This window comes from Massilia pinisoli (genome assembly GCF_024753285.1).
Classification (GTDB): Bacteria; Pseudomonadota; Gammaproteobacteria; order Burkholderiales; family Burkholderiaceae_D; genus Telluria; species Telluria pinisoli.
The window spans coordinates 1-57,671 of record NZ_JANUGW010000014.1; the positions used below are offsets into that span (position 1 = coordinate 1).

A 57,671-nucleotide genomic window follows, 5' to 3' on the forward strand; every position below is an offset into this window, starting at 1 on the left:
GATCAATAACGTGTGCTTGACGCCTTGGAGACCTGCTGGGCTGGGCACGGTGCTCGCCGGGGAGGTACCCGAGGTCGATCCGCTGCCTCCGCAGGCGGCCAGCCCAAGGCCGATGATCACGGCGGCTCCGGCGACAACGAAGGACGGGTTATTCGTTCCGATCATACGCACTCTACAGTGGTTAAGATCGGCAAAGGTTATTCAAGAATTATGTCCGGAATATGGCAGCCGATGGTATATGGACGGACCGTAATGATGGCGAACCGGCGCTGTATCTCAATCCTGGAATGTTGTCTAAGAGGAGGCCTTTGTTGCGCGAGTGACCTGCCGCCAGTTTGCCCCGAGCCCGGCTTGGATGCTGTGGGAACGGATTGATGCAGCGAAGCCCACCGCAAGATCCATTTGATAACGGTACTTTTCCGGACACGGGATTTCCCCCCAATTGAACCAACTCCCGTGGCCAAGGTATTTACCGCCAATGCTTGCGCGCGCCGGCCGATTGCCGGCTGACAGGTCGATTGGCCCGGGAATCGGCAAAGTTGATGCGAGTGTGCCCGGGATCTGTCTACTTGTCTGATGGGGACGAAAATGAACTCGCGTTTTGGAATGCCGCGTCGCAGAAGTTTGCACGGATATGTCTCAAGCGTAGTTACAGTAACTTGTATCGGCACCTTCGCTGCAGGTCAGGCGCACGCGGAGCAGCCACCACCACCGTGCCATCCGAACCCGAACGCAACCGCCGACGCCGCCAGTGTGCGTCATCGAGGCGATGTCAAGTCCTTGCCCGATCAACTGCAAGACCGGCTCGAGCGTATGGCGAGCCGGCCGCACACGTATTTGCCGCTGCAGGTTTTTGCCGAGGCCGACAAGCCGAGCCAACTGTTTCAATATTACCTGCTGGATACCTCCGGCTTCGAGCCCAATCCTTTCACCGCGCGCTTGCGAGGCATTAATGATAAGGCCCAGCTCACGGCGACCGGTGGCGACTGCGGATTGCCCACCATCGGTTCGGTTCGGCTTGCGCTCGAGCCCAAACCCGGCCTACCCACGGATCCAAACGATATCCGGGCCTTCATCGACGTATTCTCGGATCTGTCGAATCTCTTTGTCATCAACAACGAAAGCGGATGGTACGAAGGATGGATGATCCATGACGTCCGCGTGCCGCAGGTGGCTGCACCCAAGAGCGACGGACACCCGCAATTCGGCACAATCACCGCGGCCGACGCAAGGGTGTTGTATGCAATGGGAGCACATAATAATGTGCCGGGAAACATCTTTACGTTGGACGGTGATGCTCCCCATCTCCCCAGTCCGAGCGATCGTTGGCCGCTCAGGCAGACCAATGTCTTGCCGATCCAGCTTTCGATGGGCGCGATGAACTGCCTGCAGCAAGCGGACTGCCACGGCTATTGGGAGTTCAACTACCAGACCAACTGGATCCATCCTCTGTACGAGTTACCGTTCACGGGCGGTATTCCGGGCACGTTAGAAGCCGGGAAGATTGGTGAGTTGTCTTCGCTGATTCCGGGCTCCGGACCTGCCGGCATCAACAACTCACCGATCAATTACGGGGACGATCCGAACAATGCGGCGCCTCTCGGCGGAGCCGGTCCGCGCGATCCGGACCGCTTCGATGCCGATGTCGACAACCAGCGGGAGTACCGCGATCGCTTTATCCCGAGCGGCCTCGCGCACGAGATTTATATCGACACCTGGCTGCGCCTTGCCTCCTTCGAGCCCGGCGTACCTTTCCCGAGGCGCCTGTTCGACGCCTATGCCGCTGAAGTCAAACGCGTAGACAAGAATGGTGATGGCGTGATCTCGGCCGCCGAGGGCGACCCGGACGCCTCCAGCGACGGTTTTCAGGACAACAGCAGGCTGTTCTTGCCGGCGACCTCGTTCCGCCGTTTTGCCGTGACGCGCGAAATCAACGACGGCTACCTGGCTCCACGCTTCGCGCCCAGCCAACGTGCCTGGGTCCTCTCGGGGCATGCCGTCACCGTCAGCCCGGCCGTTCCGGCATCACAGGGCCGTGACGGCGATGATCGCTGATACCGCCACGGTCGAGACACGACCAGCGTAGGTTTGGCGACGTCCTAGCAGAGCCTGTGTCGGGTTCTCGGCGCAGTTTGATGGAATGGGCGGCCGTCTGCTGCCAGTCGAGCTCACGGCTGGCGGCAAAAGAGTGCGCAATATGGTTCGTTATTTTCCATGCTTTCGGCAATCGAACGGATAGACCAGGCGCACGACAAGGCGGCGCTGGCCGACGAGCGCGCCAAAAGCAGTGTCGAGGTCGTGAAGCGCGATCGCGACGCCGCGCACATCCATTGATGGCGCGGCGGAGCCTTCTCAATAGGTGTAAGCGATAGCGGCTGTCGCACTTGCCGATGTGCGCTGGCCCACGACGGGGCTGTCGCTCACCTTGCCGGTATAGCGCGTGCCGGTCAGTTGAAGTGTGCTCGACCAGTGGTGGTCGAGGTGATGCTCCCAGCTGACTGCCGGCACCTGCTGATACACACCCGCGCCGGGACCAAAGACGGCGAAGCCTGCCCGCGCCGCCTGCCGCGGCGTCACGCCGAACCAGGCCTGATTATAGCGGCCGTCGCCCCACCAGCCATCCAGGTCGATGGTGACGGTGTCAACGGCATTCTTGAGCGGTGTGAATTCGACGCCAACGCGGTAGCGGTTGCGGCGCGCCGTGTCGCGCAGGGCCATTTCGGTTTCGGCGCTGACCAGGAACCATGCCGTGAACGTTTGCGCGATCAGGGTGCGGGCAGTCGCGGACCCGGACACATCACCCATGCCGGCAAGCCGGTTGGAACCGGGGCGCCAGCTGTTGTTCCTGTCGAGACGGCCAAGGTCGTAGAAAAACGACTGCGCGACGTAGAATTCCGACGCCGATTGGTATTGCACGCCGATACCGCGCAGGGTGTCGGCGAACAGGATGCCGCGCTGCATGGACAGCACTGGATTTGGAACGAGCTGTCGGCTGGCCGCGCCGGGATAGCGCGCCGCGTACGTTGCACCGGCGCCGATCGTCACCTCGGTCTTTTCCCCGAACATGTTTTGCTCCGCCGGCTGGGCCGCCGCGGGCTGCTCAGCCGGCGCGGGCATGTCTGCGCGTCCAACGTTCGGCAGGACGGCGAGCGTTACCGCGAGCAGCGTGATGGGCCGTGCGACTTTTTTCATTTCAACTCCTTACGTCAATCGGGCGAGAGTAGCACGCGAGCGGGTTTGCCGAACATTGGGCAGAAGAGGGGATATCCGCCGAGGAATTGGCCGTCATGCGGCGCCATATCGCGACCATGATGGCCAGGTCGGATGAACGTTTGTTTCGGCCGATATTGCGGGAGTATCCGGAACCCGAGCCGCACTGGAAAACGCTGGCATGCCGGCGGATGCGTCGTCATTTTCGAGATGTGGCTGCTAGCTGCCAAGGCGCATCCACATGTAAAAGCCGACGGAACAACGGTAGTCTTTGCACGGAGACCGACAAACTGCCGGACTTCTGTCGTTTCGGGACGAACGCATTAAATAATATAAATCGTTTACTTTATTGGTGCGTCCATGAAGGAAGGAGAGCGCCGAGGAGCGTGATGGCAGCGCTGACCGTTGTCGCAACCAGCGAACTGGCGCGCTTCGCTGGCGTAGCATCTGGCGTAGGCTTCTCTATTTATGCTGGTTTCTCATTCGAGAACACACCCATGCATCATTGGAGTGACGGCGCTTTTCCCAGGCTTCACACCGTGCGAATCGATGGACGTGTGTTTTTCGGCGGGCAGTTGTGCAGCCAAGACTTTCGCCGCGGCGGAGTCAATTTCGTGTGGGACGGTCATAGTTCAGTGTAGTATCGGCCGGGCAAGGCTCGGACCAAAGCAAGACCGTCATTTTACCGCTAGGACTACCGGAGGGAATGGCAGGGTGAATTGTCTGACAACACGTCGGCGGGACGCTCCGGGGCGGTATAGGCGCCGGGGCTGCCAGCACGCCTGCGTGGGCTGCCGGAACAAAGCAGGCTCGCTTGCCGCTGGCAGGGCCCGCGGGCCCGCCTGAACGTGTTTCCATTGAGCTCACGGCGCCACCGCTAACTCGTCTTGTCGGCTTCGATGACGGGTTCGACGATCGTCAAGAGGATGAGCAGGCATGCCAGCGCGCTGCAACCCATGTAGACGAATACGCTGTTCCAGCTATACGCATCGAGCAGCATGCCCGCGGCCAGGGGAGCGCACGCGCCACCGATCTGTCCGACGGAATTGATGATGCCGAAAGAGACGGGGTATACGTTTTTGTTGGCCAGCCCCATCGGATAAACGGTATAGCCGCCAAACCCCATGCTTACCGTAAGGCCGGCCATAAATAATGTGAATCCGAGGTAGGCGGCGTTGTCGGGGGCATTGATCAGGGCAAGCATTGTGAAGATGGATCCGAAGGCACTGAGCATCATCAATGGCTTACGTCGCTTTCCCAGCACGCGGTCGGAGATAAGGCCTCCCAGCACATTTCCCATCACCGCGCCGAAAAAGGGAGCGGAAGCCAGAAACCCCATCTTGATCGATGTGAAGCCTTTAACGGTGACGAGATAGGTCGGTATCCATGACATGAAGATATTCGTGATGCCGATCATGCAGCCATAGCCGATCGCCGCGCCGACGACATTCCAGGATGAGAAAACCTGGCGAACGGTGCCCAGTTGCGCGACTTTCCTCGTGCGGATCAGCTTGTCGAGCCAGGCCAGTTTGTACTTCTTGTGCACGGTCGCCGATTTTTGTTCTCCGATGACGAGTCCCGCTTCCCTGCGGATGTAGTCGCATTCGGCTTTGGAGCAGAATCTGTTTTCTTCCGGCGTGTTGGTCACGGCGAACATCCAGATGACAGACAGAAGAATCCCGGGAATCGCGAACACATAAAATATCTCGCGCCAGCCCCATACTTCCATCACGACGACGCATAGCGGCGGCACGACCAAAGGACCGAGCTTCGACGCCGTCAGCCACAGGCCCGTGGCCGTCCCCTTTTCCCTGGCAGGGAACCAGCGGTTGATGATATTGGTACAACCGATGCCCAGCGGTCCCTCGGAGACGCCGAGGCCTACCCGGAAAAACTTCAACAGAAACACTGATGACGTCGTGCCCATGAGTCCGGTGAAGATGGACGTCAGGATCATAAAGAGCGGAAATACTGCCCCGGACACTTTGTTGCTCAAGCGCTTGTAAATCAGGCCGGCCGGAATCTGGACCACGCCGTAGGCAAACGAAAACAGACTGATGATCATGCCTGCTTCGGTATTGCTGATGCCATACTCTTTTTTCATGAATGGCAAGGCAATGCCGAGATTGGCGCGGTCGGCGCAGGCAATGGCCCAAATGACGAATATCAGACCCAACACCACCCACCGGTAATTCCCGACTTTCGTTTCTGCGACCGCAGTTTCGGTCCGGTCACGAACCTCTTTAACCTGATCCATTGTTATTTTCCTTGTTATGGTTGACGCTGCGGCTTGTCTCCTGCCGCGCCTTGAGTTGTGCTTCCGATTGGCCGCGCCGGGGCGGCCCATGCTCAGTCAGAAGGGCGGTGTTGCACTTGGCCCGTGGCAACCGGCCGGATCGCCGCCGGCGCGCCCTGGAACTCCAGCGTCTGGCCGGTATCCTGGAGTCGATCGCCGGCGATCCTCAGCACCTGAATCTGTCGCTCGGCTGCGTTCTGAACCAGCACCGAGCGACCGTCGCCCGAAAATGCCATGCCTTGCGACCAGGTGCCGATCGGCAGCGATGCGACGGGAACAAGCGTCTTGCCCTCGACGCGCAGCAATACGAAGCTGCCGTGCGCATTGTGGAAAGGCGAGCTTGCCGGTTTATTGCTCCCCCCGATCACGACCACGCCCACGTGACGTCCGTCGGGGGAGAAGAACGCGCTTTCCGGCGTCTGCCCAACGCTGACAGTGTGCACCACGCGGGGCGGCTCCGCCGACAGGTCGATCAGGCTGACGGTGTCGGCGTCGCCCTGGCCCTTGCCGACGTTCGCGACCAGCGCCAGGTCGCCCTGGGCCCTGATATCGATGCAATCGGGCCGCTGTCCGGGATACATGTCGCGCTTTGTCACGGCGACCGCTGACCCGTCGATCGCCAGGACCGTGACACGATGATCTCCATCGCGACTGACCAGCGCCCGCTTGCCGTCGGGCGTGAACGCTACGTGCATCGGGCCGGACGCGCTGTCGCCGATGCGAATCTGCTCGATGACCGTGACCTTGCGACCGGCAATCGAGAGAACGGACACGGTACCGTCGTCATGGTTGGCAACCAGCGCGAGGGTGCCTGCCCGGTTGATCGAGACCCCCGCAGGCGCCTTCCCGACCACGACCGTATCGAGAATGCGGGGCGGCGTGGATTTCAGGTCGACTACCGATACCTGATCGTTCTGCAGCGTCCTGGCCGCATCGGACGGATCGCGCCTGAAGCCTGCTGTCACTAGGGCGATCGCGCCGTCCGGCGTGACGGCGACGGATGTCGGCGGGCCGATCACGGAGGTCGGCACCGGGATCTCGGCATAGAGGCTTGCCTTCCCCTGGTCGAATTCGATCAGCGCCAGCGTATCCTCGCCGGCCAGCGTCTTGATCGACCCGTCGACAAGCATCTGTTTTCCGTCTTGTACCGAAACGAATAATTCCGCATGCGCGTTCGCGCCGACGATCCCGCAGGCAAGTCCAAGTGCCCAGGCGAGCAAATCTCTGCACTGGCGAATCACATCTTTAGAATTGGGCATTCCATTTTCCTTTGCTGGGCTTGTCCGATAAACCGTGCCGCGGGCCAGGGTTCAGGTGGTCAGGCTGTGTTCGGGACGCTGTCCAGACAGGGCTTGAGCGAGACTTGCCAAGACCATTTTGCCCATGGCGGTACGGGTTTCGATCGTCGCGCTGGCGCGGTGCGCCTGTAAAACGACCTGGTCCATTGCAAGCAGTTGCGCCGGGACATTAGGTTCGTCGACGAAGACGTCGAGTCCGGCCCCTGCGATGCGCCCCGCTTCGAGGGCGGCAATCAGGTCGGCTTCATTGACCAGCTTGCCGCGAGCAATATTGACCAGGTAGCCATGCCTGCCGAGCGCATCGAGGACGGCGGCGTCGACGATGCCTTCGGCCTTGTCCGCCGAGGCCGCGAGCACCAGTGCGTCGCTGTCGCGGGCGAGCTGCCGCAGATCCGGGACGAAGCCGTACGGCAGATCTTCCATCGCGTGCAGGTCGGTATAGCTGATCGGACAACCGAAAGCGGCGGCGCGCGTAGCGATCGCACGGCCGACGCGGCCCATGCCCACGATGCCGATACGCATACCGCTGAAACGGCGCGAAAGCGGAATGGCCCCGGGGTGCGGGTGGGTCGGCCACAATCCTGCCCGAACGATGCGGTCGCCGGAAGCGACACCGCGACAAGTCGCGATCAGCAAGCCGATGGCTAGGTCGGCGACGTCTTCGGTCAGTGCGCCGAAGGTGGCGGTGACTGCGATGCCGCGTCGACGCGAGTACCGCAGATCGACGGCATCGGTACCGACGCCATTGATCGCCACGACTTCCAGATTCGGCAGTTGATCCATCAACGCGTTGGTGATGCCCGTATGACCGCCGGAAATAACCCCACGGATGCTGCCGCCGATCTCGCGGATGAAGGCGTCCTTGTCGGCCTGCTCGAAGAGGCGATGCACGTTGTACAGCACTTCCAATCGTTCATTGATGGCCGGAATCAAGATTGGGCTCAACTGCAAAATACCTGGTTTCATGAGGTCGTCCTTTTACTGCTGGTCAGTGGAATTTGATAAACATCGACTCATGCCTCGGTGCATGCCACGTAGTGTCGGGACAAGGGCGGGTTGAATCGTTCAGGTATCTTAGGAGTTGCGGTGATGCTGGTCCAATGCGTAATGCCGATTACGTGATACCTTAATTGGATTAACGTAGGCGAAGCTGCAGGTGTCGCCCGTGGCTCGTATCACGCGGATCGCTATGGACTGTTGCTGTAGCATCTGCCGGTCAAGTTAGGGATGAAAAGTGTTTGACTTAAAGCAATTGCGTTGTTTCGTGGCGGTCGCCACCGAGCTGAATTTTCGGCGGGCGGCCATCCGCCTCAACATGACCCAACCGCCGCTGACGCGGCAAATCCAGTTGCTGGAGCACGAACTCGGGGTACAACTTCTCGAACGTACCAAACACTCGGTCGGGCTGACCACGGCCGGACAAGTCTTCCTCGTCGATGCGACCCGGCTGTTGAACTTGGCAGATCAGGCTGCCAATACCGTGCGGCGTGCGAGCAAAGGGGAAACAGGGAGGGTGCGGGTCGGATTTACGGGCGCGGCCGGTCATGAAATCATGCCCAAACTGCTGGCGGCCGCAAAACGTGCGTTGCCCGACATCGACGTTGTCGTGCACGAACTGATTTCAGCGGCCCAGCTGGAAGCATTCGCGGCCAGTTCGATCGACCTCGGCATCATGCGCCCACTCGGCGCGCGGCAGAAACTCGAGTCTTTCCTGATCGAACTCGAACCGTTGATCGTGGTATTACCGGCGAACCATGCGCTCGCCGGCTGCGATACCATTCCTCTGCCGAGTCTCAACGGCCAGCCATTCATCATGCACTCGCCCGATGATGGAAAATATTTTCACGATCGGATCATGGCCTTGTTCTGGTCATCGAAGGTGATGCCGGACTTCGTCCAATACATCGACCAGACGCATACCATCATCTCGATGGTCCGAGCGGGACTCGGCATGGCGATCGTCCCCGCGTCGGCCCAGCGTTTTCATTTCGACAATGTCGTATTCCGGCCAATTCGCGATGATACGGTAATGGTGGAAATGATCATGGCATGGCGACCGGATCAGCGTATCCCGGCAGTGACAGCCGTAAGGCTGATGGCCGAAGCGTTTTTTTCCGCTTCGCGAGGGTAGGCGCACCTGTCGAACTGGATCGGCACAGCTGTTCCGGACGCCGGCTCGTTCGGGCCGGTGGCGAACAAGGGCTCATGAAGCTGAAATCTGCTTGTTCCGCGCGCTCGGCAGCCAGTAACCGGTACTGGATGAGGCCTGGAAAATGTTGCGAGGGCTGGTCAATGCAGACGAGCTGCCTAATCCCCCAGTGCCGAGCGCGCCGGCGCGCCGGTCAATCATTGAACGCGGGCTGAGCAGCAAGCCGGATTTCACTCGATTGATCGGCGCGCCGAGCCGTACGGCATGTCTCGCGAACCGTTCTCAGAATGCCATCCGCACGCCGACATTGAACCTGCGGCCGACGTTTTCCAGGGTCATGAACTCGCTCAGATTATCGGCATAGACATGGCGCTTGGCGTTGTTCAGGTTGATCACGTCGGCATACAGCGACAGCGCCTGGGTAACGTTGTAGCGCAGGCTGGCATCGGTTTGCCCATACGCCGCGACGCGCGTCGGCAGCTGCGCGCCGCCGTTGCAGCTGGCCGCGAAATGGCTGCGCCAGTTATAGCTGGCCCGGACCTGGAACTTGCTGTTCTCGAAGAACGCGGACGCGTTGTACGACTGGCGCGACAGGCCCGGATAACCGCAGTTATACGGATCGGAACCGTCGTTGCGGCTGGCCGTCGCATCGACATACGTGTAGTTGGCGGCGACGCCGAAGCCGCGCAGCAGAGGGTGCAGGTCGTCGAACGCGTACTGGCCGGCCAGTTCCGCGCCCTTGATCGTGCCTTTCTGGCCGTTGCGCCAGCGGGTGTCGTGGACGGTTTCGGTGAACAGCGGGCTCTGGACGTCCTTGAGTTCCTGCTCGATGAAATCGGACAGCTTTTTCATGAACAGCGCGGCGCTGACATAGTTCGTCTTCGACAGATACCATTCGTACGACACGTCGTAGTTATTCGAGCGCATCGGTTTCAGGTACGGATTGCCGCCGCCGGACGTCACGTAGCCCACACGGCCGCCGTACCAGCTGTCCACGCCCATGTCGCCCAGGTTCGGGCGCGTCAGGGTTTTCGAGGCGCCCAGGCGCAGCAGCATGTCGGACGTCAGGTCGAATTTCACGTTCATCGACGGCAGGACGGCGTTATAGCTGTTGCTCACCGAATTCGTCGTCATCGGGCCCCAGGTCTGGATGAACGTCGTGTCGTTCGGGCTCTTCACGGCCGCCAGCAGGATGCGGCTGATGCCGATCGACGTCGAATTCACGTGCATCAGGCGCACCCCCGCATCGACGGCCCAGCGGTCGCCTTCCCATTTCGTTTCCGCGAATGCGTTCGTCACTTTTTCCGTCACGCCGGACATCGACGGTTTCGTGTAATCGATCGCCATCGGACCATTCGGGAACTGCGTGCGGTCCATATAGCGCGCCGGGTCGTTCGAATAGGGCAGCACCGACGGCTGGTTCAGGTAATTCATGTAGGCGACGGGGTCGAAGCTCAGGTAGGCCGGCGGCACCTGGCCGCCGCTGCCGAACGGATTGCCGAGCGGTTTCACCGTGAACAGCGACGACGGCAGCGGCAGGTGGTAGCCGCTGAACGCGTTCCACGAATCGGCCTGCCACGAGATGCTTTCGAATTTACGCGTCGAATACGCCACGCCGGTATCCAGTCCCTTGAACACGCCCATGTCCGGCGTCCATGCGGCGTTCAGGTGGCCCTCGTGGACCGTATCGGCATGGCGCGAATCGCCGTACGAGACGGCGTGCGCGCGCACCGCGTTCGGATCCGTGATGCCGTCGCCGAACGTCAGCGTGGGAACGGGGCCGTAGGTGAGCACGTCGCTGTTCTGCGGGATCATGCCGGCCACCACCCACATCGTCGGCGACTTGGTCTTCGTGCGCGACGTCCACAGATCCGCATCCAGTTTCCAGTCCGGCGACAGCATCCATTTCGAATTCAGGCCATAGCCCTGGCTGACCGACAGGCGCGAATCGCCTTTCTGGATCATGTCGTTCGAATTGGCGCCGTCCAGGATGCCGGCCTGCACCAGTGCCGGATTGTTCGCGGCGAAAACCGCGCCCGGCCGCTCGAAGCTCGTGATCTGGTTGTTCTCGTTGTACTTGACGTTCAGCTGCGTCGGCACGATCCAGTCGCTGATGGCGATGACGGCATTGCGCTGGTCGAGGCGCGAATACAGGGCGTCCGCCGTCAGCTTCCAGGTGGACGACGGGTTGTACTGGACCGTGGCGCTGGAGACGAGGCGCTTGCGGGTCTCGTTCTCTTCCTGGAAGCCGTAGCTCTGCGGGATATACAGTTTTTTCCTCGTGACGTCGGCCGGCGTCAATCCCTTGGAATGCATGTCGCCGTTGATCAGGGTGACGTCCTGGTAGTTCCAGGCGTCGTTGATGGCCTTGTATTGCCTGGATGCACGGTCGGTATAGGACAGCGAACCGGCCACGCCGAACGTGCGGTCCGGATTGGCGAACGAGAACAGGCCGCTGATGTTCGGCGTGTTCTTTTTCGAATTCGAGTCGTAGGAATCGGAGACATTGATGACCGACGACTTGCCCGGTTTTCCGGACAGCGGACGCGTCGTCTGGATATCCACGGTCGATCCGATGCCGCCTTCGGGCAGGAAGGCCTGCGACGTTTTATACACGAGGGCTTTCGAAATCAGGTCGGACGACAGCAGATCGAAGGAAAAGCTGCGGCCGCCCGTGTCGCTGGTCATGGTGCGGCCGTTGATCAGGACATTATTGAATTCCGGCCCGAGACCGCGCACGGAAATGCTGCGGCCTTCGCCATTGTTGCGGTCGATCTGCACGCCCGTGACCCGCTGCAGCGATTCGGCGATATTCGTATCGGGGAATTTACCCGCATCCTCGGCCGACACCGCGTCGACTACGCCATCCTGCATGCGCTTGGTCGTGAGCGACGACGAGAGCGAGGCGCGGATGCCGCTGACCACCACGGTCGATACCGCGTCGGCCGGCGGCGCATCCGCCGTTTGCGCGAACGCGCCCGCCGGCATCCAGAGCTCCGCGATCAGGGCGGCCAATACGGTCTTGCTTCTCTTCGTTGTCAACATTGTTTCCGTCTCCGTTTTATGTTTTGGTGGGTAAAACTCGTCAGGCGACCAGCGCCTTGACCATCTCCTCGGACAATGCCGTCCGTGGTGTGAAGCGTGGGGATGCGGCGTAGGCGGCGAGGCTGCGGCGCAGCTGGCGCGACACGGGGTCGCTTGCTGGCGGTCCATCCAGCTCGAAACCGCACGCGATCAGGCGACCGGTCCCGACCCTGGCCTCGATGACGAGACCCAGCGAACGCGCGGTATGCCAGTCGTCGATGACGCGCACGATAGGGTCGACCGAGCGCGGCAGCAGGTCGAGCCGCAGCGGCGCCGCGCGGTGCAGGACGTGCCACCACTGCCAGTTGCTGTGCGCATCGGTGGGGAAATCGGCCAGCGCGGCGTGGGCCGGATCGCACAGGACGCCCATCGTGGTCGGGCCCTGGCCCTGGGTCCATAGCGTGTTCCAGAAAATCGTCGACAAGCCGAGCTTGACCGGATGGGTCTCGAACGGACGGACGGAGGCGGGCGGCAAGCCCAGCAGCACGGTCGCGCCCTGCGCCAGCAGCGGCAGCGCCGCGGCCACGCTGTTCACCACCTTGACCGGGCTGGCGGTGTCCGGTGCGTCCGGATAGACCCACACGTCCCAGTCGTTCTCGACCGGCGCGGCCAGTTGCGGGCTGCGCAGTCCCGCGACGAGCCTGCACTTGGCCGCGCGTTCGATCGCACCCAGCTTGACGTCGATGGCGCCCAGCGGCACACCCGTACCCTGCGCGACGCCGGCGACGGCGAACTCGCCCTGGTCGAGCACGCGCCCCGACGATTCCAGCCGCCAGTAGACGGTGGACGCGCCCAGCGCACGCGCGCCGCTGTGCGCGACGTCGATCTGTGCGCGCAAGGTGTCGCGATTGCCGAACACGCGCTTCGGCAGGCGCGCCAGCACGACGGTGGGGCCGCAGAAACGGCTGAACTCGGCCGCGTCCACATAGCCCTTCTCGCGCCAGAACGGGTTCAACACACCGACCAGCGCCGTGCCCTGGCCGGGGAAGTCGTGCAGGTCCAGCAGCTGGAAGCCGCCCATGCCGGGCGTCCGCAGCGCCGATTCGATGTCCTCCTTGTAGAGCATCGTCTGCAGCCGGCCCGACGCGTGCAGGAAGGCCGGCGCCAGCGCGCGCAGGCCGCTCGCGTCAAGCTTGTCCTCGAAGATGTCGAAGTTCTTCGGCTTCAGGTAGCCGGTGTACTGCGACCGCTCGTCGAAGTCGGGATACACGCACCACTGGCCGATCTCGTGGCTGACCACCGGTACCTTGCGCGCGACGATGAAGCCGCGGTAATCGGTCACGGTCTCGGGCGGGCGCGCATTGACGCGCGATTTGAGTTCCTCGCCCCATTGCTGGATGCGGGGCTGCTGCTCGACGTGGTATTGGTTCTCCGCCAGTTCCGGCCAGCCGCTGCCGGACGTCCACAGGCGGCGCGTATCGACCGCCGCGAAATGCCGCACGTACTGCGCCAGCCAGGCGGAGTGATTCTTCCCGCCGGGCTCGTTCCCGTAAGGCATCAGCATGAAGCTGGGATGGTTGCCGTAGGCTTTCAGCACGCGCGCCGTCTCCGCCATGACCCAGGCGTCGACCGGTTTGCCGTCGCCGATCGTCGTCGAGCCGTTGGCCCAGCAGGTCTCGATCTGGAAATAGAACCCGGCCTCGTCACCCGCGTCGAACGCCGCCTTGGGCGGGCAGTAGGAGTGGAAGCGCAGATGGTTCAGGCCGTAGGCGCGGGCGATCTTCAGGATGCGGCGCCACTCGCCGATCTCCGTCGGCGGATGGCCCGTCTGCGGGAAAATGCAGCATTCCAGCGTTCCGCGCAGGAACAAGGGGCGGCCGTTCAGCATGAACTGCGTGCCGGCAGTTTTCAGCTCGCGGAAGCCGAAGCGCACGTCTGCGGCCGAACCGTCGTCGAGCTTCACACTGACCGTGTGCAGCGTGGGCGAGAATTCATCCCACAGGCCGGCGTCGGTCGGGAACTGCACGGCAGTCTCGAACACGCCGCCTTGCGCATCCCAACGCACCGGGATTTTGTGCACGGCGCCGCCGCCCGTCACCGTCAGGCGGCCCGCGCCCGCGCGGCCGGAGGCATTGCCGAGCGCGCCCTTGAGCACGACGCGGCGCGTGCGGACGTCCGGATAGACCTGCAGATCGTCGACCCAGACGGGCCGCCGCGCCGACAACTCGATCTTGCCGGCGATGCCGTTCCAGTTGCCTTGCGTGTGGTCGCTGATACCGTGCGAGTCCGAACCGATGTCCGTGTGCAGGCGGTTGTCGACCCGGATCGTCAGCAGGTACTTGCCCGGCGCGAGCGTCCCGAGGTCGTAGATGTGCGCCGTGTGCAGGCTGTCGTTGCGGCCGACGTGGCGGCCGCCGATCCACACCTGCGTCTCCCAGTGCGGACGCTCCAGCGACACGACCGCATGCCGGCCCGCCCAGCCGCGCGGAATGACGATCTCGCGCTGGAACCAGGCAGCGCCCACGTACACCGTGTCCGGCTGCAGGAAGAACGGCACCTTGACGTTGCCGGCGGCGCGGTAGGGCGCGTATTCCGGCGCCGTGAAGAATGCCTTGTTGGCGAGCGACGCCGTCCATCCGGTATCGAGCGTGACCGCATCGCCCAGGCCTTGCGCTGGCAGCGCGTCGCGCACGGATACCGGTTGTTGCAAAGGCTTGTTGAACCAGGCTTGCGCGATGCCCCGGTCGGCGCGGTCCAGGCTGACGGCCCAGTCGCCGTCCACGCGCACCGCGTCGGCGTCCACCGGCGCCGTCCGGCCAGCCAGGGGCACGACGGCCATCAACGCGCCACTGGACAGGGTTTTCAGGAAGTTTCTGCGTCCGGCGTGACCGGAAGGTGCTTGGCTCATCGACATGCGCGTCTCTCTTTATGTAATGAAAAGTATTATATATTTCGACGGCAATGAAATTGCTTTCAGTACCCATGTCGATTCGGCATGGCTTTCAACCAAAATTTTGTAGCTCGGCCGTTCTTCAAAAAATCATACAATTAAGCATTTCCCCAAATCATGCCCAAGCAACGATCTGCTATCCTTCGGATGGACAGAGCGTTCGATGACGAGGGATCATGATTGAGATAGAGAGCGGGAAAGCTGGCAGGCCGGACGGCAGCAACCTGACGCGCCGCATCGTGGACGTACTCGGGCGCGCCATCGTGACCGAGCAGTTTTCGCCGCAGTCGCCATTCCCCGTCGAGGCGGAGCTGTGCGAGCGCTACGGCGCCAGCCGGACCATCGTGCGCGAAGCGGTGAAGATGCTGACGGGGAAGGGACTCCTGCGGTCGCGCCAGCGCGCCGGCACGGTGGTCGAGCCGGAAGACAGTTGGAATCTGCTCGACCCGGACATCCTGCGCTGGATGCTGGAACGGAAATTCTCGCTCGACCTGCTGATCGACTTCAACGAGGTGCGCATGGGGATCGAACCGCGCGCCGCCGGGCTGGCGGCCCACAGCGCCACCGGTCCGCAACGGCGCGCCATCCTGGCCGCCATCGAGCGCATGAACGCCGCTGACGGCGGCGACGACGATCCGCTGGAAGCCGACATTGCGTTCCACCACGCCGTGCTGGTGGCCAGTAACAACCGGTTCATGCGCCAGTTCCGCGACCTGACAGAAGCGACGTTGCGCTTCAGCATCCGCAGCACCAACGAATATGCCGGCGTCGCGCGCGCCAACACGGCTGACCACGCGCGGGTCGGCGACGCCATCATCCGCGGTGAGCCCGCGCTTGCGCAGGCGTTGATGCGGGAATTGCTGCAGGGGGCCCTCGACCTGCTCGTCGCGGCGAGTGGGCAGGGCGCGCGTCCAGTACTCTGAAAGCGCTCAGCGCCAGGCGTCCTCGATCTCTTCCAGGCTCTTGCCGCGCGTTTCAGGCAGGCGCTTGAGGACGAACACGAAGCCGAGCGCGCAGATGGCGGCATACAGCCAGAACGTCGGGCCGGTCCCCATCCTCTTGTTAATCAGGGGGAAGGTGTAAGTCAGCAGGAAGCACGCGGTCCACAGCGCCGTGGTGGCCACCGCCATGCACGCGCCGCGGGCCTCGTTCGGGAAGATCTCCGACAGGGCGACCCAGGTGACGGGCGCCAGCGTCATCGCGTAGCAGGCGATGGCCATGACAACGAGCAGCAGCAGCGGCCAGCCCTGCCAGCCCGCCACGTAGCAGGCGCCCAGCAGCACGTAGACCACGGCGAGGCCTGCGCAGCCGAGCAGCATCAGCCGGCGGCGTCCCCACCGTTCCACCGTATCCAGCGCGAGCAGTGTGAACACGCTGTTGACGACCCCGGTGATGACGATGTTGAAGAGGGTGTCCGACACGGCATAGCCGGCCGACGCGAAAATCTCCTGCGCATAGTTGAAGATGACGTTGATGCCGCACCACTGCTGCAGCACTGCCAGTACGATGCCGATGCCCAGCACGCGCACGAAGCGCGGTTCCTTCAGCACGTCCACCAGGCTGCGGCCGCGCGATGCGCCCAGCGACGTGCGGATCGCGTGCAGCGCGCCGGCGGCATAATCGTCGCCGCCCAGCCGGTGCAATGCGCGGGTGACGCCGTCCCAGTCGCCGCGCGCCGCGAACCAGCGCGGGCTTTCGGGAATCAGGAGGCAACCGAGCAGGAACGCGACCGACGGCACCGCCGCCGCGAGGAACATGTGACGCCAGCCGGTGGTGCCGTTCCACGAGGCCGCGATCTGCGCCAGCGACGCACCGGCCGCCACCGGTTCGGCGATCAGCAGGTTGACCACCTGCGCGCCGAGAATCCCGGCCACGATGGCGATCTGGTTCAGGCACACCATGCGTCCGCGCACGGCGGCCGGCGCGATTTCCGCGATATAGATCGGCGACAGGCCGGACGCGAGGCCGATCGCCGTCCCGCCGACGATGCGCCACAGGACGAAGATGTCGATCGAGCCGGCCCACGCGGTGCCGACGGACGACACGGCGAAGATGAAGGCGGCGATCAGCAGGCCGCGGCGGCGCCCGAGCCGGTCGCTGATCACGCCGGATGCCATCGCGCCCGCCAGGCAGCCGATCAGGGCGCAGCTGATGGCCCAGGCCTGCTGGCCCGGTTCGGTGAGTCGGAACCAGGCTTCATAGAACGGCTTGGCGCCGCCGATGACGACCCAGTCGTAGCCGAACAGCAGGCCGCCCAGCGCGGAGACCGCGGCGGCCAGCCAGAGGGTGATGCTTGACGCGGGCCGCAATGCCTGCGCGCCGTCGTCGAGAGTCGGTTCGTGACCGTGGATCATGTGTCGTTCCTTAGGATCAGAGGCGGGCCATGCGGCCGCCGTCGGCGACGATGTCTTCGCCGTTGATGAAGCGCGCGGCATCCGTCGACAGGAAGTGCGCGAGCGCGGCCACGTCTTCCGGTTGCCCGAGGTCTTCGGGGGCGATCTTTTCGACGCCGGACTTGATCGTGGGGCTGGCGTGCAGCAGCGGCGTTTCGATCGCGCCCGGGCAGATGGCATTCACGCGGATGCCCAGCGCCTGGCCTTCGATGGCGGCCGAGCGGGTCAGGCTCACCAGCGCGGCCTTGGCGGCCGCGTACGGCGCGACGAGCGGCCCGGTACGGCGCGCATGCACGGACGCGATGTTGACGATGGCGCTGCCGGGCCGCATCGTGCGCAGCGCGTGTCCGGTGAGCAGGGCGGCCCCGACCAGGTTGACGTTCAGAAGGCGCTGCCAGTCGGCGCCCGTCAGTTCGGCGATTGGCTTGTAGATCATGATGCCGGCAATGTTCACCAGCACGTCGACCGTGCCGAACGCGGTGACGGCGCGGTCGAATGCGCGCGCCACCTGTGCTTCATCGGCGATGTCGGTCTGGATGAAGTCGACCTGCGCCGCGCCGGCCGCGCGCAGCGTGGCTTCGAAGGCGGCATCGGCGGGCACCGCGTCCACCAGCAGGATGGCCGCACCTTCGGCCGCGAAGGCGAGCGCGGTCGCGCGGCCGATGCCGCCCAGGGCGCCGGTGATGAGGATGCTTCGTGTTGTCATTGCTTGTCTCCGTGTGTTCCCGTTCCGGCGATGGAATGTTGCCGAATTTTACTCGCAAGACCGCACCGCAAAACGGCGGCGAGCCATGCTGATTCGGCTTGGGAATCGCGCAAAACTGCATGGGCGACGGAGAGCGGATTGCTTTATTCTGGCGTGGATTTCAGCCGGTGCCGGCGCAGCGCCGGGTCGGCGGCGATGGTTTCGCGCAGCGCGCGCAGCATGCCTTCGGCGCCCGGCGACAGCACGTGGCCACGGCGGGTGATGATGCCGTAGGCGTCCATGCGCAGGCCCAGGTCGAACGGCAGCAATGCAAGCTGTTCCGAATCCAGATAGGCCTGCACGAGCTCCTGCGGCAGCGCCACCACCATGTCGGTGCTGGACAGCAGCGGCACGATCAGCGGGATGGCCAGGGTTTCCACGGTGTCGGTGGGCGGGCTCAAACCTTCGGACAGGAACAGCGCCGTCAGCCGGTCGCGCAGGATGCTGCCGGCCGGCGGCACGATCCACGACTGCCGCGCCAGTTCCGCCAGCCCCAGGTCCGTGCGCCGCGCCAGCGGGTGTCCGGGCCGCACGACGATGTGATGCACTTCGTCGGTGATGGGTTCGAAATCGAGCAGCGGCACATTGGCCGTATCGAGGATCCGTCCCAGCACGAGGTCGAGCCGGCCGTCCAGCAGGCGCTCCACCATCGCGTCGCTGGTGCTGAAGTCGACGGCCACGTTGGCGTCGACGAAGCGCGACTTGAACAGCGTGATCGCCTTCGGCAGGATGGCGGCCGCCGGCGTCAGCACGCTGCCGATCTCCACCTTGCCGCCCAGTCCGGACAGCAGCTGCGCGATTTCCAGGTGGGCCGCGTCCATTTCGGCCAGCGCCACGCCGGCGCGGCGGATCAGCATCTTGCCGGACCACGTCGGGACGACACCGCGTGCGAGGCGTTCAAACAGCTGTACGCCCAGCACGTGTTCGAGATCGCTGATCAGGCGCGAGGCCGCGGGCTGCGTCAGGCGCGCCGCCTTGGCCGCGGTGACGATCGACGCATGCCGGCCCAGTTCCACCAGCAGGATCAGGTGCCGCATTTTCAGGTGGCTGCGCACGAAGCGGTCCGAGGCGGCGGAAGGGGAAGCGGGGCGGGGCGGGATGGACACGCGGGTCGATAAGGACGGACAACGGTGGCCGTCGATTATACGCATAACCCCTGGCGCGCGATCCAATGCCATTTCCACGCGATCCCATGCGAAATCAGGATTGGTATGGATGAGGGCAGTCCGGCCACAATGCATGCCCCGACCTTTTGAGGAGGCCAGATGGCCCGTATCGTGACCGACTGCGCCAATACGCTGGGCGAATGCGTCCTGTGGTGCGAACGCAGCCAGCGTGTGCTGTGGACCGACATCCTCGGCGCCACCTTGTATGCCCATCATCCGGCCAGCGGGATGACCTTCACGTGGGCCATGCCCGAGCGGCTGGCGTCGTTCGCGCTGACCGGCGCCGAGGACCGCCTGCTGCTCGGCCTCGCATCGCGTCTCGCGTTCTTCGACTTCGCGACGGGGGCGGTCGCGCCGCTGGCCGACGTCGAGCCGGACCTGCCCACGCGCCTGAACGACGGCCGCTGCGACCGCCAGGGCAATTTCGTGTTCGGCACGTTCCACGAGGGCGAGCCGCGCTTGGCCATAGGATCGTTCTACCGACTGAACGCCGCCGGCCTGCGCCTCGAACGGCTGGCACTGCCGTCGGTGGCGATCGCCAACAGCATCTGCTTCAGCCCGGACGGGACGACGATGTACTACTGCGATTCGCCGACCCGCACGATCCGCCGCTGCGACTATCCGCTGCTGACGAACGACCGCGTGTTCGCGCACGTGGATGGACCGGGCGAACCGGACGGCTCCTGCATCGACGCCGACGGCCATCTGTGGAACGCGCAGTGGGGAGCGGCGCGCATCGTGCGGTACGCGCCGGACGGGCGGGTCGACCGCAGCATCGCCACGCCGGCGCTGCAGCCCAGTTGCGTGGCGTTCGGCGGCGCCGCATCGGACACCCTGTATTGCAGCAGCGCGCGCATCGGCCTGGCCGCTCCTGGCCCGGCGGACGGCGCGCTGCTGGCGCTGGCCACGGGCGGCATCCGCGGCCTGCCGGAAAGCCGCTTCGCCGGCTGACATTCAACACAACCATTTTCCTGACCATGAAAATCACGAGACTGACCACGTTCCGCGTTCCGCCCCGCTGGACCCTGCTGAAGATCGAGACCGACGAAGGCGTCACCGGCTGGGGCGAGGCCGTCATCGAGGGCCGCGCGCGCACGGTCGAAGCGGCGGTGCACGAATTGTCCGAGCTGCTGGTCGGGCAGGACCCCGCCCGCATCAACGACTTGTGGAGCACCATGTACCGGGGCGGCTTTTACCGCGGCGGCCCGATCCTGATGAGCGCCATCGCCGGCATCGATCAGGCGCTGTGGGACATCAAGGGCAAGGTGCTCGACAAACCCGTCTACGAGCTGCTGGGCGGCCTGGTGCGCGACCGGATGAAGACATACAGCTGGGTGGGCGGCGACCGTCCGGGCGACGTCATCGCCGGCATCGGGAAGCTGCGCCAGGCCGGCTTCGACACGTTCAAGTTGAACGGCACCGAGGAATTCGGCATGCTGGACAGCACGCGGGCGATCGACGCCGCCGTGGCGCGCATCGGCGAAATCCGCGCGGCGTTCGGCACGCAGATCGAATTCGGCATCGATTTCCACGGCCGCGTCGCGGCGCCGATGGCCAAACCGCTGCTGCGCGAACTGGAGCAGTTCCGGCCTCTGTTCGTGGAGGAACCGGTGCTGCCGGAGCAGTACGAGCATTACGCCCACCTCGCCGACGCCACCTTCATCCCGCTGGCGGCCGGCGAGCGCATGTATTCTCGCTTCGAATTCAAGCATGTGTTCGAGCGCGGCGGCCTGGCCATCGTGCAGCCGGACCTGTCGCACGCGGGCGGCATCACGGAATGCGTCAAGATCGCGGCGATGGCGGAAGCCTACGACGTGGCCATCGCGCCCCATTGCCCGCTGGGGCCCGTCGCGCTGGCCGCCTGCCTGGCGCTGGACTTCGTCGCGTACAACGCGGTCATCCAGGAACAGAGCATGGGCATCCATTACAACGAGGGCGCCGAGCTGCTCGACTATGTGGTCAACAAGGACGACTTCCACCTCGTCGACGGTTATATCGCGCCGCTGCCGGGGCCCGGCCTGGGCGTGGTGGTCGACGAGGAACGCGTGGTCGAAGCGAGCAAGGGCGCGCCCGACTGGCGCAACCCGCTGTGGCGCCACGCCGACGGCAGCGTGGCCGAATGGTGAGCACGATGGAGGCCTACCTGTTGGGCATCGACTGGGGCACGAGCAACCGCCGCGCATACCTCGTCGACCGCACGGGCACGTGCCTGCGGCGCCATGCGGATGACCAGGGCCTGCTGGCGGTGCAGGGCGATTTCGCCGGATCGCTGGCGGCGCTGCGGCGTGCGATGCAGGTCGATGATGCGGTACCCGTCGTGATGGCGGGCATGGTCGGCGCGGCCTCCGGCTGGCAGGAAGTGCCGTATCTGGACACCGACGTGGCGCTGGCCGACCTGCCGCGTCACCTCGTCGCCGTGCGCGACGCCCCACGCTGCCGGATCGTACCGGGGTATGCCGGCGATGTGCCGGACGTGGACGTGATGCGCGGCGAGGAAACGCAGCTGCTGGGGGCGGGCGTGCGCGACGGCTGGATCGTCCTGCCCGGCACGCACAGCAAATGGGTGCATCTCCGCGCGGGCAGGGTGGAACGGCTGTCCACCTTCATGACGGGGGAACTGTTCGCGCTGCTGGGGGCGCACGGGACGCTGCGCACTTTGATGACGGGGGACGCCGCGGACGACGACGCCTTCGCGGACGGATTGCGGGACGCGCAGCGCCGCGCGCCGCTGACCCACAGCCTGTTCGGCGTACGGGCGCGGGCCGTCACGGGGCGCATGGCAGCTCCACAGGTGCGGTCGTACGTGAGCGGCCTGCTGATCGGGACGGAGTTCGTCGCGGCCGGGCTGGGCGCCGATGCCGGCCCGCTGCACCTGATCGCCTCCGATGCGCTGGCCGGGCGCTACGCGCATGCGGCCGCGCACTTCGGCCGGCATGCCGTCGCGCTCGATCCCGACCAGGTCTTCCTGGCGGCCCTTCAACACTTCATTCACGACGGACGATCATGGTGACCAATCACTTCGACATGCCCTTGGTGGCAATCTTGCGCGGCCTCGCGCCGGCCGAGGCGCCGGCGATCGGCGCCGCACTGTTCGATGCGGGAATCCGCCTGCTGGAAGTGCCGCTGAACCGGCCGGGCGCGCTGGAAGCCATCGGCATTCTCGCGGCGCTGGCGCCGCCCGGCGCGCTGGTCGGCGGCGGCACGATGCTGAGCGTGGACCATGTGGATGCCGTGTACGCCGCAGGCGGACGGCTGCTCGTGGCGCCGAACTGCGATGCGGCCGTGATCCGGCGCGGCGTGGCGCTGGGCATGCTGTGCGCGCCGGGCGTCGCCACGCCGACCGAGGCCTTCGCCGCGCTCGAGGCGGGCGCCCACGCGCTGAAGATCTTCCCGGCCGAGATGGTCGGCACGGCCGGCCTCAAGGCCACCCGCACCGTGCTGCCGCCCGACACGCCGCTGTGGCCCGTCGGTGGCGTCACGCCAGACTCGATGGCCGCCTGGGTGCGCGCCGGCGCCACCGGCTTCGGCATCGGCGGTGCGTTGTACCAGCCCGGCGTGACGCCGGACGACATCGCCCGCCGCGCGCGCGCATTCGTGAAGGCTTGGTCGAATGCGGCCGCATGACAACAGGAGACGAACGATATGACAATGAACACCCCACGCCGCCGCCTCGTGCAGGGCATGGCCGCCGCCGCCGCCGTCGGCTGCGCCTGGCTGCCCGCCGCGACGCGGGCGCAAGTCATCGACGCGGGCGCGTCGCAGCGCTTCGCAATCGGCGACGACGACTTCCTCCTCGACGGCAAGCCGCTGCAGATCCGCTGCGGCGAGATCCACTTCGCACGCGTGCCGCGCGAGTACTGGGTCAATCGCCTGAAATCGATCAAGGCGATGGGGCTCAACACCGTCTGCGCCTACCTGTTCTGGAACTACCACGAATGGCGCGAAGGGAAATTCGACTGGACCGGCCAGCGCGACGCCGCCGAGTTCTGCCGCCTGGCGCACGCGGAAGGCCTGTGGGTGATCGTGCGTCCCGGCGCTTACGCCTGCGCCGAATGGGAGATGGGCGGCCTGCCGTGGTGGTTGCTGAAGCAGCCCGGCGACGCGTTCCTGCGCACCCGCAGCCCGCACTACGTGGAGCCGGCCAGGCGCTGGCTGAACGAAGTGGGGCGCGTCCTCGCGCCGCTGCAGGTGACACGCGGTGGCGGCATCCTGATGGTGCAGGTCGAGAACGAATACGGCTTCTTCGGCAGCGACCTGGATTACATGCGGACCATGCGCCAGGCGACGGTGGACGCGGGCTTCGAGGTGCCGCTGTTCCAGTGCAATCCGACGAATGCCGTCGTCAAGACGCACATTCCCGGGTTGTTCCAGGTCGCGAATTTCGGCACCGATCCCGCGGCCGGCTTCAAGGCGTTGGACACCGTGCAGAAAGGACCGCGCATGTGCGGCGAGTATTACTCCGGCTGGTTCGACACCTGGGGCACGCCGCACCGGCGCGGCGGCGTCGAGGGCGCCGTGGCGGACCTCGTCGCGATGCTGAAGGCGAACGGTTCGTTCAGCCTGTACATGGCGCATGGAGGTACGAGCTTCGGCCTGTGGGGCGGCTCCGACCGTCCGATGCGGCCCGATACGACCAGCTACGACTACGATGCGCCGATCAGTGAAGCGGGCTGGGTCGGCGACAAGTTCACGGCCTACCGCAACGCGCTGACGCCGTTCCTGGCGCCGGGCGAAACGCTGCCGGAATCGCCGCCGCGCAATCCGGTGATGACGATCCCGGCGTTCGCGCTGAGCGACTCCGTGCCGGTGGCGGCGAGCCTGCCCGCGCGCGCGATCCGCGACGTGTCGCCGCGGCCGATCGAGCACTACGACATCAGCCGTGGCCTCGTTGCGTATCGCGTGACCCTGCCGGCCGGTCCCGCCGGCGTGCTGGAAGCCGCGAAGGTGCGCGACCTGGCGTGGGTCCACGTCGACGGCCAGGCTGTGGGCACGCTGGACGCGCGTCATCACCGCTTCAAGGTCGAGCTGCCGGCGCGGAGCAGGCCGGCGACTGTCGACATCCTCCTGTACACGATCGCACGGGTGAACTTCGGCATCGAGATCCACGACCGCAAGGGCGTGCATGGCCCGGTCACCTTCAAACCGCACGATGGTCCGGCGCAGCCGCTCGAAAACTGGGAGATCCGCGCCATCGATTTCGATGCCGACGGCGTGTTGCCGCCGCTGGCGTTCAAACGTGGCGCTTGCCGTAGCGCCGCGTTCTGGCGCGGCCATTTCGACACGGGCCGCGCGGCGGACACCTTCCTCGACATGTCCGGCTGGGGCCAGGGCATCGTGTGGGTCAACGGCCGCTGCCTCGGGCGCTACTGGAGCATCGGGCCCACGCAGACCATGTATCTGCCGGGACCGTGGGTCAGGAAAGGCCGCAACGAGGTCGTCGTGCTGGACCTTACCGGACCGCGCATGGCGCGCATTGCCGGCCTGGCGACGCCGATCCTCGACCACCTGCACCGCGAGCGCGACCTGCCACGCCCGCCGTCCACCGCGACCGTGCGGCTGGACGACGTCGCGCCGATTCACGAGGGCGTGTTCGCGCCCGGCTCCGCGACGCAGGACGTGCGCTTCGCCGCGCCGGCGCACGGACGCCAGTTCTGCCTGGAGTCGCTCGACGCCTTCGACGGCAAGCAGTTCGCCGCCGTGGCCGAACTCGCCCTGCTGGGCAAGGACGGCAAGACGATCGAGCAGTCCTCCTGGACCATCGCCTACGTCAGCAGCGAGGAAGCGGCGAAGGAGGATGGCGGCGCGCTGAACGCGATCAATGGCCAGAACAGCGATTACTGGCTGACCGCGTCCGGTACGGCCACGCATCCGCACCGGCTCGTGATCGACCTGGGGAAGGAGGTTGAGGTGGCCGGGCTGCGCTACACGCCGCGCCAGGGACCGGACGGCGTGAGGGGACGAATCCGGCGGTTCAAGGTCTATGTCGGCGATGGTTTGGTGACCGCCTATTGATGACGCCGTCGCTGACAGGTCATCCTGCATGGTCTTGCGCCGCCGGGGGCGGCGCTTGAGCTGGCCCAGGTTAGTGAGGGCGGCAAATGCAAGGTGTCGCTACCAGCCGGGCGTCCCGCTTTGCTGGCGTAGCATCTGGCGTAGGTTTCCCTGCTTATCCCGGGCTCTCACTCGAGAACACCCCCATGCATCATCGGGGTGTGCTGGCTTTTTCCGGGTTTGGTAACTTGTTGATCTAACGGCATCTCGTCGTCTAACTTCATGATGTTGTTGCGCATTCCTTTGGCTCGCGCGGCTCTCGATCGCATCACAACGCATCAGGCGGCATCGCTTCGCTTCACGGATTGGCGCCGCTTTTCGATGCTCTGCAGTCGAACCTACGCGGAGGGAGCAAACCGGTGTCGCTGACGGTCAAAAGCTACGCCGGCCTCCTTGCTGGGAGCGCGATGGGCTCAATGCCAGGTGGCCGAGCAGCTGTCGCCAGACACGCACTTTACCATGGCCCTTGGTCGACCTGCGGTGCGCGATGCAAGGGCGGCAAGTATACGTGAAAAGCTACGCCGAGCCTACGCCCAGGCACACGGAACCGACAATCCGAAGGCGCCCAAGGACGGACTTCAGGGCAGACCGTACACGGTCTTCCGTGGCATGAAGTCAACACTGCGAAGGGAGCAAATACATGGCGTTCGATGCCAGGGCAGCCAAATTACTTGCTCCGGGTGAGCACTACACGATGCCCGACTGCCCAGGTCTCCGATGCCAAGTGAAGATCGGCGCCTGACCCGCGGTATCGAGTAATGCTGCGAAGGCAGAATTGCTACCGGTATGAAAACATTCGAATTAACTGAGCCACGACGGACACGCAGCCAAACGCCTGCTTGCATCCATTCGTGAAGGCGACGCCAGCGCGTCATCGCGCTGCCGCAGCCGAGTTTACATGGCAGATATTTCTGTCTTCAAGACGAACAGGATCCCGGTCAAGGTTGCGCGATCGTTGTCTGCGCCATCGCGGGGGGCGAAGTGAAGGTCCTCGCGTGCGGTCGCGCGCGAGGACTACGTGGCCTGAAACAGCGGCCGACGTGGCGGCCGCGTTTCAGCGGCTGGGTTCAGCTCCCGGCCGTGCGCCACACCAGGCGCACGCCGTCACTGCCGTCGGGGACGGGGCCGGGGCTGTCGGCCGTGATCGTCCCCGTGGCCGGATCGATGCGCAGGTAGCGGTGCGTGACGAGCGACAGCAGCACCAGTTCGCCGGTCGGCGTCTCGATCCATTGGAAGCTCTGGGCCGCACCTGGCCGTCCGGCGCGCAGGTCCACCTTGCCCGCGTCATCCACGCTCAGCCAGCGCGAGCCCACGCCGAGCGCGGCCCGGCCCAGTCCCATGTCGCGCACTTTGAACGACGTCGGCACGCCACGGCCAAGACCTGCACCGTCGCCATGCAGGCCGTCGTCGCGCCCGAATGCGGTCAACTGCACCGCGCGCCCATACGGGATGGGGCGCATCAGGCCGCGGGGGTAGGGCTGGGCCACATCGACCGCGTCCACGTCGACCCAGCCGCCTTCGCGCTGCGTCGTGTTGTAGCCGAACAGGCCGTAGCGGATGCCCTGGAAAGTGATGGTCTGGTACACCATCGTGAACGGTTCCCCGACCGGGACGAAACGGCTGCCGTCGGTTGAGTACGAAAAGCGCGCCTGCTCGGTGAAGAAATTGCAGTCGGCGCGCAGCCACACGCGCTGGGCGGCACCACCCTGCTGGTCGAGCGGCAGGTCGAGTGGAACCCGCACCGTGGTGCCGCGGCCCTGGTCCACCAGCGCCAGATGCAGGCCGTCCGCCGTGCGTTCTACGCCCAGCGCCGCGTACGGCAGGTTTTGCAGCCCGAGACCGGCGACATCGCCCACTTGCAGACCGGCGACATCCAGGCTGACGGTCGGCGTCGATTGGGGGCCGATGGCACGCTGCGTCAGGGTGTTGCGCGCGTCCCAGAACGACGTTGCCGGCAGCGTGTGCAGGCGCAGGAAGCCGGGGCGCTCGGCCAGCGACCACTTGCCATCGACAGGCGCGTGGTTCCACTCCCAGATCGGCTTGAGCGTGGTGCCGGAGAAATCGTCGCTGCGTTCGAATGGCACGCGCACAGGCTGCGGCGCGGCCGTCTTCGGCTTGGTCCACGTGCGCGGCGTGCGGGTCAGGTTGCCCGGCAGGCCGAACCACGGCCAGCCGTCCTTCCACGTGACCGGCGACAGGCCCAACAGTCGGCCGACGGAGTTGGCGTCCATCATCGAGAAGCCCCACCACTCGCCGGCCTGGGTCAGCACGATTCCGCCCTGGTGCAACGTGGCCCGGTGCTTGGCGGTCGGGCGCGCCGGGTAGATGGTGGGGTGCTCGCGGTCGCCCCCGAATATGTTCGCCGGCAGGGCGCCGAAATCCTCGTCCTGGCTGATGGTCTGGTTGACTTCGTAGGGGCCGTCGACGTGGTCGGCGCGCGCGGCCGGCGTGCGGAACCCACCCATGTAGTTGGCGGAGATGATGTAGTACTTGCCGTTGATCTTGTAGAAGTGCGCGCCTTCGCCCATGCCGGCGTCCTTGGCGAACAGGACCTTCTCCGTGCCTGGCACGATGTCGGTCAGGTCGTCGTTCAGCTGGGCCAGGTGCATGTCCTGGTGACCCCACACGACCCAGGTGCGGCCGTCGTCGTCGAACAGCACGGACAGGTCGTGCAGGCCGCGCTTCATCTCGTGGTGCTTCCACGGCCCGCGCGGATCGGTGGCGGAATAGACCTGCGTGCCGCGCCCGTTGACGTTCGTGAAGATGTAGAAGGTACCGTTGTGGTAGCGCAGACTGGGGGCCCAGATGCCCTGGCCGTAGATATCCTTCCCCTCCTCCAGGCGGTAGGCGGGTCCGAAGTCGAGCCGGTCGGCCACGTAGGTCACGAATTCCCAGTTGACGAGGTCCTTCGAGCGCAGCACGGGCAGGCCCGGCATCGAATGCATCGTGGTGCCCGTCAGGTAAAACCAGTCGCCCACGCGGATGAGGTCGGGGTCGGAGAACTCGTCGTAGAAGATGGGATTGGTGTACGTGCCGTTGCCGTTGTCGGGCGTCCAGGTGGACGGTGCGGGCGCGGGGCGGGTGGCCGGCGCGGCGTGGGCCACGGCCAGCAGGGCCAACGCGATCGCAGCGACCAGGGTGTTCTTGAGCATGCTTCCTCCAGTATTAGCGCGGCACTGTAGCTCGGGTAGTGCCGCTGTCAAAGTGTCGAGCCGATCTGTCGACTCCTGCCCGGCTTCCTTAATTGGCCGCTTGGTCCGCGCGCCGGTCGCGATGGGAGAATTGCCAGTAATCGAACTTGAACAGTTCTTCGCCGGCCGCGCCGCGGAACACGAAGTAGACATCCTGGACGCCGGAGACAGCGGCGACCCGGACAGACTGCGGCTTCCATTGGCCGCCGGTTCCCGAGACCGGCAGCGTGCCGATCAACTGGCCATCGAGCTTGCCTAAACGAATCTCGATCTTCGCTCCTGTGGCCGCCTTCGCCTTGGCCGTGCTGGAGAGGCTGGCCATGAAAGCGCGCGCGCCGCCCGCGCCGAAATCGACATTGCGCACCTGGATGTAGGCCCCGTCATGGATGTCTCGCACATTCTGGCCGCCGGCGCTGCTGGGCTCGATTTTGACACCGGAAGACCACGCAATGGTCTCGGCTTCGACGCGCTTGTAGGGATCGAGGGTCGCGACCGGTGCGGGGCCTTCCCTGGTCGGCTGTACCATCTGGACCGAGCCATCCTGGTTGAACTTCAACTCGTCGACGCACACGGAACGTTTGAAGCCGTCGCCTCCCGGAAGCGCGGCGTTGTGGTAGAAGAGGTAGGTCTTGCCCTTGAAGTCGACGACGCCCGGGTGGTTGGTGAAGGCGCTTTGCGGGCTCATGACGACGCCGCCGTAGGTCCACGGGCCTTCGGGTGTGGGGCCGGTGGCGTAGGCGAGATGCTCGGGGATGGGGCCACCTGCAAAAAACAGGTAATTGAGGTTCTTGCGCTGATAGAGCCAGGGACCTTCTTCGTACGATGTGCCGCGCAAAGCGGGCTTCGGCAGCGTCACACCTTGTGTGTCCGGAGGATTGCGTTCGCCCAAGGCCTTGACGGTCATGGGATGGCGAATGATGCCATTCTCGCCGACGCTCGTGTCGTAGGAAATCATGTCCTTGTTCAGCTTCACCGACCACAAATTGGGATTGCCCCAGGCGAGATAGGCCTGGCCCTTGTCGTCGATGTAGACGGTCGGGTCGATGCTGTCGTACAGGCCGCCGGCGTGGCCCGCGATCAGCGGTTTTTTGATGGGATCGGTATAGGGGCCGAGGGGATTGTCGGCCACCAGCACGCCGATGCCCCGGCCTTGCACCGGGGCATAGAGATACCATTTGCCATCCCTCTCGATCGCCTGGGGAGCCCAGGCGCCGTTGTCGAAACCGTCCCAGCCGGAGATTTCCTTGGCGGCCCAGGGGAAATCCCGGAGGGAGGCGATCGCGCCATGCTGGGTCCAGTTCACCATGTCCGTCGTCGTGGCGAGCACCCAGTCCTTCATGTTGAAGTTGTTCTTTTCCCCGACATCCTGATCGTGGCTGGAAAACAGGTAAAGCGTGCCGTTATGGACCATGGGAGCCGGATCGGCGGTATACATCGTTTGAACAACCGGGTTGAGCGCGAATGACACCGTGGGCAGCGAAGCCAACATGGACAAGAGAACGAGAGCGGAGCGGGGCGTTTTTTTCATTAGGGTCGGAAAATAGGGGGCGGAATGCGTAGCGGAACAGGCGGTTTAAGCGCGGGAGCCGGATCGCATCTTGCCATCAACGAGGTTGTTTACGAGTTCAATAAGCCACTGATGGAAGGGAAAGCAAGCGCAGTACCTCCGATATGCCACGCGACAGGTCTAAAACAAGTCTGAAGTTATTTTCAAGCGGAAACCGAAGAGTGGAACTTTAAGTTTTGCGAGTGTTTAGCGAGTGGTAGTTCATCAGCTGAAAAGCCGGTTTCTTGTACGACGCCGGCTGTAAGGCAAAATTTTATGAAGCTTAATCAGTAATCGCGCTTCTCACGGTAACGGAAGCTGCTGTTCCAAAGAATCGAAAACTTACCGTCAGGCGCTGTCAACAATATGCTTGTTTTCGCTTGCGGGACGGGCAAGTCCGCCAACCGATCCAGCAATCCGACCGAGTCTATCGCAAATATTTCGGCAAAACTACACGCCAAAACGCGCCGCCGCCTGCCGTGACGGCCTCCGGCGAAAATTCTGCATGGCTGCTACCGGTATTCGTGCAGATTTTGATATTGCTCGCTTTAAAAGGGCGTAGTTCGGGCCGACCGCCACCTGTGCGCCAGCGGTGGCGCCGCCGTCGCAGCACATCGAATGCAAAGTAGTGCAGCATCAATGCGATTATCTGCACCTTGTAATATCTTCACCATTCGCGCTATTTCGGTGCTTATCCTCCGTATCCTTTTCTGCCCGCCAGGTCCGTGCCGTTGATTATCTAACGCAGCAGTACGGCCAAAACAGCCCGCCGTTTGAACTGACCCGAAAAAGTCGGACGTCAGCGTTCCGGCGGGGCACCGCCACGACATCTTTTTCCTCGATCCATGCCACGGCGGCGCAGTCATCCATCACTCGTGCTTAGCACTCTTATTTAAAGTTACTAAAAGATCTGCACTCAGATACTTTTATAGCCATAAATGCCATGTGCCTCTCTTCGATCTCTTTGATCTCCTCGTAGACTTTTCAATGTCCGCGAAAACGATTTCAAACGGGGCCCTGCCAACGGTGGCGGCAGGAGGGGCGGCGCAAATATAAATGGAGACGGTAATGTATGTGAGAAGCAAGATAATGACCGGCCTGGCTGCATGCATGCTGGTATCGCTGAATGCTGCGGCTGAAAATTACAAATGGGACAACGTTGCAATCGGCGGCGGCGGCTTCGTTTCGGGTATCGTGACCAGCAAGAGCGAGCGCGGCGTCGTTTACGCGCGCACCGATGTGGGCGGCGCCTACCGCTACGACAGCCAGACCGGCCGCTGGATCGCGCTGACGGACTGGCTGTCCCAGGCCGACGTGGGCCTGATGGGCGTGGAATCGCTGGCGATCGACCCGCGCAACGCGGCCAATTTATACATGCTGGTCGGCACCGAATACTTCAACGGCGGCAAAACCGCCATCCTGCGCTCGACCGACTATGGCAAGACCTTCACCGTTACCGACGTGACCAGTCAGTTCAAGGCGCACGGCAACGGCATGGGCCGCGGGACCGGCGAGCGGCTGCAAGTCGACCCGGGTGCGAGCAATGTGCTGTTCGTGGGCACGCGCCACAATGGCCTGTTCAAGAGCATCGATTCGGGCGCGACATGGAGCCGCGTCAATGGGTTCAACGTCAACGACACGCCCAACGGTGTTGGCATCAGCTTCGTGCTGCTCGATCCCACCAGTGTCACGCAAGGCACTGCCAAGCGCATCTTCGTCGGCGTGTCGCGTTACGGCTCGGTCGGCCCCAACCTGTATTTGAGCAAGGATGGCGGCGTCACCTTCGCCCCCGTGGCCGGCGCGCCCGTCGGCCTGATACCGCAGCGCGCGGCGCTCACGTCCAAAGGCCGCCTGTACCTGACCTACGGCAACGGCGCCGGGCCGCACGGGGGATCGGCGAGCGAGCCTTTGGACCACGGCCAGATCTGGGAATACAACACCATTGGCGGCGCCTGGACCAATGTGACGCCGGCCGGCAAGAACATGGCGTTCGGCGGCATCAGCGTCGACCCGACCAATCCCAAGCGCCTGGTCGCCTCGACCGTCAACACCTGGTTGCTGCAGCGGCAGGACCCGGCACCAACCTGGGGCGACCGGATCTTCACGTCGGTCGACGCCGGGCGCACCTGGACCGACCTGATGGACCGCGGCATGACGGTCGATCCGAATGGCATCGACTGGATCTCGAAGCAGGCGATCCACTGGGCCGCCGATATCGAGTTCGACCCCTTCGATCCGAAGAGCGCGTGGGTGGTGTCGGGCAACGGCCTGTTCAAGACGAGCGACATCGACGCGCCCAAGAGCAGCTGGAAGTACGACGTGCGCGGGATCGAAGAGACCGTCGCATTCTCCGCCGAGAGCATCCCGAACGGGCCGCTGGTATCGGTCCTCGGCGACTTTGACGGCTTCATCCAGGATGCGCCGGACCAGTACGGCCTGCAACACAGCCCGACGATGGGAACCACCACCGGCCTGGCGGTTGCCACCCAGAACCCGAACGTGATGGCGCGGGTGGGCAATTCGCTCTACACGTCGACCAATAGGGGGGCGAACTGGGTGCAAGCGCCGTCCATCATGGCGCCGAAGGGCAACGCGGCCCTGTCGGCGGATGGCTACGTGCTGCTGCATAGCCCGGAAAATTCGACCACCACCTATCGCTCGACCGATTCCGGCGTCAACTGGACCCAGGTCGCCGGCCTGTCCGTGAACAACGCGCGCCCGGTGGCCGACCCGGTCAATCCGGCCAAGTTCTACGTGTACGACCGCGGCACCGGCAAACTGCTGGTGAGCACCGATGGCGGCGTCTCGTTCAGTCCCGCAGCCCAGCTGGCCGCCGGCGGTTCGACGATCTTGCGCGCCACTCCCGGCGTCGAGGGCGACCTGTGGGCATGCCTGAACTCGGGCGGCCTTTCCCACTCGACCGACTCGGGTGTCACCTTCACCAAGGTGAGCACGATCAGCTCTTGCGAGACTTTAGGTCTGGGCAAGGAGGCGCCGGGCGCCAGCCATCCGACCCTGTACATGTGGGGCGCGGTGAGCAGCGCGCGCGGCCTGCTGCGCTCGATCGACCAGGGCGCCAGCTGGGTGCGCGTCAACGACGATGCCCATCAATATGGCGGCCCACAGACGGGCTGGATCACCGGCGACATGAACACGTACGGCACGGTCTACATGAGCACCGCCGGCCGCGGCATCGCCTATGGCAGGATCGACCCGGCCGGCGACGTCCCGGTGACACCGCAGGTGTATGTGCCGCCGCCTAAGTTCGCCGATTGCAAATACGTCCTGACTCCCTTCATCTGGTGGGGCGGCGGGGCCGCCGACGTGCTAATCACCAACAACGGCAGCTCGGTCATCAACGGCTGGTCGGTGAACTGGACCTATGAAGACGACGCCCAGGTGAATGCGATCTATGGCGGGACGATCACGGGCAGCAAGCCGACCTACACGGCGACGCCCGACGGCAACAGCGTCATCAACCCGGGCCAGACCGTGTCGTTCCGCGTCCTCTTCAGCCAGTATTCGGAGAAACCTGGCCCGATTCCGCTCGTGTTCGGCGACATCTGCAACACGCAGGTGCCTCCGCCTCCGCCTCCTCTTTATCCGAGCTATAACACCAGTCCAATTGCGCCGAATGCGACTGGCATGAGCAGTAACGCTACCCAGTTGGCTGCCAAGATAAAGCTGGGCACCAACATTGGAAATACGTTGGAAGCGTACGGTTGCACGCCAGCGTCAGAGACTTGCTGGGGCAATCCGGAAGTGTCTGCCGCCTATGTGAAATTGGTAAAGGACAGCGGTTTCGACGCGATTCGGATCCCCGTATCCTGGGATCAGTATGCCGATCAGACCACTGGAAAAATCAGTGACGCTTGGCTCGACCGCGTGAAGCAAGTGGTGCAGTACGCAGTGGATAACGGACTCTACGCGATCGTGAATATCCATTGGGATGGAGGTTGGTTGGAGAGGAACGTTAACTTTGCGAGTAAAGTCGCGGTTAATGCCAAACAGAAAGCCTATTGGGAGCAAATCGCCACGAAGCTGCGCGACTTTGACGAGCATGTCCTGTTTGCCAGCGCCAACGAGCCCGATGCGATCACGCCGGACCAAGTCAAGGTTCTCGACAGTTATCACCAGACATTTGTGAATGCGGTTCGTTCGACGGGCGGTAGGAACGCTTATCGCGTGCTGGTGCTCCAGGGCCTCAGAACCGACATCGATATGACTTACGATAATTGGAATGGCATGCCGACCGACACGGTACCGGGTCGCCAAATGGCTGAAGTTCATTACTACCCCGGGGCTTTTTCTAACCTTGCAGAAGATACCGACTGGTCACAGATGCAATGTTACTGGGGTGACGGCTACAAATCGCTGACTGATACGTACCGCAACTCACCCGGGAAGCTTCCGCTCATGGAAGAGGCTTATACCGATGCGCAGTTTGCCAAAATGAAAACCAAATTCGTGGACCGAGGCATCCCAGTGGTGTTGGGGGAGTTCGCTGCGATGAAGCGTTCCCAGGAAGTTTGCGCTGACCTGGATCTGCATCTCGCTTCGAGGGAACATTTCTATCAAGTCGTCACCCAGTCGGCGCTTGCACACGGTCTCTTGCCATTCGCATGGGAGATCGGGATGGCGGAAGGTCTGTTATTTGACCGTGTCACGCCGGCCGTGGGTGATCCACAAGTGCTTGATGCAATGTTGGTAGGCGCCGGAAAGCTTTTCGGACTGAGTAATCGTCCACATAGCTGGACCGTGGGTAATGACGCCGCGGATACCAGTTCGACCGCGTATATGCAAGCTACAGTCAACCAGGCGGGGGCGGCTGCTACTTATAATTTTGCGCATCCAATTAACTGGAGTGGCGCAACCTTGAAAGTGGTCCTTAATTTTGATCAGGCGTTTGTTTCGGATCGAAACGGCGGGATGGATGGCTTGTTCCAGTTCTTTACTTATTCCGACGGCTGGGCTGCTTCTGAGTGGAATTGCTGGACTGGCTATAAAACATTGGTTGCAGGTCAAGATACAGAATTCACGTGTTCTGCCTTTGGGATCCAGAATGCGGTAGGGCTAGGTATCCAATTCTTCGCAAAAACAGGTTCCGTTACCATCAAACGAGCAACGATTAAATTGGCTCAATAACCGTCCGTCATAAGGTATTCACATGAAAAAAATTCTCTGCGCATTGTTCGCTAGCTCCAGCCTGATGCTGGCCGGCGGCGCCCATGCCGCTGTGATCGGGTTCGACGATGTCATCACCGAAGGCGACTTCACCAGCCTCTCCGACGCCAGTCCTTATGCCAGCCTCTCCTGGGGTGCCGGCTGGTTCGCGGGCGACAGCGGCATCGACGGCTACGCCAACGCCGCCCATTCCGGCGCCAATTTCGCCGTCAATGGCTTTGGCGACGACCAGATCAGCATCAGCAGCGCCGTCGGCTTCAATTTCGCCGGTGCCTGGTTCGCCACGCCGGAAGGCGCCGGCGACAAGGCTGGCTGGATCACCGTCACCGCCTACGACGCCCTCAACCAGCTGATCGGCACCACTGGCAATATCGCCATCGGCGACAGCTACCGGTGGGTCACCGGCGGGTTCGCCAACGTGGCGATGCTGACCATCACACGCGACAGCGGCTGGTATGTGATGGACGACTTCACCACCGCCGTCGCCTCCGGCACGGTGCCCGTTCCGGCCTCGCCGCTGGTGCTGGGGATCGGCCTGCTTGCCCTGATCCTGGCCCGGCGCATGCCGCAACGCGGCTAGAAGTTGACGCGGGCACGTCCCGCGCTTTTGTCCGTTTGTGGTGTCAGCAAACGTCAGGGGGAGAGGGTGGGTAGCCATCTCCCCCTGCTTTTTCCATCGGCAGTTCTTCGCCCCAGCCTCAGTTCCGACGCGCGACGCCGCAACGCCACGACAGTGCAACAAGCGATACCAGCGCGCCGGTTGCGCCGGTATCGATCCTGCAGTCGCGTAGCTCAGCTCGACGGTGCAAGCAAACATCAGCGCGGCGCGTCCCCGCTGGAGTCCAGGACAGTGGCAAAGGAGATCAGGGGCGTGCCGGTTCGGCCGCTCCCTTGCAGACGGTAGCCGGGCGCAGTGGCGCGGCGAACGCTCACGGTCTGCCATCGGCGTGGCCGTCAGCGTGTGACGGTCGTTGCTGTGGTTGCCAGGCCAGGCCCGCCAACCGGCGGCGCCTATTACTCCTTCGACTGGATCGGCGGCAGCATGCTGGCCGGCGGCCGCCCTATCAGGCTGCGCGGCAAGTACCCGTAATCCGCCGCACCGGGCTTTTTCCACGCGAGCATCAACGCGAGATCGGGGCCTGGGCCCTGGAAGTAACGCACGCGGAAATTGCGCAAGCCCTTTTCCAGCTTTACGGTGGTCGCCACGGGTGTCGGCGCGTGGATGCCATCGTTGTCGATCACGTTTTCATCGTCGATGCTGAGAATGGCACCATCGTCGGCCAACAGCATCAGTTCCCACGTGGCGGTTTCCGCAATGTTGACGGTGAAGCGAATATCCATCCCGAACCATTCATTCGTCGAGCCCATGCCGGGAAAGCCTTCCTGGAAGGAGCGCGGCGTGATATTGAGTTGGGCCAGGCAGACGCGCTTGACCGGCTTGCGTCGGCGCATTTCGGACACCGATCGGGTGCCGACATTGAGACGATACACGTCGGCGACCATATGCCGATCCGACGCATCGGCGCATTCTTCGAACAGCTTGGGGGGCGTGCTGGCCACGGCTTCCTTCGCGGGCTCTGGGGCGGGCGGAGGCGGAGGCGGGGCCGGGACAGGAACCGGTGCCGGTGCCGGGACAGGAGCCGGGCCCCGGATGGCGTCGGGTACGACGTCGACCACTGGCGGCGGGGCAATCGGGGGCGGAGCGATGGTGGGAGGGACCATATCGCTTACGGCTGGCGGAGGCTCGGAAATCTTTTTTTCCGGTACTTTGTCCTGGAGCAGGACCATGTCTACGGCGCGCGGCGGCGGCGTGGGACGGCGCGCCCGCGACAGCAGCATGGCGGTCAGCAAGGCCAGATGGATGAGCAATACGACGCCCAGCGCAACGCGCCGGTTCTTGCGCGGGAACGAAGGCTGCCCTTCAGTTGCGGGCGTGGCCAAATTGGATTCCGGTCCTGAACTCATACGTTTCCAAATACGATATCAATTTATTGAGGTTTGGCGCCCTTGCGGTGCCCGAGCAGGAGCGGTGAACTGCTGCCACTCCGGTTCAGGATGGGCTACATCGGTGCCATCGTGCATGCCGAAGGTGATCATGTGACGCTTGCGCGCGGCGCTTACTCCTCCAAAGCGACCACCATTACGGCCTTGGCAGGCACCTTGATCGACAGCTTGCCGCCCTCGGCACGCGCGCTGAACGGCGCCGGCTTGATGACCTGCGGATTCTGGAACGTGTTGTGTGCATCCATCGTGGCCGAGGTCAGTACCTTGCCGGCCGCACCCTTTACCTTCGCGCCGGCGACGTCGACGGCGACATCGACCGCCTTGTGCGGATCGGTGTTGACCAGTGCCAGGTACATCTTGCCGTCCTTGGCACGTGCCGCTGAAGCGCTCATCCCCGGAATGGTCGTTGCGCCCAAGGTGTAGCTGGTGTTGTCCTTGATCGCCAGCGGCAGCGACCTGGCATCCTGGAACGGCACATACATCTGGAACGTGTAGTAGGTCGGCGTAAGGACCATCTTCTCCTTGTCGGTCAGGACCATCGCCTGCAGGACATTGACCATCTGGGCGATGGTGGTCACGGGGACCCGCTCCGCGTGATCATGGAAGATGTGGAAGTTGAGTGCCGCCACGAGCGCGTCGCGCAGGGAGTTTTGCTGGAACAAGGCGCTTCGGGCGCCCGCTTCGTCATACCAGGTGCCCCACTCGTCGACCATCAGCCCGATCTTCTTCTCGGGATCGTGCTTGTCCAGTACGGCCACATGGTCCTTGATCAGCTGGTCCATTTTCAAGGTATTGGCAAGGGTCGAGATCCACTCGTCTTCCTTGAAGCCGATGTCCTTGCCCTTGACACTCCAGTTGCCGGTCGGGATGGTGTACTGATGGACGCTGATACCGACCGTGCGGCGCTTCAGTTCCTTGCTCAGGACATCAGTCCACGCAGTGTCGAAGCCACTGCCGCCGCTGGCAATCATTTTCGGCCTGGACTTGTCGGGCGCTCTCAGGAAATTCTCGTAATTGCTGTACAGGTTCGCGTAGTAGTCGGGCTTCAAGTTGCCGCCGCAGCCCCACAACTCGTTGCCGATGCCGAAGAAGGCGACTTTGAACGGCTTGTCGTGCCCGTTCTGGGCGCGCAGCCTGGCCAGCGGCGAGCCGCCGTCCGCAGTCATGTACTCGACCCAGTCGGACATCTCCTGTACGCTGCCGGTACCGACGTTGCCGTTGACGTAGGCGTCGGCGCCCAGCATGTCGATCAAGTCGAAGAATTCGTGGGTGCCGACGGCGTTGATCTCGTCTACGCCGTCCCCGTTGACGTTGCTCGGGCGCTTGTCCTGCGGGCCTATGCCGTCGCGCCAATGGTATGTGTCGGCAAAGCAGCCGCCCGGCCAGCGCACCAGGGGCACATGTAATGCCTTGAGCGCGCCGACGACATCGTTGCGCCAGCCCTTGGTGTTGGGGATGCTCGACTTCGGGCCGACGTACAAGCCTCCGTAGATGCCGGTGCCGAGGTGTTCGGCGAACTGGCCATAGATGTTCTTGTTGATGACGGCGCCGGGCTTGGCCGGATCGATGTTGATGGTCACGGCTGCGAACACTGGCGCAGTCGCCAGCATTGCAAGCGCCAGGACGCTGCGCTTCACTACACTCATGTCTTCTCCGTTTTTTGTCGCTACCCGCCAGCATTGCGGACTGCGCTGTGGCGTGGAGGCGGGGCATGCTGTGCAATGACAGGCCAGCAAACCGGCGGAGTGTAGCCCAAATATTTCGACAAAACGACACGCCAAAATGCGCCGCTGCCTGCCGCGACAGCGTTCGGCAAAGATTCTGCACGGCCGGCATGCGTACTCGTGCAGATTTTGCTATTGGCCGCTTAACGGGGCCGCCTTTCGATCCGCTCACCGACAGCGCGCCAGCGACCGCGCCGCCATTGCCGGACGTCCAATGCAAGAAAGCGCAATATCAATGCGATGATCTGCACTCTTGTAATATCTTCACCGTTAGCGCCATTTCGGCGCCTGCTTCCTCGCGTTTTTTGCGATCAGCCCGCCCAGTGCCGGTGATGCGCGATGACGCGCCATATCGCACCGAATTAGGAATGCTGAAGCGGCACGCAGACCGATCAGTTGCGCGGCATTCGGCAGGTGCCGGTTCGACGATCTTTGCCGCGACCATCTTGCGGCGCGCATATGCCCAGCATTGGGCATGGGGGAGCCTGCCGTATTGCGTCCTGGACATAGGCTGCGTCACCATTGGTTTGCGGTACGGCGTCACGCGCGGCTCGGTGGCAATCGGCAGGCGAACCCGTGAACGCGGCCGCGCTCAGCGCAGCGTGCGAAATATGGGCTTTACGGCGTCGGGTTCCGCGGCGCCTTTTTGCACACTTCGCGGAATGCCTTGGGCGTGCATTGGTATTCTTCCTTGAACAGCTTGATGAAATACGAGGGATTTCTGTAGCCGACCGAATAGGCGATTTCCGCGATGCCGGCGCTGTTATTCTCCACCAACAGGCGGGATGCTTCCGTCAGTCTCAGTTTGTTCAGGTAACCGGTAAAGGTATATCCCATTTCCGCCTTCAATATGTCGTTGACCTTATTGCGGTTCACCCCGGTTTCCGATACCAAGGTTTCCAGATCCAGTTCTGAATCCGCATAACGCGTCGCCAGCAATTTTAAAATGGCGGATTTTTCCTTTTCCCGGTGCGACTCCAGCGCCAGATGCTGGTATGCCACCAGCGGCAGGTCTTTCTGCATCCGCGCGCGCAGGTCATTTGCCAGGGCAACCGCGTACTGCTTGACGAACCAGAACCCAAAGCCACCCCAAGCAAGTATTACGAACGCGGCGAAAGAATATAGATAGCCGTATTTCCGTTCGTGCAATTCAATTGTCGCGATTTCGATACGCGACGGGATGCCGACGGGGCTGACATTGCTTGTGCTGACTTCGATTTGCGCGACTTTGGCCAGCGAATAACCCAAGTCGGACGGATCGAGTTTGTTCATGTCGAGCCACCACTGCGGAATGGTCAAATGCGCAAGGTCGAGTTCAACCTTGGCCCCGTCCGGATTGCAGTTGACGTATGCCGCCGGCGAGCGGTAGGTCAGCAGGTCACCGGGTTTGGACCGCTTGTCATCGAACGTGGTCAGGCCGACCCGGATCGTACCGGCGGGGAAGCAGCGTGCCTCGAAACTGATTTTGTCGAACCGGGACCAGTCGAGCAACGTAGGCTTGCCGTTGCGGTCTGTGAAGACCAGGCCGGTCGACGCATAGAGATAGGGGGCGTTGCCTGACAGGAGGTATTCCATGATCAGGCGCCCGGCATCGACTTTCGCGTTCACGCTGGTGGTCGCGCCGTTGCTGTTGTTCGCCTTCCGCAGCTGCCAGGAAAAATCGTCTTGCTCAAACAAGGATTCGCGGTGATTGCTGCGACTGACGCACAGATACCCGACGAGGATAGTCAAACCGAGCAGCAGAACTAGCCGAACCAATGCCTTTGAATATAACGCGTGCATATCAATAAAAGTTGGATGGCAGACAGCGGCGAGCCCGCCGGTCTCCGGCGCGGCGGCAGTCGTCAGGTCTCGCAATGTACAGCATGTGATGCACTCTGTCACTGCGGCGCTGACACACCCTCTAGACCGATGTCCAGTGCGTTCGGCTCCAGTTGCTGCGCCGGCCGGGGCGCTCATCTCGAATGCAAATGCTGCCGTCGACCTTCCCGCTGACACCACGACTGACTCGTCCCGGTTCGAGAGTGGAGCTCACTGGCGCAGCACGCTGGATAAAGTTGACCATCGAACAAGTTTTGTCGTCTGGACGCTGTTCGCCGTTTGGCGCGACATGACGGACTACACGTAGAAGTAAATTCCCAAGTCTTGCAACTATTCGCACACTCATACCATTTTCAGGGAAAGTTCAGCGGTCGCGGCGTGGAGCATCCTATGCTGGCACTTGGCCGAAAAGAACATTTGAGGTCAAAGGGCAATTTGTCAGCATGAATATTTCGAGGTAACCATGAAGCTCAGCCGTGCATTTTTATTAATTGCGGTTCTGTTATTGAACGTCGGGTGTGGCGGCGGCTCGGCCGGCACCGCGGCGCCAGCCAGCATGACGACGGTCAGTACGACACCGGCGGTGCCGACGCCGGCCGCAACGACGCCAGCGCCAACCACGCCGGCCGCGACGACGCCAGTCCCAACGGCACCGGCTCCGGCCACGTCCGACGCGGCGCTCTATCCCGACTACAACCAGAATCCCGTCGCGCCCGATGCAACCGGCATGGGCAGCACCGCTGTCCAGCTCGCCAGCAAGATTCGTCTTGGGCTAAATATTGGAAACACGATGGAGGCCATCGGCGGAGAAACCGCCTGGGGCAATCCCCTGATCACCGAGGCGATGATCAAGGCGGCCAAGGCGGACGGATTCAACGCCATCCGGCTGCCGGTCGCCTGGGACCAGTACGCCAACCAGCAGACCGGCAAGATCGACCAGGCCTGGATGGACCGGGTCAAGCAAGTCGTCAAATACTGCGTCGACAACCAGATGTATGTGCTCCTGAACATTCATTGGGACGGCGGCTGGCTCGAAAGCAACGTCGTGCCGGACAAGCAAACAGCAGTCAATCAAAAGCAAAAGGCGTTCTGGACCCAGATCGCCACACAAATGCGCGACTTCGACGAGCATTTGATGTTTGCCGGCGCCAACGAGCCGGCTGTCAAGACGGCCGACCAGATGCCGGTGCTCATGTCTTACCACCAGACGTTCATCGACGCGGTGCGCGCCACCGGCGGCAAGAATGCCTACCGCGTCCTGGTGGTGCAAGGACCGTCCGTGGACATCGATAAATCAGCGCAGATGTGGACGGCCATGCCGACCGACACCGTCAGCAGCAAGCTGATGTACGAGGTGCACTTTTACCCCTGGCAATTTACCTTGCTGGATAAAGATGAATGGTATGGGAATGCATTCTATTACTGGGGCAAGGATAATCATTCGACGACGGACACCGCCCACAACCCCGACAAGCAGGAAGAGGCCTATGTCGATCAGCAGTTTTCGTCGATCAGGCAGCAGTTTGTCGACAAAGGCATTCCGGTGGTGCTCGGCGAGTATGCCGCGATGCTGCGTACCAATCTGACGGGCGATGCACTGGCCCTGCATAAGAAGTCGCGCATCTACTATATAAACTACGTCACCAAGTCGGCAGTGGCCAACGGTGTGCTGCCGTTCTATTGGGACGTGGGCGGCCTGATCGACCGGGGCAACGATAATGCAGTCCTCGACCCGAACCTCCTCGATGCGCTTGTGAAAGGCGCAGCCCCATAACCTGCCGCACTCACAATCGCATGAAGGGCGGAGGGACATGCGTGTCCGTTCCATGGCGTGCATGGTGCATAGCGGATGGTTGCAGCGCCCGTTGTGAGGCCCGGCCCTTCGTTTTTGTCACCGCCTTCGCGGTGTATATGTCGCAAACATCCATAAAAGAAAGCGCCCCGCAGGCGCGAATTCATTACAAGGCTCCCATGAACTCGATCATCCCATCGCCCGGCGCCGGCATGCCGGTCGCGCAACGCCGCTTCCGCGCCCCCTATCTGCTGTCGCTGGCTGCCCTCATCGCGCCGCTGGCGACGGCGCAGACCGCCGTCAGGATCGACCTCTCCAAGCCCGGCATTCCCGTCAGCCCGACCCTGTACGGCCTGATGACCGAGGAAATCAACTACTCCTACGATGGCGGCCTGTACGCCGAGCTGGTGCGTAACCGCGTCTTCAAGGACGACGACAAGGCGCCGGTCCACTGGTCGGTGGTGCAGGATGCCGGTGGCAGCGCCGCGATCGCGCTGGACCACCGCTTTCCCGTCCCCGCCACCGCGCTGACCACCAGCCTGCGGCTCGACGCCGCGCGCGCCGCGCAGGGCCACCGGGTCGGCATCGCCAATGCCGGCTACTGGGGCATTCCGGTCAAGCCGAACACCCGCTACCGCGCCAGCTTCTACGCCAGAACGGCCGGCGCCGGCGGCGTGCCGCTGACCGTCAGCATCGAAGGCGTGGACGGCAAGACCGTGTACGCGCAGGCCGATGGCGGCCGCATCGACGGCGAATGGAAGCGCTACAGCGTCACCCTGACCACTGGCGCCAAGGTCAAACCGACCACTGGCGCGCGCCTCGTGATCGCCACCGAAAGCCCGGGCACCATATGGTTCAACCAGGTCTCGCTGTTCCCGCCGACCTACAACGACCGGCCGAACGGCAACCGCGTCGACCTGATGCAGAAGCTGGTCGACATGAAGCCGCGCTTCCTGCGCTTCCCGGGTGGGAACTACGTCGAGGGCGTGACCGTGGATACCCGCTTCAAGTGGAAGGAAACGCTCGGTCCGATCGCGCAGCGCCCCGGCCATCCCGGCACCTGGGGATACCGCTCGTCCGACGGCATGGGCCTGCTCGAATTTCTCGAGTGGGTCGAGGACATGAAGGCCGAGCCGGTGCTGGCGGTGTTCGCCGGTTACGCGCTCAACGGGGAGAACGTTCCCGCAGGCCCGGCGCTGCAGCCCTTCGTGCAGGAAGCGCTCGACGAGATCGAATATGTCACCGGCGACGTGAGCACGAAGTGGGGCGCGCAACGTGCCAAGGACGGCCATCCGGCGCCGTTCAAGCTGCGCTACGTCGAGATCGGCAACGAGGACGGCTTCGACAAGAAGAAGACCTACGACGGCCGCTACACCCAGTTCCACGACGCCATCAAGGCGAAGTATCCGCAGCTCAAGCTGATCTCTACCGTCAATGGCAAGGACTGGCTGGGACAGCAACAGAAGGTGACCAGCCGGGTGCCCGACCTGGTCGACGAGCATTTCTACTACACGCCGCTGCAGATGATGCACGACGCCGCGCGCTACGACAGCTACGAGCGCAAGGGGCCGAAAGTGTTCATCGGCGAGTGGGCCGCGCAGGAGGGCGAGCCGACCACCGACCTGCACGCCGCGCTGGCCGACGCCGCCTTCATGACCGGGATGGAGCGCAATGCCGACGTCGTCGAGATGTCCTGCTACGCGCCGCTGCTGGTGAACGTGAACCCGGGCGGGGTGCAGTGGCGATACAACCTCGTCGGCTACGACGCGCAAGGCAGCTACGGCTCGCCGTCCTACCACGTACAGAAGATGTTCAGTAATTACCTGGGCAACGTGTCGCTGCCGGTGACCGCGCAAAAAGTCAGTACGCAGACCTGGCAGGAGGCGCCCCGGGACGAGACGCCGCAGGTGCTGCCGCCGGCGAGGGACGTGCCGACGATGTTCTTCTCCGCGACCAGATCGGAGCAGCGCGGCGAGATCTACCTGAAGGTCGTCAACGCGATCGGCAGTGCGCAGACGGTGCAGGTCGACCTGGCCGGTGCCGCCAAGGTGGCTGCCGAAGGAAAGGCGATCGTACTGAGCTCGGCGCAGAAGGAAGACACCAACACCATCGCCGAGCCGGCCAAGGTGGTGCCGGTGACCAGCAAGGCGAGCGGGCTTGGCAAGCAGTTCAGCTATAGCTTCGCGCCGTATTCGGTGACCGTGCTGGTGCTGTCGACCAAATAGGCCGCCAGGACTGCGATCCCGACCATGGCGCTCATGTCCGCGGTGGCCTGGACCCCGCCCGGTGGTCAAGCGCCCGCGCGGTCATCGTACGCCAGCTCGAAGATTGTTGGTCGCCACGTGGCGAATGCCGGGCGGGTACCCGTCTTCGCAGGTGTACGAGCGCGTGGCGTGACCACAGTCTGCGGTGCGGCATGGCCACGAGCTCAAGAAGCAACGCGCGGCTGGCGCCGCGCGGTCGGGCGCGCCCTATGGTTTCGCTGGACCGGTCAGGAGCAGCATCAGCACGCTGTGCGGCGCCAGCCGCGCTTCCAGTGTGGCGCTGGTGTCGCCCGTCTTCTTGCTCCACAGGTCGGACCAGCGGTAGACGGTCTGCTTGAAATCGACCGACCGGTTGCTCATGTCATCGATCAGGACTTGCTTCTTCCAGTTATGGTGAACGTCGGCAGCCTGGTTCGAGCGGTTCAGGAACATCAGTGCCCACTGGCCGCCGTCGAGCGGCTTGGCATAGACCTCCAATGGACCGTCGGCCAGGACGCGCAGCGCTTGCACACCCAGCTTGTCCTGGTTCACCGCGATCACGCCGGGGTTGGTCAGGATGCGGCGGGTCGACTCGGACATGGAACGCAGGTCGTTGCCCAGGATGAGGGGCGACGCCATCATGGCCCAGATCGACAGATGGGCGCGGTCTTCATCCTCGCTCATGCCGTTGCCCACTTCGAGCATGTCCATATCGTTCCAGTGGCCGGGCCCTGCGAACTTGCGCAAGCCGGCCTGCCTGTCGAGGATGCGCAGCACGCCCAGACCAGTCGAGAGACCGGGACTGAATTCGCAGTCGAAGCAGTTGTAGATATCGGGCGTGGTGCGCCACGAATGGCCGACCTGGCCAGCCCACTCCCACGGCTTGCTCATGCCCCATTCGCACAAGCTGAACACCATCGGACGGCCCGCCTTGGCGATTGCGTCGCGCATCGTGGTGTATGCGGCTTCAGCGCTCATGCTCGGGGTATTGCACCAGTCGTACTTGACGTAATCGATGCCCCAGCTGGCATAGGTCCGCGCATCCTGATACTCGTAGCCGCGGCTGCCGGGACGGCCGCCGCAGGTGGTCGCGCCGGCGTCCGAGTAGATGCCCAGCTTGAGCCCCTTGCCATGCACATAGTCCGCCAGCGCCTTCATGCCGGATGGGAAGCGCTTGGGGTCGGGCTGGATGTTGCCGTCGGCGTCGCGCTGGCCTTGCCAGCAATCATCAATGTTCACGTACTGGAAGCCGACGTCCTTCAAGCCCTTCTTGACCATGGCATCGGCGGTCTCGCGGATCAGGCGCTCGTCGATTTCGCAGGCAAATTTGTTCCAGCTGTTCCAGCCCATTTGCGGGGTCCTGGCCAGGCCTTCAGCCTTTTGAGCCCAGCTATTGCCGCAGGCGGCGGCACCCAGCAAGGTCCCTAACACGAGCTGCGCCGTGCGTTTGGTGTTCATCTCGAATCCTATCCTCATGTAGATGTTTATAGTTTGCGTTCCACACGCTCAACTGCTTAACGCGTGCGCGCTTGAAGCATAGGATGTCCACCATGCGCAACGATATCGCTGCCAATCGGATTTCTAGCAAACCGCAGGAATTGCAAGCAATCCCGGCCACAGTGAAATTGACCGCGGGAGCCATGGAAGGTTTCGGTTTACGCAACAGCTCACTCAAGAACCGATTTGCATGACATGGGGAGCCGGACTCCGTTGATCCGCTGCAAAAATCCTTGGGATCGTCCATATTTCGCCTGTTATGATGCCGGGACCGTAGCCGTGGACACGTCTGGCGCCGAGGCAGTTTAATACCGTACCTATATGCAAGAGTTCTATAAGAAGGCGCTACTGACGCTGATTGCGCTGCTCGTCGTGGACGCGCTGCTGGCGGTCTTTTTTGTTTACCGGACCTTTCCGACACAGACGCTGTTGCCGGCGCATAGCGGGGGCAATCAGTGGCATTTCGGAACGTATTCCGATGTCGCAACTGGCGGAGCGTCGTCCGTTCGCTTGCACGACACGTCGCGCGACCGGCTGCGGTTCGACTTCAAACTGGCGGATGCGGCCGCGTATCCTTTTGTCGCCGCGGACATGGTCGTCGATAATGACAAAGGACAGCAGATCCACGAGGACTGGTCGAAGTTCCGTACCATTACCTTCGTTGCCAAATGTGCACCGGCCACTTCCTTGATGTTCGAGGTGTCCACCTTCGACGAAAAAGTCTCCAAGCCAGGCCGGTTCGAGACTTACCGACCACCTAGAACGTATTTTTCCTGCAGTGAACAGGGCGTGCCGGTGACCCTCGACCTGGCTCGGCTGGTTATTCCCGAATGGTGGTTTCCTACGGTGAAGGAGGACTTGGCGCGTCAGGGTTATAAACTCGACAAGGTCGCCAAAATCATGTTCGGCACCAGCACGGCCACCCCACGCAATGTCGACGCTTATATTGAAATCAGCGAACTGACATTGCATGGCCGCGATTACCGCTATTTGGCCGCGCTGGTGGTCATAATCCTGGGTGGTTGGGTGGCATTTGGTGTATGGTTTTTCCTGGCCCATGCCCGCGCGTTGCTGGCTAGCGTGGATTCAAAAATGAAAACGAATTTGCCCTTGGTGGCCTATCGCCAGTTAACCCTGGAGCCGTACAAGGACAAGGAAAAGGCATCGGTCTTGCGGTATATCGCCAGCGCTTATACCGACCCCAAACTGGACCTGGAAGCCGTGGTGGAAGCTACCGGCGCGAACCGCTACAAAATCAATGAAGTGCTGAAATCCGAACTAGGGATGACATTCACCAGTTACGTGAATAAACTGCGGCTGACCGAGGCATCCAGGCTGCTGGCCGAAAAAAGCAGCGCCGCCGTGTCGGAAATCGCGTATCTGGTTGGCTATGCGAATGTTCCTTATTTTAACAAGCTGTTCAAGGAAGAATTTGGCTGTACGCCGAAGTCATTCCGGATGCTGGCCGCCCAGCAGCAGGAGCCCGCCGGCAGCGCCCCGTCGGAACAGGCTGCATACCGCGGCTGAACCACTGCCGTCCAGCGCTCGCGCCGGGCGCGGACGCGCCGACTATCCCACCCCTTGCCAGTCCCCACGTCGCCGGCCGATCTGCGACGGTTTTGCTGTGGCCAACATTGCTTGCAATTTCTGCGTTTTGCAAGAAATTCGATAGACAGCGATATCAGTGCCCATGAGGGACGGCCTATGTTTCATAGATGGGCCGGATTCCGCTACAGCCCTCGGCCGTAGAAGCAAGATAAAGGCGGCAGCCCTGCTGTTGAGCCTTGCTGCCTGAGCGAAGCGAAACGCAACTGTGGAAGTCTCGGAAATGCTTTTCAAGCACACAAGTAACATGGACGCGACGAAAGTACGCCGTGTCGCGCTGTTATTCAACGCGAACAAGATATTCGATTACGAAGTCATTGCAGGCATTGCCGCTTATTTCGGAAGTACGCGCGCGGCATGGGACATCTTCGTTGAAGAAGATTTCCGATTGCGACTGTCCGACATCGAGCGCTGGCAAGGCGACGGCATTATCGCCAATTTCGATGACCCGGCTGTGGCAGCAGCGTTGTCGCGCTGTAGCGTACCGGTGGTCGCGGTTGGCGGTTCCTATGCCGACCCGGCCAATTACCCGGCCGGTGTGCCCTATGTAGCGACCGACAATATCAAGCTGGTCGAACTGGCGCGCCGGCATCTGATCGATGTCGGCCTGCAGTGTTTCGCCATGTTCAGTGTTCCCGCCACCGAGGAAAACCGCTGGGCGCAGCAGCGCGAGAATGCCTTCCGCAGCCTGATGGCGGGCGACCACGTGGAAGCGGAGATATTCCGCGGCTGCGAAACGAGCGCCCATTCGTGGGACCAGGCGGTCCTGGGTCAGATTGACTGGCTGCGCCGCTTGCGCAAACCGGTTGGCATCATCGCCGTCACGGACGCGCGTGCACGCCAGCTGATACAGGCCTGCATCATCGCCAACATCGAAGTGCCGGAACAGGTGGCGATCATCGGCATCGGCAACGACCCGCTGGTGCGCAGGCTCACCCGCATACCGCTCAGTTCCGTGGTCCACGGTGCGCAGGAGATCGGGCGCGCGGCAGCCCAGCTGATCGAGCAGATGCTGCACGGGGTGCGCCCGCCGAACACGCCGATCGTTGTGCCGCCGGCCGGCATCAAGGTGAACGCGTCCAGCCAGTACCAGCCGATCAAGCATCCGAACGTGAGGCGTGCGCGCCACTTCATCCGCCAATACGCATGCCAGGGCATCAAGACCGAACAGGTGGCCGATTACGTGGGCGTCTCGCGCTCTGCGCTCGACGCCCAGTTTCGCCGGGAGCTGGGATGCAGCGTGCACGACGCGATCCTGAGCTTCAAGCGCAATGCCGCCAAGGCTGGTCTGGAAAGTGCGGACTGCAGCATCGTTGACGCGGCGCAGGAGAGTGACCCTACGTCCGTCCAGTACATGCGCTGAATCGGGCGTGTTTTTTTGCAGCCAGCTTCTCCAATGATTGACGCCGCTGCTGCCTTCAGGCTGTGTGGCATGGCGAATCCGGCCTATTGCGGCGTCGCCGCCGGAGCTCGATCTCGATGGGTTTTAACGACATAAAAACATGTCGAGGCGAGGCTGGGCGCGTCGGGTGATGGAAGACATCACCACGTGACGTCGGCCGACGACCCCGACACAGAACGCGCGCTTTGCGCCGGTCCGGCACGGCGGCAGGGCCAGCGCGGCGGGACTACGTTGTTCTGTACCGGAGCACCTCAATCCATTCCTTCTAGAGGAGACATCATGAACAAGAAGTACAACGCCATCGTCCCGGCGCTGCTCGCGGCGCTGCTCGCCGGTTGCAGCGGAGGCAGCACGCCCCTCGGGGCATCCGGCACCGCGCTGGCCCTCGCCGCCACCACCGGCTCGGCCACCAGCTATACAAGCGTGAAGTGGGCCGGTGGCGGCTACGTCACCGGCCTCGTCTTCCATCCGACGACCCCAGGTCTCATGTATGCACGCACCGACATCGGCGGCGCCTACCGCTGGAATAATTCGAACGGGTCGTGGACACCCATCACCGACGGTGTCGGTTTCAATGGGGGCGAGAGCGAGTTCCACGGCGTCGAAAGCATCGGCCTCGATCCGACCAACGACCAGCTCGTCTACCTGGTCACCGGCATGTATACGAAAGGAGGCAGCGGCGACATGGTGAGCGGCCGCATCTATGCATCGAGCAACCGCGGCCTCACCTGGACGCACTACGACCTGCCTTTCCCGGTGGGCGGCAATGAAGGCGGCCGGGCCATCGGCGAACGCCTGAAGCTCGATCCCACCAATCCGTCGACGATGTTCTACGCCTCGCGCACGGCCGGCCTGTGGAAGAGCACGAACTCCGGTCAGACGTGGACCCAGACGAGTCTGTCGACCACCACGCTCACGTACGCCCAGGTCCAGTCTATCGGCGCCGTGAAGGGCGTCGAGCAGATCATGTTCGACAACTCGAACGTGGGTGGCGGAGCGACGACCTGGATCATGTATGCCGCGGTCGCACCGGACTATGGCCGGGTGGCGGGCCTGACCTCGACCCTGTATAAATCCGTCAACGGCGGCTTTTCGTGGACGCCGGTGTCGGTCCCGTCGAACGTGTCCGGCTACTACATCCCGCACATGGTGCGTGCCAATGACGGCATGTACTATGTGGTATTCAACCAAAATGCGGGCGAGGGCGCCGGCGGCACCAGCTACCTCTACAAGTTCGGTGGCGTAAGCGGCAACGAGTCCTGGACCCAGCTCTCCAGCCTCACGACCGGCGGCGGCTACGGCGGTGTGTCCGTGTACGGCACGGGCTCGACGGCCCGTATCGCGCTGGCCGTAACCGGGACCTGGAGCTCCGCCGGCCCTGTCGTCCAGCTGTCCGACAATGGCGGCAGCACCTGGCGCGAAATCGCGGGCGACATGCTGCATTACGGCGGACAGTTCTGGGGCTGGATCGACGACATCGAGATTGATCCTGCCAACCGCGACCATATCATGCACGTCACCGGTGGCGGCGTCTGGGAAACCTGGAACGCGTCGTCGGCCACGCCGAGCTGGGACTTCCCGAACAACAACCTCGAGGAGACCGCCACGCTGGCCGTCGTCACGCCGCCGGCCGGCGCGCCGTACAAGTTCGTCAACAGCGCGGGCGACATCGGGACATGGGTCCAGACGGATCTCGCGACGACGCCGACCCGGGGTCCTCTTGCCACATGGAACAATGGTAACTACGCCGACGTGCTGTGGTCTGATCCGAATTACATCGTCGGTGCCGGCCTCAACAACTCAACCTCAGCCGTCTTCGGCTTCTGGTCCGGCGACGCCGGTAACTCGTGGTCGAACTTCGCGACCCTGCCTGCCGGCGCGGCAGCCAACTCTTCCGACAACGGGAGTATCGTGACCACGTCTCGCAACAACGTGATCTGGGCGCCGTCCGGCTCGGTGCCATCCTATACCACGAACAATGGTGCGAGCTGGACCGCGACCAACCTGCCGGCGCCGGCAAACCCCGGCGGCTGGGCTAACGGTTATCGCCTGGTCGCCGACAGGAAGAATCCGAACAAGGTCTATGCGTACGATTCGGGTGGCGCATTTTGGGGGCCGGCGGGCAGGGTCTACGTCTCGACTGATGGCGGCCACAACTTCACGCTGAGCCAGGGTTCGGTGTCGGCGAACCTGTACCACAACAGCTTTGATCTCACGTCGATGGTGGTCAACCCCAATGTCGAGGGCGACCTGTGGCTGGCCGACGGCAACGCCGTGTACCGCTCGACCAATTCGGGGGCGACCTGGACCAAGCTGAACGGCTTCGCGACGGTCGGGGCCGACGGCTCGCGGGGCCAATTGCATGGCGCCAGCGTGATCGCCCTCGGCAAGGCACAGGTAGGCAGCCCATACTCGGCCGCGATCTACGTCGTGGGTACGATGAATGGTGTTTGGGGCTTGTACCACTCCGACGATGCCGGTGCGACCTGGGCGCGATACAACGATGATACTCACCAGTACGGTGGCATCGAGGCGATGGCGGGTGACTGGAACACCTATGGGCGCATCTACTTCAGTGGCGTCGGTCGCGGTCTGATCTACACCAACTGAGTGATATGCCCCTGACGTAGCCAATGACAGTTGCGGCACCGGAAACGGGCTGCAACTGTCTCTCCAAAGGCCGTGTAGGATGCTCAGGGCGCAGACGGCACGAAAGTGACGATAATCCGTCCGTAACGCGTCAGCGCCGGACTACCCTTATCGATCACCTTGACGATGAAGTGGGCGGTCTCCGCCTTGCTTACCACTGGCGCCTGCCCCCAAACGGTATGGTGGTTTTCCGCATACCCGAGCTTGATCTCCCCTTTGTAGCTGCCGGCTTCGGGATACTGAAACCACAGGTAGCTCAAGCTGTCTCCATCGGGGTCGGAACTGCCGGCCGCGCTCAGCATGAAGCCCTCGCCGGATTTGACGGTCAGCCGATCGCCAGGGGTGAGTTTTACGACTGGCGGATGATTCGCCCCCTTGTATGGCTTGGTGGTCCACTCCATTCGAGCTGCGAAATCGTTCTGGAAGTCTTTGCGCCAGCGCCAGATGGTGGTCCTGTACCCGGTGGAGACCTTGTCGTCGGCGTGCACGGTACGGCCAAAGTCGCTGTGGACCATCGGCCTGTAACTATCCACGGCGTTGGTCCAGATGGCATGAGGCTCTTGCAATACAGGTACGTTGCCGGTGAAGCCTTCCGGATTGGTATCTTTCAACGCAGGCGTGTAGTACTCGTAGCGCCCACCCCAACCGCCCCAGTCCGGATGCTCGGGTGCGTTCAGGCCGTTCGGTATCAAGGACAGGAAGGATGGCGTATCGCCCTCCATGCCAAAAGAAACATCCGGATACACCGCACCCAGCGGCCCATGCCCCTGTTGAATATGCGTGGCGATCCAGTCGTTGCTTACTTCCGTGCTGTCGAAGCCAGGCTCGGTCGCGTGCATACCAGTCCAAGTGCCATTGCCATACCCGCCGGGACTGACGATATAAAACAGATCGGGAAACCGGGTGCGTATCCAGAAACCGGAATCGTCCTGATCGGAGATCGTGTAGACGCGCAACTTCTTCACCAGGCGAGCGGTCTGCTCCGGTGTCCTGTCGTGGCTAATCCGATACAACGCTTGAGCAAGCGTATTGGCACCGCCCCAGACCGACACCCACAGGGGACGCGTATCGCTTTTCTCCAGGGCCTTGATGATGGCGTCCGATCCCGGCGAGTCCTTGCCGTCGCCGACACCTTGCATGCCGTAGACCGGCAAGCCGGAGCGCACCACGGCATTGAGCGCCTGCGCTTTCGGAAATCCCGGTTCGTGCTTCAACAAGTTGGGTTGTACCCGGCCGTAGGCGTCGATGATCGCATGGATGGATTCCGGGGCAATGCGCGACTTCTGATGCGTAGAGGTCGTGGCCACGATGCCTTCGATATCGATCTGGTTCGCGTATAGAAGCAGGCGCACGAGCGACTGGCTGTCATCGGGATCGGCCTCGATATCGGTGAGGACAATCAGGCGTTGTTTGGGTTCGTCGACGCCAAGGGCAGGCGCGCAAACCAGCAAGGCAGCCAGCATCACGGTCATTGAAAGTAGTCGCATCGTCTCTCTATTGAATTGGGGGCGTGTCTCGCTGGCGGGGCTGTGCACGACCGGGAACTGAACCCAGCAAACCGAATCGGTTCGGCGAAGAACGCGCCGAGCCGAACCGCATCCGCCGGAAGCCACTCACGATGTGGCGAACTGCCGCGCAGCCTGTCATGTGATTGTGCATGCGGCAGCTTACCGGATTGAGTCCTTCACCAGCGCAAGGAGGTCTCGGTCGCGGACTGCGTTATTACTGCCCCGGTCGATCAGGCCGCCCAGCCGACAAATTCTCCGTTGGCCTTGAATATTTTTTCGGCCAGGTGCCAACATAGCCAGGTCTGCGCGGCGGCCGTTATCGATTCCCCCGAAATTGCTAGCAATATGCGAAAAATTGCACAAGTTGGGGATTTACAGCTACGGCTCGGGTGAATGGATCGTCATGCTGCGTGAGCCGGGTAATAACACGCTATCGATTACGCGCGTTGGCCATCCCACGCTTGCCAGGCTCATGTCGCCGGCCGATCCACGACGTTTCCACGCCTGGACCGTGGCATGGCAGCCATTTCTTCCCGCCCGCTTGCCCGACCTGACTCCAGCTGCCACGGCGGATTTTTGCTGTGGTCAACATTGCTTGCAATTTCTGCGGTTTGCAAGAAATTCGATTCGTGGCGATATCGGTGCTCATGAGGGACGGCCTATGCTTCACACATGGGTCGGGTTCCGCAACCGCCTCCCGGCCGCAGACGCAAGTGGCGAGGCGCCGCGGGCCTGTGCGCCGACGATCGCGTCAATCGTTGCCTTCACATCTCCTCCGTGGCGGGTTTCCGCAGCGGTTTTACCGGGCAGCTCTGGCTGCCCCTTTTTTTGGGAGCCGCCCGGCACTGGCGTACGCGTGCGGGGGCAAGTCGCGCCGCGATCAGCCGGTAAGCGAAGCGAAACGCAACCGTGGACGTTTCGGAATGCTTGGCGTTCAGGATGGTTGTTTTAAATATATAAAGATCAAAACATGTCAATACAGCGCCATCGAAGCAGCTGATTGACCGGTACCGATAATAAAAGCAGGGAGACAAGTCGTGCACCTCAACCCCATTGAATGCGGCCGCGAGCGGCCCGCGGACCTTTCCATCGCCGGCCTCGTGCACATACTCGCGCGCTGTTTTTCCTGCGTTTTTGAAAACGATTTCATAACGACAGCGAGGCAGTGCCAGTCCATACATCCTTGACCCGGAGCATCGTCCATGCCGCGAACGCGGAGCGAAGCGGGCAGGGATCAATTTTTTCTTGTCATCGGCCCAGCCGGTGCCAAGTAATTTCAGCGAGCAAAAAAGAAAGGGACATTCCAATGAGGAGACATACCATGAGATTCCAGCTGACGGCAGTCGGACTGGCTTGCGCCACGTTGCTGGCCGGCTGCGGCGGCGGCGGCGGCGGATCGGGCGACGGCACGAAAGCGCAATCCGTTTCGTTCCCGTTCCCGGGCGGACAGCTGCTCGCCATCCCACCCGACGTCGCGACCGTCCAGCTGACGGCGACGGCGAGCGGCGGTGGCGAAGTCACCTACACGTCGAATACGCCGGATATCTGCACCGTCAACGGCGCTACGCTGTCGCTGATCAAGGCGGGCGAGTGCTCGGTGAGCGCCAACCAGGCGGGCGGCAGCGGCTACGCCCCGGCTACGGCAAACCAGCTTTTCGGCATTCCCAAACGGCCGCAGATGGTGACCTTCCGCAATCCGGGGCCGCTGCCGCTGGATTCGACGCCATTTCCGCTGGTCGGGACGTCCAGCGTTGCAGGCAAAACCGTTACCTTTACGTCCAGCACGCCCACGGTATGCACGGTCAGCGGCAATACGATGACCAAGGTCGGCGATGGACTGTGCAGCATCAAGGCGGAGGTAATCGACGATATCTATGCCCCCGGCACGATCACCCGCAGCATCCCGATCGGCACCGCCCAGGCGGCTGCGCTGACGTTCCTGAGCGGCTACAGGGACACGTCGCATACCAACGAGAACGGCCGCATCGACGGAGGCGCAGGTACCAACGAGACCGGCTGGTGGTGCGAAGGCACGGATCCATCGGGCGCATTTGGCCATTGTACGAGGACGGTTGCCGCCGATGGCAGCAGCTTCACGTTCAACTTCGACGCCACGCTGGCGACAGCCCCGGATGGCAGGTGGATCGGCGGCGGCTTCGACATGTTCGCGCTGGCTCCTGGCGTGAGTGACCTCGCCAAGGGCGCCGATACGTGGGCCGGTCTGCATATCGATGCCCAGTCGGTGATCAAATTTAACTTCACGCAAGATCAAGATTGGTTCGGCTCGGGTAACAACAAGGCCTATGTCAAGCTGATCCTGGGTCACCACGCGATGGTGCCGGACGGCAACGATGACAAGGGCAACCCCAAAACCAAGGACTGCAACGTAACCTTGCAGGCGCCATTCACCCCGGCATCCACGGCCCCCACCGACTACAGCATCAATCTCAGGACCTTCACGATCGGCGATGCGTGCGGTATGACCGGGCTCGATCTCTGGAACGAGCTGCAGGACTACCCGATCGTCAAGGTGGATTTCGCAGCGGACAGCGTGAACGTCACCAAGGTGCTCTCGGGAACGACCACTACCCTCCGGACCCGGGGCACGCTTACCGGACCCATCACCTTCCAATGACGACGTACGGCCACCGCCCGGCGCGGTGGCAACAAGGCATATACAAGAGGACATAGATAATGACAAGAATTGAGACGAAGGTCGTGAGGAAACCGATCAAGATGACCGCGCTGTCGATCGCGGTGGCGCAGGCGGCACTGGTCTGGGGTGGTGCGGCGCACGCGCAGTCCGCGCCGGCCGACGACTCGGCGACGCAGACGGTGGTCGTGAGCGGCCAGCGCGCCGCCATGCAGTCGGCGCAAAAGCTCAAACAGAACGCCGAGGAAGTCGTCGACGCCGTCGTTGCGGAAGAAGCCGGCAAACTGCCGGACAAGTCGATCACCGAGGTGCTGCAGCGCGTCGCGGGCGTGACGATCGACCGCAACCGTTCGCGCGGCGACCCGGAACACTTCTCGGTCGAAGGTTCGGGCATCTCGGTGCGTGGCCTGACCTGGGGTTCGTCCACGCTGAACGGTCGCGAATCCTTCTCGGCCGGCTATCCGGGCCGTGAACTGAGCTGGGGCGACATCCCGCCGGAACTCATGTCCGCGGTGGTCGTGCACAAGAATCCGCCCGCCGAGCTGGTTGAAGGCGGCGTCAGCGGCCAAGTGGATCTGCGTACCGCGCTGCCGTTCGACTACAAGGACGGCAAGGTCGCCCTGTCGATGAACGGCAACTACAACGCGCTGGGCAGCAAGAAGTCGCCGGGCCTGTCGGCCCTGGTGTCGAAACGCTGGAATACGAGCACCGGGCAATGGGGCGCGTTGATCGACCTGTCTGCCAACCGCACCAACTCCCATAACGATACGGTCCAGGTGGATGCGTATTTCCCACGCACCAACCTCGTTGCCGACCAGACCGTCTGGATACCGAAGTCCGCGTCGTTCCGCACCAACACGAGCCAGGTCGACCGTGCCGGTGTCTATGGGGCGTTGCAGTGGAAGAACAACGGCATGGAATCGGCCCTGACGTACTTCCACACCGGTTACAGGTCGGCCAACGTCGAGAACGCCACGTTCACGGCCGTCGAGTCGCCGTACCTCGTCGTACCGGTCAATCCGGTGTACGACAAGAACGGCATCTTGCAGAAAGCCCTCTACACTTACCCGATCGGCGGCGGGGGGGCGAACCAGTTCGCGGCCGGCGGCCTGGGTTACCAGTCCGACACCGGCATCGATTCCAACAAGTCGCAGACGCGCGAGATCGCCTGGAACTTCAAGTGGAAAATCAACGACCGCTGGGCGATCCAGAACGACGCGCAGTGGGTGCATGCGACGAACAGCGCCGAGGGCAACAACATGACCGTGGGCACGTTCGTGCCGAACATCGGCATCGACTTGTCGGGCAATCTGCCGAAGGTGACGTTCGATGACACCGACCGCGCCTTCCTGGCGGATCGCAACAACTACTTCATGAGCTTCATGATGCCGTCGATGACCAAGGCAAAGGGCGACCTGTATGCCTGGAAGACCGACGCGCGTTTCAACTTCGACGACGACGTGCTGCGCGACCTGCGCTTTGGCGTGCGCCTGACCAAGCGTACGGCGGTCCGCAACGACGCCTCCGGCGGCAACGGCGGCTGGAGGAGCTGGTCCGAGCCGTGGGCCGT

Annotated in this window: 36 protein-coding genes and 1 pseudogene (1 of these 37 running past the window's edge); 19 read left to right on the top strand and 18 right to left on the bottom strand. The window is 63.0% G+C overall.

The features are described from left to right. The first annotated feature begins 780 nt into the window (after positions 1-780). Complete coding sequence (locus tag NX784_RS18185; protein ID WP_258818110.1) at positions 781-2,055, top strand: hypothetical protein; 1,275 nt, start codon at positions 781-783, stop codon at positions 2,053-2,055. A gap of 297 nt (positions 2,056-2,352) precedes the next feature. Here the strand turns inward: NX784_RS18185 and NX784_RS18190 are convergent, their stop codons facing one another. Next, positions 2,353-3,192: a MipA/OmpV family protein gene (locus tag NX784_RS18190; RefSeq protein ID WP_258818111.1), complete on the bottom strand. Its 840-nt coding sequence runs from the start codon at positions 3,190-3,192 to the stop codon at positions 2,353-2,355. Between the two features lie 407 nt (positions 3,193-3,599). Between NX784_RS18190 and NX784_RS18195 the strand changes: the two genes are divergently transcribed. After that, complete coding sequence (locus NX784_RS18195; protein WP_258818112.1) at positions 3,600-3,851, top strand: hypothetical protein; 252 nt, start codon at positions 3,600-3,602, stop codon at positions 3,849-3,851. A gap of 236 nt (positions 3,852-4,087) precedes the next feature. Here the strand turns inward: NX784_RS18195 and NX784_RS18200 are convergent, their stop codons facing one another. The 3 genes from NX784_RS18200 to NX784_RS18210 form a co-directional block, all read right to left on the bottom strand. Continuing rightward, complete coding sequence (locus NX784_RS18200) at positions 4,088-5,467, bottom strand: MFS transporter (protein ID WP_258818113.1); 1,380 nt, start codon at positions 5,465-5,467, stop codon at positions 4,088-4,090. Between the two features lie 92 nt (positions 5,468-5,559). Further along, positions 5,560-6,765 (bottom strand): YncE family protein, encoded by a 1,206-nt coding sequence (locus NX784_RS18205; RefSeq protein WP_258818114.1) that lies wholly within the window; start codon positions 6,763-6,765, stop codon positions 5,560-5,562. Between the two features lie 51 nt (positions 6,766-6,816). Continuing rightward, positions 6,817-7,770 carry a 2-hydroxyacid dehydrogenase gene (locus tag NX784_RS18210; RefSeq protein ID WP_258818115.1) on the bottom strand — a complete coding sequence of 318 codons (954 nt, stop codon included), beginning with the start codon at positions 7,768-7,770 and terminating at the stop codon, positions 6,817-6,819. A gap of 268 nt (positions 7,771-8,038) precedes the next feature. On the opposite strand from NX784_RS18210, the gene NX784_RS18215 reads away from it, so the two are divergent. Then, positions 8,039-8,935, top strand: coding sequence for a LysR substrate-binding domain-containing protein (locus tag NX784_RS18215; protein WP_258818116.1), 897 nt, complete (start codon positions 8,039-8,041; stop codon positions 8,933-8,935). Positions 8,936-9,235: 300 nt separating this feature from the next. On the opposite strand, the gene NX784_RS18220 is transcribed toward NX784_RS18215, so the two are convergent. Both NX784_RS18220 and NX784_RS18225 read right to left on the bottom strand, forming a co-directional pair. Continuing rightward, positions 9,236-11,998: a TonB-dependent receptor gene (locus NX784_RS18220; RefSeq protein ID WP_258818117.1), complete on the bottom strand. Its 2,763-nt coding sequence runs from the start codon at positions 11,996-11,998 to the stop codon at positions 9,236-9,238. Between the two features lie 40 nt (positions 11,999-12,038). Beyond that, on the bottom strand, positions 12,039-14,885 hold the full coding sequence (locus tag NX784_RS18225) for a DUF8487 domain-containing protein (protein WP_258818118.1): 2,847 nt from the start codon (positions 14,883-14,885) through the stop codon (positions 12,039-12,041). Between the two features lie 218 nt (positions 14,886-15,103). Here NX784_RS18225 and NX784_RS18230 point away from each other — a divergent pair, with 218 nt between their 5' ends. Next, positions 15,104-15,850, top strand: a complete 747-nt coding sequence (locus NX784_RS18230) for a FadR/GntR family transcriptional regulator (protein WP_258818119.1) — start codon at positions 15,104-15,106, stop codon at positions 15,848-15,850. 6 nt (positions 15,851-15,856) lie between these two features. On the opposite strand, the gene NX784_RS18235 is transcribed toward NX784_RS18230, so the two are convergent. The 3 genes from NX784_RS18235 to NX784_RS18245 form a co-directional block, all read right to left on the bottom strand. After that, entirely contained in the window at positions 15,857-17,281 is a 1,425-nt protein-coding gene (locus NX784_RS18235; RefSeq protein WP_258818120.1) for a sugar porter family MFS transporter, read from the bottom strand. A 16-nt stretch (positions 17,282-17,297) separates the two neighbouring features. Beyond that, the gene (locus tag NX784_RS18240) at positions 17,298-18,026 is read right to left on the bottom strand and encodes an SDR family NAD(P)-dependent oxidoreductase (protein ID WP_258818121.1); all 729 of its coding nucleotides are present in this window, start codon (positions 18,024-18,026) and stop codon (positions 17,298-17,300) included. A 143-nt stretch (positions 18,027-18,169) separates the two neighbouring features. Continuing rightward, positions 18,170-19,171: a LysR family transcriptional regulator gene (locus NX784_RS18245; RefSeq protein ID WP_258818122.1), complete on the bottom strand. Its 1,002-nt coding sequence runs from the start codon at positions 19,169-19,171 to the stop codon at positions 18,170-18,172. Between the two features lie 159 nt (positions 19,172-19,330). Between NX784_RS18245 and NX784_RS18250 the strand changes: the two genes are divergently transcribed. The 5 genes from NX784_RS18250 to NX784_RS18270 are packed head-to-tail and all read left to right on the top strand — an operon-like array spanning position 19,331 to position 25,243. Further along, positions 19,331-20,182, top strand: a complete 852-nt coding sequence (locus tag NX784_RS18250) for an SMP-30/gluconolactonase/LRE family protein (protein ID WP_258818123.1) — start codon at positions 19,331-19,333, stop codon at positions 20,180-20,182. A gap of 26 nt (positions 20,183-20,208) precedes the next feature. Further along, positions 20,209-21,357: a galactonate dehydratase gene (dgoD, locus tag NX784_RS18255; protein WP_258818124.1), complete on the top strand. Its 1,149-nt coding sequence runs from the start codon at positions 20,209-20,211 to the stop codon at positions 21,355-21,357. Further along, positions 21,351-22,241, top strand: a complete 891-nt coding sequence (locus NX784_RS18260; RefSeq protein ID WP_258818125.1) for a 2-dehydro-3-deoxygalactonokinase — start codon at positions 21,351-21,353, stop codon at positions 22,239-22,241. Before dgoD ends, NX784_RS18260 begins: the two co-directional genes overlap by 7 nt. Further along, positions 22,235-22,855 carry a 2-dehydro-3-deoxy-6-phosphogalactonate aldolase gene (locus NX784_RS18265; RefSeq protein ID WP_258818126.1) on the top strand — a complete coding sequence of 207 codons (621 nt, stop codon included), beginning with the start codon at positions 22,235-22,237 and terminating at the stop codon, positions 22,853-22,855. The genes NX784_RS18260 and NX784_RS18265 overlap by 7 nt, the downstream gene beginning before the upstream one ends. A gap of 24 nt (positions 22,856-22,879) precedes the next feature. Further along, positions 22,880-25,243 (top strand): beta-galactosidase, encoded by a 2,364-nt coding sequence (locus tag NX784_RS18270; protein ID WP_258818127.1) that lies wholly within the window; start codon positions 22,880-22,882, stop codon positions 25,241-25,243. Positions 25,244-26,094: 851 nt separating this feature from the next. Here the strand turns inward: NX784_RS18270 and NX784_RS18275 are convergent. The 3 genes and pseudogenes from NX784_RS18275 to NX784_RS18285 form a co-directional block, all read right to left on the bottom strand. Continuing rightward, positions 26,095-26,239 (bottom strand): annotated as a pseudogene (locus NX784_RS18275) (IS5/IS1182 family transposase); the annotation flags it as partial. 110 nt (positions 26,240-26,349) lie between these two features. Next, positions 26,350-28,434 carry a glycoside hydrolase family 43 protein gene (locus NX784_RS18280; protein WP_258818128.1) on the bottom strand — a complete coding sequence of 695 codons (2,085 nt, stop codon included), beginning with the start codon at positions 28,432-28,434 and terminating at the stop codon, positions 26,350-26,352. 88 nt (positions 28,435-28,522) lie between these two features. Then, positions 28,523-30,001, bottom strand: a complete 1,479-nt coding sequence (locus NX784_RS18285; RefSeq protein ID WP_258818129.1) for a glycoside hydrolase family 43 protein — start codon at positions 29,999-30,001, stop codon at positions 28,523-28,525. A gap of 1,107 nt (positions 30,002-31,108) precedes the next feature. On the opposite strand from NX784_RS18285, the gene NX784_RS18290 reads away from it, so the two are divergent. Then, a complete protein-coding gene (locus NX784_RS18290) occupies positions 31,109-35,164 on the top strand; it encodes a cellulase family glycosylhydrolase (RefSeq protein ID WP_258818130.1) in 4,056 nt (1,351 codons plus the stop codon). Positions 35,165-35,186: 22 nt separating this feature from the next. Beyond that, positions 35,187-35,783, top strand: coding sequence for a hypothetical protein (locus tag NX784_RS18295; protein WP_258818131.1), 597 nt, complete (start codon positions 35,187-35,189; stop codon positions 35,781-35,783). 434 nt (positions 35,784-36,217) lie between these two features. On the opposite strand, the gene NX784_RS28840 is transcribed toward NX784_RS18295, so the two are convergent. From NX784_RS28840 to NX784_RS18310, 3 genes are all read right to left on the bottom strand, one after another. Further along, positions 36,218-37,168, bottom strand: a complete 951-nt coding sequence (locus NX784_RS28840) for a PA14 domain-containing protein (protein ID WP_307736039.1) — start codon at positions 37,166-37,168, stop codon at positions 36,218-36,220. 152 nt (positions 37,169-37,320) lie between these two features. After that, complete coding sequence (locus NX784_RS18305; protein ID WP_258818132.1) at positions 37,321-38,853, bottom strand: alpha-N-arabinofuranosidase; 1,533 nt, start codon at positions 38,851-38,853, stop codon at positions 37,321-37,323. Between the two features lie 696 nt (positions 38,854-39,549). Beyond that, on the bottom strand, positions 39,550-40,788 hold the full coding sequence (locus tag NX784_RS18310; RefSeq protein WP_258818133.1) for a helix-turn-helix domain-containing protein: 1,239 nt from the start codon (positions 40,786-40,788) through the stop codon (positions 39,550-39,552). A 427-nt stretch (positions 40,789-41,215) separates the two neighbouring features. Between NX784_RS18310 and NX784_RS18315 the strand changes: the two genes are divergently transcribed. Then, on the top strand, positions 41,216-42,526 hold the full coding sequence (locus NX784_RS18315) for a glycoside hydrolase family 5 protein (RefSeq protein ID WP_258818134.1): 1,311 nt from the start codon (positions 41,216-41,218) through the stop codon (positions 42,524-42,526). A gap of 197 nt (positions 42,527-42,723) precedes the next feature. Next, positions 42,724-44,769, top strand: coding sequence for an alpha-L-arabinofuranosidase family protein (locus NX784_RS18320; RefSeq protein WP_258818135.1), 2,046 nt, complete (start codon positions 42,724-42,726; stop codon positions 44,767-44,769). Positions 44,770-45,015: 246 nt separating this feature from the next. Here the strand turns inward: NX784_RS18320 and NX784_RS18325 are convergent, their stop codons facing one another. Continuing rightward, a complete protein-coding gene (locus tag NX784_RS18325) occupies positions 45,016-46,245 on the bottom strand; it encodes a glycoside hydrolase family 27 protein (RefSeq protein WP_258818136.1) in 1,230 nt (409 codons plus the stop codon). Positions 46,246-46,337: 92 nt separating this feature from the next. Here NX784_RS18325 and NX784_RS18330 point away from each other — a divergent pair, with 92 nt between their 5' ends. From NX784_RS18330 to NX784_RS18345, 4 genes are all read left to right on the top strand, one after another. Continuing rightward, a complete protein-coding gene (locus NX784_RS18330) occupies positions 46,338-46,478 on the top strand; it encodes a hypothetical protein (RefSeq protein ID WP_258818137.1) in 141 nt (46 codons plus the stop codon). A gap of 127 nt (positions 46,479-46,605) precedes the next feature. Then, positions 46,606-47,811, top strand: a complete 1,206-nt coding sequence (locus NX784_RS18335) for a helix-turn-helix transcriptional regulator (RefSeq protein WP_258818138.1) — start codon at positions 46,606-46,608, stop codon at positions 47,809-47,811. A gap of 325 nt (positions 47,812-48,136) precedes the next feature. Further along, positions 48,137-49,252, top strand: a complete 1,116-nt coding sequence (locus NX784_RS18340; protein WP_258818139.1) for a DNA-binding transcriptional regulator — start codon at positions 48,137-48,139, stop codon at positions 49,250-49,252. A 318-nt stretch (positions 49,253-49,570) separates the two neighbouring features. Then, a complete protein-coding gene (locus tag NX784_RS18345) occupies positions 49,571-51,901 on the top strand; it encodes a dockerin (protein WP_258818140.1) in 2,331 nt (776 codons plus the stop codon). A gap of 83 nt (positions 51,902-51,984) precedes the next feature. On the opposite strand, the gene NX784_RS18350 is transcribed toward NX784_RS18345, so the two are convergent. Both NX784_RS18350 and NX784_RS18355 read right to left on the bottom strand, forming a co-directional pair. Continuing rightward, positions 51,985-53,412 (bottom strand): nucleoside hydrolase-like domain-containing protein, encoded by a 1,428-nt coding sequence (locus NX784_RS18350; protein WP_258818141.1) that lies wholly within the window; start codon positions 53,410-53,412, stop codon positions 51,985-51,987. 800 nt (positions 53,413-54,212) lie between these two features. Beyond that, positions 54,213-54,629 carry a hypothetical protein gene (locus NX784_RS18355; RefSeq protein ID WP_258818142.1) on the bottom strand — a complete coding sequence of 139 codons (417 nt, stop codon included), beginning with the start codon at positions 54,627-54,629 and terminating at the stop codon, positions 54,213-54,215. Between the two features lie 140 nt (positions 54,630-54,769). On the opposite strand from NX784_RS18355, the gene NX784_RS18360 reads away from it, so the two are divergent. Together NX784_RS18360 and NX784_RS18365 are read left to right on the top strand one after the other, a co-directional pair. Next, on the top strand, positions 54,770-56,083 hold the full coding sequence (locus tag NX784_RS18360; RefSeq protein ID WP_258818143.1) for a hypothetical protein: 1,314 nt from the start codon (positions 54,770-54,772) through the stop codon (positions 56,081-56,083). Between the two features lie 59 nt (positions 56,084-56,142). Then, positions 56,143-57,671, top strand: partial view of a TonB-dependent receptor gene (locus NX784_RS18365; RefSeq protein ID WP_258818144.1) — the beginning only. It continues 1,624 nt past the right edge of the window; only the first 1,529 of its 3,153 coding nucleotides appear in the window; the start codon lies at positions 56,143-56,145; its stop codon lies off the right edge, out of view.

Bases quoted from the DNA above. Each gene is read 5' to 3' on its own strand.
- NX784_RS18250 (WP_258818123.1), top strand. From the start codon at position 19,331: ATGGCCCGTATCGTGACCGACTGCGCCAATACGCTGGGCGAATGCGTC.
- NX784_RS18315 (WP_258818134.1), top strand. From the start codon at position 41,216: ATGAAGCTCAGCCGTGCATTTTTATTAATTGCGGTTCTGTTATTGAAC.
- NX784_RS18335 (WP_258818138.1), top strand. From the start codon at position 46,606: ATGCAAGAGTTCTATAAGAAGGCGCTACTGACGCTGATTGCGCTGCTC.
- NX784_RS28840 (WP_307736039.1), bottom strand. From the start codon at position 37,168: ATGAGTTCAGGACCGGAATCCAATTTGGCCACGCCCGCAACTGAAGGG.
- NX784_RS18350 (WP_258818141.1), bottom strand. From the start codon at position 53,412: ATGACCGTGATGCTGGCTGCCTTGCTGGTTTGCGCGCCTGCCCTTGGC.
- dgoD (WP_258818124.1), top strand. From the start codon at position 20,209: ATGAAAATCACGAGACTGACCACGTTCCGCGTTCCGCCCCGCTGGACC.
- NX784_RS18200 (WP_258818113.1), bottom strand. From the start codon at position 5,467: ATGGATCAGGTTAAAGAGGTTCGTGACCGGACCGAAACTGCGGTCGCA.
- NX784_RS18210 (WP_258818115.1), bottom strand. From the start codon at position 7,770: ATGAAACCAGGTATTTTGCAGTTGAGCCCAATCTTGATTCCGGCCATC.
- NX784_RS18345 (WP_258818140.1), top strand. From the start codon at position 49,571: ATGAACAAGAAGTACAACGCCATCGTCCCGGCGCTGCTCGCGGCGCTG.
- NX784_RS18260 (WP_258818125.1), top strand. From the start codon at position 21,351: ATGGTGAGCACGATGGAGGCCTACCTGTTGGGCATCGACTGGGGCACG.
- NX784_RS18230 (WP_258818119.1), top strand. From the start codon at position 15,104: ATGATTGAGATAGAGAGCGGGAAAGCTGGCAGGCCGGACGGCAGCAAC.
- NX784_RS18360 (WP_258818143.1), top strand. From the start codon at position 54,770: ATGAGATTCCAGCTGACGGCAGTCGGACTGGCTTGCGCCACGTTGCTG.
- NX784_RS18190 (WP_258818111.1), bottom strand. From the start codon at position 3,192: ATGAAAAAAGTCGCACGGCCCATCACGCTGCTCGCGGTAACGCTCGCC.
- NX784_RS18280 (WP_258818128.1), bottom strand. From the start codon at position 28,434: ATGCTCAAGAACACCCTGGTCGCTGCGATCGCGTTGGCCCTGCTGGCC.
- NX784_RS18205 (WP_258818114.1), bottom strand. From the start codon at position 6,765: ATGCCCAATTCTAAAGATGTGATTCGCCAGTGCAGAGATTTGCTCGCC.
- NX784_RS18305 (WP_258818132.1), bottom strand. From the start codon at position 38,853: ATGAGTGTAGTGAAGCGCAGCGTCCTGGCGCTTGCAATGCTGGCGACT.
- NX784_RS18325 (WP_258818136.1), bottom strand. From the start codon at position 46,245: ATGAACACCAAACGCACGGCGCAGCTCGTGTTAGGGACCTTGCTGGGT.
- NX784_RS18295 (WP_258818131.1), top strand. From the start codon at position 35,187: ATGAAAAAAATTCTCTGCGCATTGTTCGCTAGCTCCAGCCTGATGCTG.
- NX784_RS18285 (WP_258818129.1), bottom strand. From the start codon at position 30,001: ATGAAAAAAACGCCCCGCTCCGCTCTCGTTCTCTTGTCCATGTTGGCT.
- NX784_RS18340 (WP_258818139.1), top strand. From the start codon at position 48,137: ATGGACGCGACGAAAGTACGCCGTGTCGCGCTGTTATTCAACGCGAAC.
- NX784_RS18270 (WP_258818127.1), top strand. From the start codon at position 22,880: ATGAACACCCCACGCCGCCGCCTCGTGCAGGGCATGGCCGCCGCCGCC.
- NX784_RS18330 (WP_258818137.1), top strand. From the start codon at position 46,338: ATGCGCAACGATATCGCTGCCAATCGGATTTCTAGCAAACCGCAGGAA.
- NX784_RS18290 (WP_258818130.1), top strand. From the start codon at position 31,109: ATGACCGGCCTGGCTGCATGCATGCTGGTATCGCTGAATGCTGCGGCT.
- NX784_RS18355 (WP_258818142.1), bottom strand. From the start codon at position 54,629: ATGTATGGACTGGCACTGCCTCGCTGTCGTTATGAAATCGTTTTCAAA.
- NX784_RS18195 (WP_258818112.1), top strand. From the start codon at position 3,600: ATGGCAGCGCTGACCGTTGTCGCAACCAGCGAACTGGCGCGCTTCGCT.
- NX784_RS18265 (WP_258818126.1), top strand. From the start codon at position 22,235: ATGGTGACCAATCACTTCGACATGCCCTTGGTGGCAATCTTGCGCGGC.
- NX784_RS18220 (WP_258818117.1), bottom strand. From the start codon at position 11,998: ATGTTGACAACGAAGAGAAGCAAGACCGTATTGGCCGCCCTGATCGCG.
- NX784_RS18240 (WP_258818121.1), bottom strand. From the start codon at position 18,026: ATGACAACACGAAGCATCCTCATCACCGGCGCCCTGGGCGGCATCGGC.
- NX784_RS18235 (WP_258818120.1), bottom strand. From the start codon at position 17,281: ATGATCCACGGTCACGAACCGACTCTCGACGACGGCGCGCAGGCATTG.
- NX784_RS18320 (WP_258818135.1), top strand. From the start codon at position 42,724: ATGAACTCGATCATCCCATCGCCCGGCGCCGGCATGCCGGTCGCGCAA.
- NX784_RS18225 (WP_258818118.1), bottom strand. From the start codon at position 14,885: ATGAGCCAAGCACCTTCCGGTCACGCCGGACGCAGAAACTTCCTGAAA.